Annotated in this window: 47 protein-coding genes, 1 tRNA gene and 1 other RNA gene; 3 read left to right on the top strand and 46 right to left on the bottom strand. The window is 60.1% G+C overall.

What is annotated here, in order from left to right; translation table 11 throughout:
* Positions 1–537: transposase (locus tag HIJ39_RS08930; RefSeq protein WP_169098830.1), on the bottom strand; the 537-nt coding region annotated here is incomplete at its 3' end.
* Between the two features lie 68 nt (positions 538–605).
* On the opposite strand from HIJ39_RS08930, the gene HIJ39_RS08935 reads away from it, so the two are divergent.
* Entirely contained in the window at positions 606–863 is a 258-nt protein-coding gene (locus tag HIJ39_RS08935; protein ID WP_169098832.1) for a hypothetical protein, read from the top strand.
* Here the strand turns inward: HIJ39_RS08935 and HIJ39_RS08940 are convergent.
* The 26 genes from HIJ39_RS08940 to HIJ39_RS09065 all read right to left on the bottom strand — a co-directional run bounded on the left by HIJ39_RS08940 (position 815) and on the right by HIJ39_RS09065 (position 23,524).
* Positions 815–1,567, bottom strand: a complete 753-nt coding sequence (locus tag HIJ39_RS08940) for an A/G-specific adenine glycosylase (protein ID WP_169098834.1) — start codon at positions 1,565–1,567, stop codon at positions 815–817. The genes HIJ39_RS08935 and HIJ39_RS08940 overlap by 49 nt on opposite strands.
* A complete protein-coding gene (locus HIJ39_RS08945; protein ID WP_169098836.1) occupies positions 1,554–2,378 on the bottom strand; it encodes a hypothetical protein in 825 nt (274 codons plus the stop codon). The genes HIJ39_RS08940 and HIJ39_RS08945 overlap by 14 nt, the downstream gene beginning before the upstream one ends.
* Before the next feature lie 50 nt (positions 2,379–2,428).
* On the bottom strand, positions 2,429–3,604 hold the full coding sequence (locus tag HIJ39_RS08950; RefSeq protein WP_169098838.1) for a hypothetical protein: 1,176 nt from the start codon (positions 3,602–3,604) through the stop codon (positions 2,429–2,431).
* 366 nt (positions 3,605–3,970) lie between these two features.
* Positions 3,971–5,011, bottom strand: a complete 1,041-nt coding sequence (mltG, locus tag HIJ39_RS08955; protein ID WP_169098840.1) for an endolytic transglycosylase MltG — start codon at positions 5,009–5,011, stop codon at positions 3,971–3,973.
* A gap of 24 nt (positions 5,012–5,035) precedes the next feature.
* The gene (gene ruvX, locus HIJ39_RS08960) at positions 5,036–5,812 is read right to left on the bottom strand and encodes a Holliday junction resolvase RuvX (protein ID WP_338055126.1); all 777 of its coding nucleotides are present in this window, start codon (positions 5,810–5,812) and stop codon (positions 5,036–5,038) included.
* The gene (locus HIJ39_RS08965; protein ID WP_169098844.1) at positions 5,775–6,050 is read right to left on the bottom strand and encodes an IreB family regulatory phosphoprotein; all 276 of its coding nucleotides are present in this window, start codon (positions 6,048–6,050) and stop codon (positions 5,775–5,777) included. Before HIJ39_RS08965 ends, ruvX begins: the two co-directional genes overlap by 38 nt.
* A 51-nt stretch (positions 6,051–6,101) precedes the next feature.
* Positions 6,102–8,717 (bottom strand): alanine--tRNA ligase, encoded by a 2,616-nt coding sequence (alaS, locus tag HIJ39_RS08970; RefSeq protein ID WP_169098846.1) that lies wholly within the window; start codon positions 8,715–8,717, stop codon positions 6,102–6,104.
* A gap of 32 nt (positions 8,718–8,749) precedes the next feature.
* Positions 8,750–9,832, bottom strand: coding sequence for an AI-2E family transporter (locus HIJ39_RS08975; RefSeq protein ID WP_169098848.1), 1,083 nt, complete (start codon positions 9,830–9,832; stop codon positions 8,750–8,752).
* Positions 9,832–10,020 carry a hypothetical protein gene (locus tag HIJ39_RS08980; RefSeq protein ID WP_169098850.1) on the bottom strand — a complete coding sequence of 63 codons (189 nt, stop codon included), beginning with the start codon at positions 10,018–10,020 and terminating at the stop codon, positions 9,832–9,834. The genes HIJ39_RS08975 and HIJ39_RS08980 overlap by 1 nt, the downstream gene beginning before the upstream one ends.
* A complete protein-coding gene (locus HIJ39_RS08985; RefSeq protein WP_169098852.1) occupies positions 10,017–10,208 on the bottom strand; it encodes a hypothetical protein in 192 nt (63 codons plus the stop codon). Before HIJ39_RS08985 ends, HIJ39_RS08980 begins: the two co-directional genes overlap by 4 nt.
* A 20-nt stretch (positions 10,209–10,228) precedes the next feature.
* The gene (locus HIJ39_RS08990) at positions 10,229–10,717 is read right to left on the bottom strand and encodes a PRC-barrel domain-containing protein (protein WP_169098854.1); all 489 of its coding nucleotides are present in this window, start codon (positions 10,715–10,717) and stop codon (positions 10,229–10,231) included.
* Positions 10,718–10,726: 9 nt separating this feature from the next.
* Positions 10,727–11,788, bottom strand: coding sequence for a tRNA 2-thiouridine(34) synthase MnmA (gene mnmA / locus HIJ39_RS08995; RefSeq protein WP_169098856.1), 1,062 nt, complete (start codon positions 11,786–11,788; stop codon positions 10,727–10,729).
* 3 nt (positions 11,789–11,791) lie between these two features.
* A complete protein-coding gene (locus HIJ39_RS09000) occupies positions 11,792–12,241 on the bottom strand; it encodes an RrF2 family transcriptional regulator (RefSeq protein WP_169098858.1) in 450 nt (149 codons plus the stop codon).
* 65 nt (positions 12,242–12,306) lie between these two features.
* Complete coding sequence (locus HIJ39_RS09005) at positions 12,307–13,995, bottom strand: FAD-binding protein (RefSeq protein WP_169098916.1); 1,689 nt, start codon at positions 13,993–13,995, stop codon at positions 12,307–12,309.
* A 2-nt stretch (positions 13,996–13,997) separates the two neighbouring features.
* Entirely contained in the window at positions 13,998–14,723 is a 726-nt protein-coding gene (locus HIJ39_RS09010) for a succinate dehydrogenase iron-sulfur subunit (protein ID WP_169098918.1), read from the bottom strand.
* Positions 14,724–14,751: 28 nt separating this feature from the next.
* On the bottom strand, positions 14,752–15,126 hold the full coding sequence (gene sdhD / locus HIJ39_RS09015; protein WP_169098860.1) for a succinate dehydrogenase, hydrophobic membrane anchor protein: 375 nt from the start codon (positions 15,124–15,126) through the stop codon (positions 14,752–14,754).
* Positions 15,123–15,500, bottom strand: a complete 378-nt coding sequence (sdhC, locus tag HIJ39_RS09020; RefSeq protein ID WP_169098862.1) for a succinate dehydrogenase, cytochrome b556 subunit — start codon at positions 15,498–15,500, stop codon at positions 15,123–15,125. The genes sdhD and sdhC overlap by 4 nt, the downstream gene beginning before the upstream one ends.
* A gap of 47 nt (positions 15,501–15,547) precedes the next feature.
* Positions 15,548–16,723: an outer membrane protein assembly factor BamB family protein gene (locus HIJ39_RS09025; protein ID WP_243239469.1), complete on the bottom strand. Its 1,176-nt coding sequence runs from the start codon at positions 16,721–16,723 to the stop codon at positions 15,548–15,550.
* A 90-nt stretch (positions 16,724–16,813) separates the two neighbouring features.
* Positions 16,814–17,584, bottom strand: a complete 771-nt coding sequence (locus HIJ39_RS09030) for a succinate dehydrogenase/fumarate reductase iron-sulfur subunit (RefSeq protein ID WP_169098864.1) — start codon at positions 17,582–17,584, stop codon at positions 16,814–16,816.
* Complete coding sequence (locus HIJ39_RS09035) at positions 17,581–19,344, bottom strand: FAD-binding protein (RefSeq protein WP_169098866.1); 1,764 nt, start codon at positions 19,342–19,344, stop codon at positions 17,581–17,583. The genes HIJ39_RS09030 and HIJ39_RS09035 overlap by 4 nt, the downstream gene beginning before the upstream one ends.
* Positions 19,344–20,102: a hypothetical protein gene (locus HIJ39_RS09040; protein ID WP_169098868.1), complete on the bottom strand. Its 759-nt coding sequence runs from the start codon at positions 20,100–20,102 to the stop codon at positions 19,344–19,346. The genes HIJ39_RS09035 and HIJ39_RS09040 overlap by 1 nt, the downstream gene beginning before the upstream one ends.
* 133 nt (positions 20,103–20,235) lie before the next feature.
* Positions 20,236–21,552, bottom strand: a complete 1,317-nt coding sequence (locus HIJ39_RS09045; RefSeq protein WP_169098870.1) for a replication-associated recombination protein A — start codon at positions 21,550–21,552, stop codon at positions 20,236–20,238.
* On the bottom strand, positions 21,545–22,576 hold the full coding sequence (gene ltaE / locus HIJ39_RS09050; RefSeq protein ID WP_169098872.1) for a low-specificity L-threonine aldolase: 1,032 nt from the start codon (positions 22,574–22,576) through the stop codon (positions 21,545–21,547). The genes HIJ39_RS09045 and ltaE overlap by 8 nt, the downstream gene beginning before the upstream one ends.
* Entirely contained in the window at positions 22,576–22,893 is a 318-nt protein-coding gene (gene trxA / locus HIJ39_RS09055; protein ID WP_243239470.1) for a thioredoxin, read from the bottom strand. The genes ltaE and trxA overlap by 1 nt, the downstream gene beginning before the upstream one ends.
* A 91-nt stretch (positions 22,894–22,984) precedes the next feature.
* A non-coding RNA gene (ssrS, locus tag HIJ39_RS09060) (6S RNA) lies at positions 22,985–23,168 on the bottom strand.
* A 104-nt stretch (positions 23,169–23,272) separates the two neighbouring features.
* Positions 23,273–23,524: a DUF3243 family protein gene (locus tag HIJ39_RS09065; protein ID WP_169098876.1), complete on the bottom strand. Its 252-nt coding sequence runs from the start codon at positions 23,522–23,524 to the stop codon at positions 23,273–23,275.
* A gap of 138 nt (positions 23,525–23,662) precedes the next feature.
* On the opposite strand from HIJ39_RS09065, the gene HIJ39_RS24080 reads away from it, so the two are divergent.
* A complete protein-coding gene (locus tag HIJ39_RS24080) occupies positions 23,663–23,995 on the top strand; it encodes a phage holin family protein (protein ID WP_169098878.1) in 333 nt (110 codons plus the stop codon).
* A gap of 47 nt (positions 23,996–24,042) precedes the next feature.
* On the opposite strand, the gene aspS is transcribed toward HIJ39_RS24080, so the two are convergent.
* From aspS to HIJ39_RS09160, 18 genes are read right to left on the bottom strand one after another with little or no spacing between them, the layout of a single operon-like run.
* A complete protein-coding gene (gene aspS, locus HIJ39_RS09075; RefSeq protein ID WP_169098922.1) occupies positions 24,043–25,779 on the bottom strand; it encodes an aspartate--tRNA ligase in 1,737 nt (578 codons plus the stop codon).
* On the bottom strand, positions 25,779–27,038 hold the full coding sequence (hisS, locus tag HIJ39_RS09080) for a histidine--tRNA ligase (RefSeq protein ID WP_169098880.1): 1,260 nt from the start codon (positions 27,036–27,038) through the stop codon (positions 25,779–25,781). The genes aspS and hisS overlap by 1 nt, the downstream gene beginning before the upstream one ends.
* Positions 27,028–27,489: a D-aminoacyl-tRNA deacylase gene (gene dtd, locus HIJ39_RS09085; protein WP_169098882.1), complete on the bottom strand. Its 462-nt coding sequence runs from the start codon at positions 27,487–27,489 to the stop codon at positions 27,028–27,030. The genes hisS and dtd overlap by 11 nt, the downstream gene beginning before the upstream one ends.
* Complete coding sequence (locus HIJ39_RS09090) at positions 27,489–29,642, bottom strand: RelA/SpoT family protein (RefSeq protein ID WP_169098884.1); 2,154 nt, start codon at positions 29,640–29,642, stop codon at positions 27,489–27,491. Before HIJ39_RS09090 ends, dtd begins: the two co-directional genes overlap by 1 nt.
* 21 nt (positions 29,643–29,663) lie before the next feature.
* Positions 29,664–30,182, bottom strand: a complete 519-nt coding sequence (locus HIJ39_RS09095; protein WP_169098886.1) for an adenine phosphoribosyltransferase — start codon at positions 30,180–30,182, stop codon at positions 29,664–29,666.
* 17 nt (positions 30,183–30,199) lie between these two features.
* Complete coding sequence (gene recJ / locus HIJ39_RS09100; RefSeq protein WP_169098888.1) at positions 30,200–32,452, bottom strand: single-stranded-DNA-specific exonuclease RecJ; 2,253 nt, start codon at positions 32,450–32,452, stop codon at positions 30,200–30,202.
* Positions 32,449–33,330 carry a cation diffusion facilitator family transporter gene (locus HIJ39_RS09105; protein WP_169098890.1) on the bottom strand — a complete coding sequence of 294 codons (882 nt, stop codon included), beginning with the start codon at positions 33,328–33,330 and terminating at the stop codon, positions 32,449–32,451. Before HIJ39_RS09105 ends, recJ begins: the two co-directional genes overlap by 4 nt.
* Before the next feature lie 29 nt (positions 33,331–33,359).
* A complete protein-coding gene (locus HIJ39_RS09110; RefSeq protein ID WP_169098892.1) occupies positions 33,360–33,788 on the bottom strand; it encodes a hypothetical protein in 429 nt (142 codons plus the stop codon).
* Positions 33,788–34,117, bottom strand: coding sequence for a hypothetical protein (locus tag HIJ39_RS09115; protein ID WP_169098894.1), 330 nt, complete (start codon positions 34,115–34,117; stop codon positions 33,788–33,790). The genes HIJ39_RS09110 and HIJ39_RS09115 overlap by 1 nt, the downstream gene beginning before the upstream one ends.
* Before the next feature lie 45 nt (positions 34,118–34,162).
* A complete protein-coding gene (secF, locus tag HIJ39_RS09120) occupies positions 34,163–35,062 on the bottom strand; it encodes a protein translocase subunit SecF (protein ID WP_169098896.1) in 900 nt (299 codons plus the stop codon).
* Positions 35,063–35,071: 9 nt separating this feature from the next.
* On the bottom strand, positions 35,072–36,286 hold the full coding sequence (secD, locus tag HIJ39_RS09125) for a protein translocase subunit SecD (RefSeq protein WP_169098898.1): 1,215 nt from the start codon (positions 36,284–36,286) through the stop codon (positions 35,072–35,074).
* Between the two features lie 54 nt (positions 36,287–36,340).
* Positions 36,341–36,730, bottom strand: coding sequence for a hypothetical protein (locus HIJ39_RS09130; protein WP_169098900.1), 390 nt, complete (start codon positions 36,728–36,730; stop codon positions 36,341–36,343).
* On the bottom strand, positions 36,687–37,391 hold the full coding sequence (locus tag HIJ39_RS09135; RefSeq protein ID WP_169098902.1) for a PP2C family protein-serine/threonine phosphatase: 705 nt from the start codon (positions 37,389–37,391) through the stop codon (positions 36,687–36,689). Before HIJ39_RS09135 ends, HIJ39_RS09130 begins: the two co-directional genes overlap by 44 nt.
* Positions 37,378–39,276, bottom strand: coding sequence for a selenocysteine-specific translation elongation factor (gene selB, locus HIJ39_RS09140; protein ID WP_169098904.1), 1,899 nt, complete (start codon positions 39,274–39,276; stop codon positions 37,378–37,380). The genes HIJ39_RS09135 and selB overlap by 14 nt, the downstream gene beginning before the upstream one ends.
* 4 nt (positions 39,277–39,280) lie before the next feature.
* Entirely contained in the window at positions 39,281–40,660 is a 1,380-nt protein-coding gene (locus HIJ39_RS09145; protein WP_169098906.1) for a Mur ligase family protein, read from the bottom strand.
* Positions 40,650–41,678: a dTDP-glucose 4,6-dehydratase gene (gene rfbB, locus HIJ39_RS09150; RefSeq protein WP_169098908.1), complete on the bottom strand. Its 1,029-nt coding sequence runs from the start codon at positions 41,676–41,678 to the stop codon at positions 40,650–40,652. Before rfbB ends, HIJ39_RS09145 begins: the two co-directional genes overlap by 11 nt.
* Positions 41,679–41,696: 18 nt before the next feature.
* A complete protein-coding gene (locus HIJ39_RS09155; RefSeq protein ID WP_169098910.1) occupies positions 41,697–42,167 on the bottom strand; it encodes a dTDP-4-dehydrorhamnose 3,5-epimerase family protein in 471 nt (156 codons plus the stop codon).
* Positions 42,168–42,188: 21 nt separating this feature from the next.
* Positions 42,189–43,250, bottom strand: coding sequence for a glucose-1-phosphate thymidylyltransferase (locus tag HIJ39_RS09160; RefSeq protein ID WP_169098912.1), 1,062 nt, complete (start codon positions 43,248–43,250; stop codon positions 42,189–42,191).
* Positions 43,251–43,314: 64 nt separating this feature from the next.
* Here HIJ39_RS09160 and HIJ39_RS09165 point away from each other — a divergent pair.
* Positions 43,315–43,391, top strand: a tRNA-Pro gene (locus tag HIJ39_RS09165).
* Between the two features lie 619 nt (positions 43,392–44,010).
* On the opposite strand, the gene HIJ39_RS09170 is transcribed toward HIJ39_RS09165, so the two are convergent.
* Entirely contained in the window at positions 44,011–44,883 is an 873-nt protein-coding gene (locus HIJ39_RS09170; protein WP_169098914.1) for an undecaprenyl-diphosphate phosphatase, read from the bottom strand.
* Positions 44,884–45,566: the final 683 nt, after the last annotated feature.

Raw genomic sequence — 45,566 nt, forward strand, 5'->3', positions numbered from 1 at the left:
CAAATCGACGATTAGGGTCCCGTAGCGCTGGCCTTTTTTCCACGCCCAATCATCCACGCCGATGATGGTCAAGGCCGTCGGCGGGTCGTCGCCTCCGCCGGCGACGGCCGCCGTGCGCACGAGGAGCCGGTTAATGGTGGATCGGCTGACCGCAATCCCTTCCGCGGCGGCCACCCGGCACGTGGCGACCGCGGTCATATCCCACGCCCAGGCCAAGAGCCGCGCGGTACACATGGTCGTGCGTCGTTGATGGGGCGGCGCCCAGGGGACCCGCTCGCAAAAAATGTGCTGAGAACACGTGGGTGTCGGGCAGACAAATCGGTGAACCCATAGTTCCACGGCGACCGTCAACGACCCGACGGGAAGTTCCTGCAGGTGGCGCGTGTATTGGCTATGGATTTGGGCGCTCCACTGCCCACACGCGGGACAGGGGGCCCGATGCGCCACCGATTCCACCACGACCTGGACGGGTTGGTCCGTCCCCCGCACCAACGTCACGCGCATCCCAGGATACTCTGGTACACTAAACAAGGACATGTTCACACCTCCCAAAGGTGGCATGTCCTTTTGACATTTGTTACCAATATTCCTCTTTCACCAAAAGTGTGCAAGAGCCATTTCCTATTGGCCTTTTTGGTGATTTTCAAATTGGCCTTGACAATGCGACTGAAACCTTGTCGCGCCTTCGCGATGCCGAGGTTGCCCACGTCACCGTTCGGCCCAAAACGTCCGGAGTGCCCTTTATGGGCTTCTCCGACTATCGCCATCTGGTGGAGGCGGGATGGCGGGCCATGGAGGACGCCTGGCCCACGATTCAGGAAGCGCTGTCCGACGATTCCTCGTCCCGGGGCAACAAGCGATAGGTGAAGGGAGCTTCGGCGGCTTGACCCGCCTCCACGCCCCCGGACTGACAGTGGACGCGGGCTGGGCAGAGAAGGCAGAGCGGCTTTCGTGCTGTGCACAGCATGGCCCCGAAATCCATTAACGCCTGATTGAAGCGGCTGGCCTGACCTTCCGGGACCACCGCTTCAGCCAGGGCCCACAACACGTGTTGCGTCTCGGCCCGTGAATTCTTGTAGTCAATCCCGAAATATCGGCCCAATACCCGCTTGACATTGGTGTCTAGAATCGGCGCATCAATCCCCAGGGCGAATGAGGCCACGGCACCCGCCGTATACCGCCCCACCCCGGGAAGGGTCATCAATTCCTCCACACTGTCAGGCCAGATGCCGCCGCGTTCTTCCACCACCGCGCGGGCAATATCCTTCAGCCAACGCCCACGGACCTTATATCCGAGCGGGTCGGTGATGGCTTTCACCTCCTCCAACGCGGCTTCATGGAGCGCCTGAACCGTCGGAAAACGCTGCATGAACTCCTCATAAACCGGGGCCACCGTGGCTACAGTAGTTTGGTGTAGCATGATTTCTGACACGATAATTGCGTAGGGATCCCGGGTTCGCCGCCAAGGCAAATTCCGCCCATGCTGGTCATACCAGCCTAAAACCGCCTCCCGAAACCCCTCCAAGGGGTCATCGTCGACGGCAGCTCGATATTTAACTCGCTTCATGGGACCCGGCCTCCTGCCACCAAATGCCGCCGCCGCCATTCTGCCAGATACGATATACACGTGCTCCCGCAGCATACCAGATGCCCAGCAAGGCGCTTCCCCAAAAGCCCAAAAACAACGCCACCGCTACCGCAAACCCCCCCGCTTCCAAGCCAAATATCCCCGCAGGGATATGTCGGGCCAGCACCGTCAGAAGACTGCCACCCAACAGCGCGATGACCACCGTCACGGCCCCCACCCATAAAAACACGATCAAATGGGTCGCCCGGCGCACCGACGCGGCCTGAAAGGCAATCGCCCGCATGCGCCCATCACCCTGGTCGGCCGTCACTTGGATGGCTCCCAACCAGGGGGACGCCACCCGATTGTATAAAAAGAGCGAGCCGGCCACAAATGCCAGCGACGCCAAGGGGGCGCCCAGCAACAGCCAAAACCAACGGTCGGGAATGACGGCGCTCCAGCCCATCAAATTGGCGACGACCCCCATCACCAGGCCAAATGGCAAGGCCACGGACGCCAAGAAGGGGAAGTTTTTATCGGTGGGCAGCGAGACTATCTGGGCCCCGTCCCATACCACCGTCACGGGCCAGCGGTTGGCCAAGAGCCGGTGATATAAAGAAAGACCGACGAACCGAGCCGCCGTAATGGCGGCCAGTGCGGCCACGCTCTCGACGGTGGCTCGGGTCCATCCCAGCCGTGTCTGAAGTCCAGTCCAAACCCAAAACGCGGCGAGCGGCAGAATCCAGCCCCAGAGGCCGAACGCCAACCACCCGCCCAGTCCAATACGCACGGGGTAACGTATCTGGCTCATTTTGCACCTCTATCGCAAAGGTTCTGCCCCGAGCGTCGATTTTCCTGCTGTTATGAGGAGGCCAGAAGCGCGGCCACCAGCAAGGCGTTGGACGCCGAGCCGGTACTTAACACCGCCACGCGGCCGCCCCGCGCGTCTAAAACCACAGCTGGCGCCCCGGCGGGTCTCCAAAGCCGCATGCTCACGCCATCCTCCCGAATGGCCGGCAACCCACCTACCACCGCGCGTCGAGCCGTGCCGTCCACAACCGGATGCCCAGCCGCCTTAGCGGTTCCGGGGACCATCGCCAAGGCCGGCAACCGCCCTTGGTCTATCAAGGGTAGATAAGCACGGGCAACCTGTGCCGGCGACGCCATCAGCCCCTCGCCCGTGGTCACGGTGGCGGGTCCCGGCTGCCGTGGCAGGCTCGCCGATGCAAGACGTCGAGAATCAATCCTAAAGTGCCCAAATCCCAAGGTATTTAGTGCCTGTCGGATAGCCGACGCGCCCCATAGCTGGCCGATCTGATTGAGGCTGTGAGCCCCCGCCAGCGCCGATTGCAGCTGGGACCGGGACGAGGCCAAAGACATTAAGGGCGGCAAAGCCGCCAGCCCCACCGGGCGGGACTGCCAAAGGCTGTTCCAGGGTCCGGCTGCCGCCAAGACTTGGCCGTCTTTGCCCAGCACCCAGATGGCGCCATCGCGCGCCAAAGGTGTCAGCGATTGCGACAGAGAGAGATTGAGCGTGGTGTGCGTCGCGTGCTGCTGAAGCGGCTCCCAAACCCTTCCGCGCTCCTGGTAGACTGCCGGGCTCTGACGGGTAAGCTGGCTCGCGAAGTCTAAAATGCGGGGGGATATGCCCGCTTTCGGCACCCACGTTTTGACCTCGACCACCGTCACTCCGGCGAAGTGCCGCGCCTGCCAACGCTTGGCCACGGCGCCGGACACGGGCTGCAGCCGGGGTTTGGCGCCCAGTCGGATTCCCAACTGCGACTGTATGTCTGCCTTAATGGGAGCCTGAAGCTCACTCGGATCAATGAGGAGCGCCGTTTGGGACCTCGAGCGGGTTAAGAGCGCCCCGCCTTGCCCGGTAACCGGCCCGGACAGAACTTCGCCCTCCATGACGGCCTGGCTTGGGCCAGAGATGGCCAAGTGCGACAGCCGGAACACCAACAGAGCTGCGACTGCCAAAAGTGCCGCTATCCCTGCCGACGAGGACGCCACGGTCAAACGATGATTCCACGCCACGAATGAAACAACCTCCTTTAGTTTCTAAAGGAAGTGTTTCCCGTTTTAGCCTATTTCAAACAGGTAGGCATTGAATCCGTAAGGTCGCGATCCGTTGCACCCCCGGGGGTGTCGGTTTCCTCTCCCTAAGTTAAGGCATTCCGGCCTCGCGCAACTGCCACATTTCAGCTAAGCGCGTGCCATTAGAGATCGTCTCGGATCGCCGTGTCACCGGGGATTCGGGAATGGCAAAAGCCCATACACGCCGGGAACTCAGGCAACGGGCCCGACCGACGTTTGGAAGCCCACAGGGGCGGGACCAGGAGAAATAGCGCCCGAATGACGCTATTGGCGCTTCAGGCACCAGCTTTAATCGTTCGGGGTACCTTATTGGCCGTGCGTGGCGTTCGCTTTGGCGATATTGGCCAAATGCTGCTGATAGGTTGTGGCAAAGAGAATCTGGCCGTTTCGCAATGACAAAAAGTAGAGATAGGACACCCGCGCGGGACGCAACGAGGCCTTCAAAATGGCCAGACCCGGATTGTCGATGGGGCCCGGGGGAAGGCCAGCATGCTGGTAGGTGTTGTAGGGCGACGCCACGGTAAGGTCGTTCAGAGTGAGGCCGCCTGCCACCGGATGGCCGATGGCGTAGCGCACCGTGGCATCCGATTGAAAGCGCATCCCCGCCGCCAGACGATTGTAAAACACCGCCGCAACGTCGGTGGCCTGGGTGCCGGACGAATCTTCGGCCTGCACAATGGAGGCCAGCGTCACCCATTGGGCCAAGGTGAGCTTGCTGTGGCTATGCGCATATAATCCTTTTTCCACCCGATGTTGGAAGGTGCGCCACATGGTAGTCAGCGCCTCACGCGGGGTGGTTCCATAAGGAAAACTATAGGTGGCCGGGAATAAATACCCCTCGAGCGGATCCCGCACTCCTTTTGCGGGCGCCGGCATGCCCGGGAGCGGATGCCGTTCCAGAGCCTGATATTGGTTCAGATGGCCAATGTGCGCCCGAACCAGGCGGGCCACAATCTCCTGAACCGTCGCCCCTTCGGGAATGGCCACGCGAACAACTGCCGTCTCACCCCGCGTGATCTTGTCCAGAATCGTGCTCAGCGGCATGCTGGGCGACAGCCGATAGACGCCCGCCGTCAAACGGGTGGAGGACTTGTCCCAACGGCTTAGGATCTCGAACGGCCACACACTCTTAATGACCCCGGCGCGCTGTAGCGTTAACGCCACCTCATCCGCCGTCGATCCCGGAGCCACAGTCACATAGCGAACCGCCCGACTGCCGGGATCTTTGGGCTTAAACTGGCTGACCACCCACAGCGCCACAAAAAAGGCGGCCACCAGAGCCGCCCCTGCCCAAAGCCCCCAGGTGGGACGCCGCCGGCGCTGACGACCCATATATGGCTCAATCACCGACTCGCGGCCACGACGCTGCCGCTATTCCTCACCTTCATCATCCAACAGCTCTTCGTAAGCTTGGGCGACTTGCTCCCACTCTTCCTCCGATTCAATGTCCACCAAGACGTCGTCTCCGTCCGCATCTTTCTCCAGCCGCAAGATAACCGCCTCGGCTTCCTCGTCCTCCTCGGTGTCAATGGGCAGTAAGATAGCATACTCCTTCTGGTTGACTTCAATCACGTCAACCACCACGAACTCATGCTCCTTGCCTTCGTCGTCGGTGAGGGTAATGATTTCGTCCTCTTCTTCGGAAAAACCGGCTTCAAAATCTTTGTCGTCAGCCATGTGAGTCTCCTCTCTTGTCCGCACCATGCGCGCATGGTCCAGATACGCTTGCAATATTAAACTGGCCGCCACGCCGTCAATCACCGCCTTGCGGTTCTCACGGCGCACCTCCTGTTGAATCAAGATGCGTTCCGCCTGCTGGGTGGTAAGGCGCTCGTCCCATGTACTCACGGGCACGGGGACCATGCGCTTCAGCCGATCAACAAAGTTGAGCGTCTTTTGGGCTTGCGGTCCGACGGTCGCATTCATGTTCAAAGGCAATCCTACCACAATTTGTCCCACATTCCATACATCGGCCAGTTGAGCAATTTGCTCCAAATCGCTGGGGAGATTCTGACGGCGGACCGGCTTCAAGGCGTTGGCGATGAGACCGGTCTCGTCGCTGACTGCCACCCCGATCCATTTATCCCCCACGTCCAGCCCCATTATGCGTTCAGCCATCCGTGGAGGCAATTTCCAGATGGCGCACATAGTGGCGCAAGAGCTCCTCTAGCAGCTCATCCCGCTCCAGCCGACGAATCATGTTGCGTGCTCCCATGTGGCTCGTAATATAGGCCGGGTCACCGGACAGCAGGTAGCCGACCAGTTGGCTGATGGGATTGTACCCTTTGGCCTTGAGAGCCCCGTACACTTCGCGGAGGACCATATCGGCCTCTTTTTCTTGGTCGTGGTAATCGCCGAGACGCCGGGTTTCGTCCGACATGCTCATCCTCCCACATCCTTTCCCCTTCGGGTCCCCTTCTTCGCCCTTGTGCCTAAATTATCCTGCCATGCCAAAGGTTTTGTCCACCCACTGGCGCGCTTCCTGCAATAGTGCCGGAATGGCATCAGGCTTCTTGCCGCCCGCCTGGGCGAGGTCGTCTCGGCCCCCGCCACCGCCGCCAATAATTTGACTGAGCGGCTTGACCAACTGCCGGGCTTGATGCCCTTGGAGACGAATTTGGTCCCCAAAATAGACCAGCAACGAGGCCCGCTCTCCATGGCGCGCCGCCAAAATGGCCCCGTCCACCACGGTTTTGGCGCCGTCCAGCACTTCGCGGAGCGCCTCCGGGGAGTCGGCATCAACCTCGGCCACCAAAAACTTGACGGGACCCACGGGCGCTACCTGGTCGGCTAAATCCCGTCCCAGTTTGGCCCTCTCGCGGCGCTCCGTCTCCTGACGCAGGGCATCGAGCCGCTTGACCTCCTCCTGGAGGGCCGCCACCCGTGAGACCAACTCGGGTTCCGGTGTGCCGACCATGACTTGTTGCAAATCGCCAATCACCTGCCGCTGACGGCGAAAAGCCCGAAGGGCGTTCATCCCGGTCACGGCCTCAATGCGCCGTGATCCGCCCCCCACCGATGCTTCCTCGACAATGGCGAAGAGCCCGATTTGTCCGGTACGGCTGCAGTGCGTTCCGCCACAAAGCTCCTGACTCGCTCCGGGAACGGTAATGACCCGCACTGTCTCTCCGTATTTATCCCCGAAAAAGGCTAACGCACCCCGTTTTAACGCCTCATCCTTGGAGAGAAAATCAATGCTTACCGGAATGTCGGCCAACACCCAGCGGTTCACCAGGTCCTCAATTGCCTCAATCTGCTCCGCGGTGAGCGCTTTCGGATAGGCGAAGTCGAACCGGAGGCGGTCGGGAGCCACCAACGAGCCGGTCTGGTGCACCTCTTGGCCGAGCACGTCCCGAAGTGCCGCATGCAGCAAATGGGTGCCGGTGTGGTTTCGCATGGCGCCATGCCGGCGGTCTTCGTCCACCCGCAAATACGTCGGCTGGCCTTGAGCCAAAAATCCCTCGTCCACCTCCACCAGGTGATAAATGGCGGAGCCCGACTTAACAGTGTCCACCACCCGGGCCTTTCCGGTCTCCGAGGTCATGAGGCCCACATCCCCCACCTGCCCGCCACCTTCAGGATAAAACGGCGTCCGGGCGAGATAGACAATCCCGGACATTCCCGCTTCCAGGCGTGTCACCGGGTCCCGCTCCACATAAAGCGCTTGAAGGGGCTCATCATTCAACACCAAGGTCTCGTAGCCTAGAAACTCGCTGGCCGCCTGCTCCGGCAACAGTTCCGCCATGCGGGCGCGGTTCTGCCGGGCGCGCTCCCGCTGTTCGGCCATCAATTGATCGAAAGCCGCCTCGTCCACCCCGATGCCCCGTTCCAAGGCGGCGTCGCGAGTCAAGTCGAGCGGAAAGCCAAAGGTGTCATAGAGTTGAAAGGCGTCCGCTCCCGACAACACGCCGCCCGCGGGAATTTCCTCCAGCTTTTGCTCCAAGACGCGCAGGCCCGCTGACAGGGTCGACAAAAAGCGCTGCTCCTCCTGCTGGACTAACGCCTGAATGGAGTCCTCGCCATTGACCACCTCGGGATAGGCCTCGCCCATGACCCGTCCAACTTGAGGCACCAGCTGATACAAGAAGGGTTCCTCAAATCCCAGCATCATGCCAAAGCGCATGGCGCGGCGCAAGATGCGGCGCATCACGTAGCCGCGGCCCTCATTGCTGAAGGAGACGCCTTCCGCCAATAAGAAGGTGATGGCGCGGATATGATCGGCAATCACCCGAAACGGCATGCCCTCTGGACCGGGCGCATACGATGCTCCGGAAAGTTTTTCGATGGCCGCAATAATGGGGCGAAAGAGATCGGTCTCAAAATTCGAATCCACGCCTTGCATGTAGGCGGCCACCCGGTCCAGCCCCATCCCAGTATCGATGCTGGGCCTGGGAAGGGGCATCAACTCCCCCTCGGCATCCCGGTCATATTGCATAAAGACGAGATTCCAAATTTCCGTGAAGCGGTCGCATTCGCATTGCCCCAGCCCGCAATGGGGACCGCAGGCATGCTCGGGTCCCCGGTCCACGTAAATTTCGCTGCAGGGGCCGCAGGGCCCCGTATCGCCCATGGCCCAGAAGTTGTCGTGAGCGCCCAGGCGGACAATCCGGTCGGGCGACACCCCGGCGACCTCCTGCCACAATTGATAGGCCTCGTCGTCGGTCTCAAACACGGTGACCCACAACACATCCGGGGACAACCCCAACTCGCCCAACAAAAATCCCCAAGCAAGCCGGATGGCCTCTTCCTTGAAATAGTCGCCAAAGGAGAAGTTGCCCAACATCTCAAAGAATGTCTGATGGCGGGCGGTCACCCCCACTTGATCCAAATCGTTATGTTTTCCGCCCGCCCGCATGCATTTCTGCACACTCACGGCGCGGCGGTAGGACCGCTGCTCGAGTCCCAGAAAGACATCTTTAAACTGCACCATGCCCGCGGCGGTAAACAACAATGTCGGATCGCCGGCTGGAACAATCGGGGCGCTGGGAACCACCTGATGCCCATGGTCTTCAAAAAAGCGCAAAAATTTCTGTCGAATGACGGCTGCCTGCACCTAGGCGCCTCCCTCTATTTCCGCATGATGCCTTATTGTACCGATGGCGCCGATTTATGGTCAAGGGGCACCGTCAGACGCCGGTAGAGATGAGCCAGCACCACTTTCAAAACGGCCGCCGCCGGCACCCCGATGAGCAGACCGGCAAAACCCCCGATGGCCCCGCCAGCGAAAATGGCGAAAATCACGACCAACGGGTGCAACCCGACCGACTCCCCCACTACCTTTGGGGAGATCACGGTGCCCTCCAGCTGGTGAATCACCACAAAGCCAATCACCGCGTACATCGACACAAAGGGCGACCGAGTTAGGCCCAACAAGATGGCCGGAATTGCACCGGCGATGGGCCCGACGTAGGGGATGACGTCGGTGACGGCCGCCACCGCCCCAATCAAGGGGGCAAACGGAATGCCGAGGATGAACGTCCACAGCGCGGACAGCACCCCGACCACCAGAGCCACCATCAATTGGCCGCGAATGTAGCCGTTGAGGGCGCGGTCGATGTCGAAGCCTAGTTTGTAGACGGCGCCTTGCCAATCCACCGGCACGATGGCCCAAACCCGTTCGCGAATCCGGTCGAGGTCCTTTAGGACATAAAAGCCCAGCACCGGGGCGATAATCACCGACAAGACTCCCGGAACAAGACCGAAGACCGTGTGCAAAATCCCCTTGAGCCCTGTCGACAGGCGGTTTTGTAGATGTTTGCCGGTTCCGGTGATGGCGCTCCGAATGGCTGGCGGCATCGGTTGCTGATGAAAACGGGTGAGCCAATAGTCCCAGGTTGACTGGACGCCCTGCGCCAGCGTCGGCACGTATTTAATGAGACGCACACTTTCTTGCAGCAGCACCGGCACCATATAGATCACCAATGCGGTAATAACCAGCCCCACCAGCGAATAGACCAGCAGAATTGCCACCGCCCGATCGAGACCATACCGGGCCAGCAAGTCTACCAGCGGGGCCATTAGATATGCCAGCACCAACGCCAGGATGAAGGGTAGCAGGATGGGGCGTACCACCACCAACAGCCAGATGAAGCCCACCAGCGATACAATCAGAAGCCCCCAGCGGTACCAGCGCCGAGGGCTTCGTTTCTCGGGGTCCCACCGCACCATTAGCTGAGGCGGCGTTTAGCCAAGTGGACCAAGCGGCTTCCGCCATAGCGCGCCACGCGATAGGCGGAGGGAGCCAGACGGCGAGCTTGTCTCCACATGGGCCGACGGTTCCGCCGGAGCAGCCAAAAACCCGCCACCACGGCGCCCATCAGCGAGCCTGTAACCATTCCCGACACATAGCGCTTCATGACATTACCCCTTCCAAGCCTTCCGGCTCAATCCGGGAGAGTTCGCCGTCAAGTTCCACCCGGTACATGCGGACACCCTTGTGCCCCATCGAAAACTCAATGTAGCAGTCCCAACAATAGAATTGACCGGTGCCCACACGACCGACGTTTTTGCCCGCACACGCGGGGCATAATGGATCCTTGTCCACTGCGCTATCCCCCTTTGTACCTACTGAAAGGGTTCCCCAGGCGCGGAGATTTTAATCGCGCCGGGGGCAACTTCCGTCAGCTCGCTGATGGGCACGATGAGGGCTCCGCTCAGCAAATCGCCTAAGATGCCGCGGGACACCACGAGGGACACCAAGCGGAAGCTGCTTTCATCAAAAAGCACATCCTTGAGCCGTCCCTGCAGGCGCCCCCACTGGTCAACGACGGGACGACCGCGCATGCTCCGCTGCATACGCACCACCTGTTTGCGCCATCGGCGAGTCCGCCTCTCCAGCGGTTGGCGGCTTGCCGCCACCACCCCGGTTGTGGACACGGATACCGTCTCTTCGTCGGCGATAAGAAACCAGGACGAAAGAAGTCGTGGTGTGAGGACGAACCCCGTCACGCGAAGCTCGTCCCACGAAACCACGACCTCTTCCACCAGCTGGCGCGCATGATGCTGCCCCGCCAGCCGTACCGGCAGATGGGTCACATGCCAACCGCTAACCATACATTCCCCCTAGCGGGAGGTTGGCCGTATCTTCCCTCCCGCCACCAAGACATCCTCTTGATACAAAACCGCTACCTGCCCGGGGCTGATGGCCCACTGGGGATCATCAAAGCGCACCTCGGCCTGGTCGCCGTCCGGAATCCAGCGTGCCGGCGCCGGCTCCATGTTATAGCGCACCTTGGCTTGGCCTGCGAGCGGCAGATCTGGAACGCCGCCTGCTACGTAATTGACAGCCTCCACCTGACAGGCGAGGCTTTCTACCTCCGCCCGCGAACCCACAATCACCTGATTGCGGCCGCGGTCGATGCCGACCACATAACGCGGCTCCGCCCCCGCCAACCCGAGTCCTCGCCGCTGGCCGACAGTGTAAAAGGCAATGCCCTGGTGACGCCCCAACACCTGGCCCGAGGTATCCACGACATCGCCGGGCACCTCCGCCTCCGGACGGTGCTCCCGGAGATAGCCCTGATAGTCATTCTTGGGCACAAAGCACAACTCCTGGCTGTCCGGCTTATGCGCGGTCACCAAGCCCCGGCTTTCGGCGATGGTCCGACTCTCGGCCTTGGTCAATCCGCCCAGCGGAAACTTAAGATGACGCAAATCCTCTTGACCGAGCGTGTACATCAAGTAGCTCTGGTCCTTCTTATGATCCAGGGCCCGCTTGAGGAGAAACTGTCCATTCTCCTCCTCAACCCGCACATAATGACCGGTGGCTAAAAAGTCTGCCCCCTGAGATTTTGCCCAATCCCACATCGCCCCAAACTTGATGTAGCGGTTGCAGAGCGCGCACGGATTGGGCGTCAAGCCATTCAAGTAGGCCTCCTCAAAGGGTACAATGACCCGCTCGAAGAACGGCTGCTCCACGTCCACCAAGTGATGCGGGATACCGAGCTTCTTAGCCACCCGGCGGGCATCCACAATCGCCTCAAGGCCACAACAGCTGTTGGTGGTCTCCGCCGGCAAATGGCGCATGGTCACGCCGACCACGTCATATCCCTCTTCTAACAACAATGCGGCGGCCGCCGAGGAATCGACGCCGCCGCTCAAACCTACGACTACCGTCTTTCCCATCCGTTATCCACCTCCTCCGACTCGCGCGGCAACGCCCCGCGAAGTCCCTTGTTCTCGGACCAGCCGATCCAGTGTAATTTGGCTCATCGCGTCGTCGACGGCCTCTTGAACTCGCGTCCAAATGTCCGGTCCAATGCAATGATCCATTTCCAGGCATCCAGGACCCGCTTCGGCACATTCCGCAACCACAATGGGCCCTTCCACGGCCTGGACTACGTCCCGCACCGAAATCATAGCGGGGTCGCCGGCCAGTTGATAACCGCCCTGAGCACCCCGCATCCCTCGGACCAAGCCAGCCCGTTTAAGAAGCGGCATTAATTGCTCCAAATATTGCTCGGGAATGTTTTGGGCGGTGGCAATGCTCCCGACCGTCAGCGGTCCATGGCCAGCATGGAGTGCTAATTCGTAAATGGCCTTGACCGCATACCGCCCTTTACTCGACACCCTAAACATGGGCACACTCCCCCCATCCTTTCTTTTAGGGTATCACCAGCGAGAGCGCCGGTCAACCAGACTCCTCAGTAGGTGCGCTCCTTTGGCTCATAATGGGTAATCACCACCGGCTCCTGGTTCATCGCCAAACGCCCTTGGCGATCATGGGAAAACAAAAAATGGCAAAGAAATTCTTGATCGTTGCGCTTCGGGTAGTCGAGCCGAGCGTGAGCCCCTCGGCTTTCGCGCCGCAGCAAGGCGCCTTCCACCACCGTCTCGGCCAAATCGAGAAGAAATCCCGTTTCTAAAAAGGCCAACAAGTCGTAGTTGAAGACCGCGCCACGATCCATCAAGGAGGCGTGGGCCAATCGCTCCCGCAGCGACGCGACATTGTGCTGGGCCTCTAAGAGCCGTTTTTCGGTGCGAAACGTGCCGACCAACCGTGTCATGGTGTCGCGGAGTTCCTTGCGAATAGTTCCATAGTGTTCGCCGCTGGCGCGCGATTTTAGGGTCTGGAGGGACTCCTGAGCCTCTTTGAGAACCCCGTCGGGAATGGATGCCGGGCCGTTTTGCTGGACGTGGCGGCTCGCCTCCCGTCCCGCGAGCCGCCCAAACACCAACGTGTCCAAGAGAGAATTGGCCCCCAAGCGATTTGCGCCGTGCACGGAGACGGCCGCGCACTCTCCTGCGGCATAAAAGCCGGGGAGCGCCGTGCGGCCCCATTTGTCCGTTGCAATGCCACCCATCATGTAGTGCTGACCTGGCTGTACCGGGACAGGCTCTTTGGTCGGGTCAATGCCCTTATAACTAACCGAGAAGTCATAAATCTCGGAGAGGCGGTGACGAATCAAATCGGCCCCGAGATGGCGCAAATCCAAATGTACATAGCCCCCGTCAAATCCCCGGCCTTCATCAATCTCTATTTCGATGGCCCGGGAGACAATGTCGCGGGGCGCCACCTCCATCAACTTGGGCGCATAGCGTTCCATGAAGCGCTCACCGAGCTTGTTGACCAAGTAAGCCCCCTCGCCGCGCGCCCCCTCGGTGATGAGCACATTCATGCCGGGGAGCGTGGTCGGGTGGAACTGGACAAACTCCATATCCTTCAGCGGAACCCCTGCGCGGAGCGCCACCGCCATGCCGTCCCCGGTGTTGATATAGGGGTTGGTGGTACGCGCGTACATCATGCCGGCTCCACCGGTGGCAAAAATGACGGCGCCGGCCTCCAGCCCCACGACCGTTCCCGTGGCAATATCCAAGGCCACCACCCCGGCCGCCCGCCCATCGTGCACCACCAATTGCAGGACAAAAAACTCCTTCAAGACATCCACCTGGTGCTTGATGGACTGCTCGAACAAGGTTTGATACAGGGCGCGGCCGGTTTTATCGGCCGCATAGCAGGCCCGCGGATAACCCTGGCCGCCAAAGGAACGCTGGGCGATGCGACCATCCTCTCGCCGGGAGAACAAGGTCCCCCAATGCTCCATCTCATAAACCACCCGGGGTGCGTCCTCGCACATCAGCTCGGCGGCATCCTGATCGGCCAAATAGTCGCTCCCCTTAATGGTGTCAAACGCGTGATCCTCCCATCGGTCGTTCGGATCAATAGCCGCATTGATGCCCCCCTGCGCCGCCACCGAGTGCGATCGCACCGGATAGACCTTGGACAGCACCACCACCTTTAATCCCGGGTCAATGGCCAAAGCCGCCCGAAGACCCGCCAATCCCGCTCCCACTACGATGACGTCATAGCGAAGACGCTTTGCCTGTTCCACCGTCAATGCGTGAGTCCCTCCCGGACCATGCTGCGCTTTAGGACCTGAATGCCGCGGGTAATGGGAATGCCCTTCGGACAGGCCTCGGTACAGTTGAAAATGGTGCGGCAGCGCCAGACGCCCTCCGGGTTGTCTAACGTCGGGGTACGCTCGGCCGTGCCGGCATCGCGTGGGTCTGCCTCAAAGCGATACGCTTTGATGAGGGCTTGCGGCCCGGTGAAGGCCGGGTCCAGCCCCACAATGGGACAGGCCGCATAACAAATCTGGCAGAAGATACAGTCTGAGGCCTTGCTCAACATGTCAAAGGCCTCCGGCTCCAAGGTCATGCGGCGCTCCTCAACCGGTTCCTCCTCATGCGGATCGGGCATCAGCCATGGCAAGATGGATTGAAATTTGTCCCAAAACGGGGTCTGGTCAACCACCAGATCCTTTATGCAAGCCAGATTGTAGAGCGGCTCGAGGCGGATAGGCCCGTCCCCGGCGACCTCCGCCACCTGGGTTTTGCACGCGAGTCGGGGCCAGCCGTTAATCACCATGCCATCCGAGCCGCAAATGCCGCTTCGGCAGGACGCCCGAAACGCTAGCGACCCATCTTGTTCCTCGCGCACTCGCATCAGGAGGGCCAGCACCACATCCCCCGGATAACTTTCGACCGTGAAGCGCTCCCAATGCGGATCTTTGTCCCTCTCGGGGTTAAACCGACGAACTTCCAGCTGTACCGGATCCAGTTCCCTTCACCTCCTTCTGACATCGCCCCTAAAGCAAGAACCACGGATGGGGCGTCAAAAAGGCCGACAAAATGTCGGCGCCCAGCACCACCGTAGCAATGCCCACCAATGACAAACCAATGGCCAAGGTGCGCCTCGCCGACCCCCGGTGCATCCGGTCGGTCAGCACGTGGTACAACCCATTGAGGCCGTGATACACCACCACAACTAAAAGAGCATAGTCGATGGCGTCATAGAACCCGTGCACCAACCGTGCGGCCACACCTTGGTAGGAGAATCGCGAGCCTAAGTGGAGAAAGTGCTCAATCCACAAATGACCCAGCACCAACACCAACAGCAGCACGGCCGACACCCGTTGCAAAAACCACTGCCATGCCCCACCCGGGCGATTGGGGGACATCATAGTCGTACCTGGGGCAGCATGGCGACGACGGAGCCCGCCAGCAGCACCGCGCCGATGCCCATGGCCACCCAAAACAGTTTCTTCTGCTGATCCACCATCCATCCCAAATCCAGCAGCAGGAGGCGAATGCCATTTAAGGCATGAAAGAAAATGATGGTAAAGAGTGCCCAGTCGGCCACGATAAAGGGCGGGGTGGTCAAATCCGCCACCACCCGATTAAATGCCCTGGGTCCACCGGGCCAGACCACCGAGGACAGCACGATCAGATGAAAGTAGAGATAGGCGACAATTAAGAGACCGGACACCCGGTGCAACAACCATGCCCAGGTTCCGGTCCGATAGATGGCGCGTATACGGTAGCTCGCTTGCCTCATGGTCCCCTCCTAAGAAGAGTATCTCCTCAGAAGGCGTCCTTTATGACCTATAACCCGTTTCCGGGGTAACTCCACAGGTGGCCGGTGGTGGGGTTCTTGCCGCCCGGCACGATGCCCGGGGGCAAAAAGTCCATGCCGTCCGGAATATCGAGATAGCCCGGCGCCGTGCCCGGCACACCTGTGTGGCCGTACTGCCAGACGATCTGATTGGTCTTGGGATTGATGACAATCACCCGATCGTTGTAGTCATCGTTTAGCATCACGTTGCCGTTTTTGAGCTTGACGGCCAGCGACGGATGATTCAGCATCCCCGGCCCTTGGGCAACCGAATACTCCCAGACAAGCTTGCCCGTGGGGCTCATCTCCACCACCGCACCCGGGTCGGTGTAAAACGCGACAATGATGTTGCCATGGGGCGTGAAATTAGCGTCCGACGGGTAATAAAACTGCCCCGGGAAGTGCACCGTCCACTGCACCTGGCCCTGCTTGTTGAGCAAGATGGCGTCGTTCCCGCCAATCTGCGTCACCAGCATTCCGCCGTTTGGAGCCGGGAAGTCGCCATTGGGGGCGGCATAGCTCACCGGCGGGTTGACGGCCATTACCCCGGTTTCGCCATATTGTTTGGTAATGGCGCTGGTACTCCGATTAATAAACAGGATGCGTTGATTCTTGATGTCCGCAACAGTAATCTGCTGGCCTTTCGGCGTGTCAAACAAGAAGGCATCATCGGGGGTGTTAAGATACCCGGGCAAATCCCCGGGCAATCCGGGATGCCCGTAATTCCATACGACCTTACCGGTGGCGAAGTTCAAAACGGAGACGACGTTATAGCCCTCTTGGTTGGTGATGATTTCGTCCCAATGCGGACCAAAGAATACGTCGTCATCGTCGTGCAGCACCGATGGCTGTCCAGGCTTGGGATACTGCCAGACAATCTGTTTCTGCGGGTTTACCAAGAGAATGCGGTTGTTATGCGAATCGGCAATCAAGACGTCGCCGGGCAATGCCGCCGTCGGCCCCGGGCTCCGCCATAATTTGGCCAGCGCCGTTTTCTGGCTGGACTTAGGCGCTGTCTTCTTGGGTGCAGTCTTCTTGGCGGGCGTCTTCTGGTGCGAGGGACTAGACGGGGACGGCGACCCGCAGGCCGACAACACCCCCGCCGTCGCCGCGATGGCCGCCACGGCCCAGCCCGTTCGCTTGGCTCGCTGAAGCTTTCGGTTCAACCCGTATCCCTGTCCTTTCTTACATCATTTCAACCGATAAAACAGATCCGCCGCCCCCAAAGGAGCGGCGGACCGTCCGTCCTTCCTATATCAGGTCGCGACGGTGGTGTTGGGCTTGGCGGTCTCATTTTTCTTCCCCGTCAGCCGACGCAACAAAATCTTCACCGGGTCATAGTAACGATCTGCGACCCGTTCCTTCAACGGAATAATGGCATTGTCGGTAATGCGGATATGCTGCGGGCAGACCTCCGTGCAGCACTTGGTGACATTGCACATATTCACCCCGGCCTGATTGGCCAACAGCGGAACCCGGTCGGCTCCGTCCAAAGGATGCATCTCGAACTCCGCAATCTTAATCATGAAGCGCGGGCCAAAGTACTGCTTTTGTCCTTCGTGGTTCCGGAGCACGTGGCAGGTGTCCTGACACAGGAAGCACTCGATGCAACGGTGGAACTCCTGCACCCGGTCGGCGTCGATTTGCTGCATGTCGAAGGGCGCCGGCACGGTTGGCTCCAACATGGGAATTTGCCGCGCCACCTCATAATTCCAGGACACATCGGTGACCAAGTCCTTAATCACCGGGAAGGTCTGCATGGGCCGCACCTCAACGGTTTGCCCATCATAGTCGTCCAGTCGGGTCTTGCAGAGCAGCTTCGGCTGCCCGTTGACCTCGGCACCGCACGAACCACAGTGGGCCGCTTTGCAGTTCCACCGAACCGCCAGATCCGGAGCATCGTTGTGCTGGATGTAGTGAAGCGCGTCCAACACCACCATGCCGGTTTCCTTAGGCACCTGGTATTCCACCGTGTCGCCGCCCGACTTGTCGCCGCGCCAGACCTTCAGGGTTACCTCTTCACTCATGCCTCAGCACTCCTTTCGGTCACCAAACCGGGAGCTTTGCCATAGGTGAAGAGTTTGGCCAAACGTTCCGGCATTTGTTCCACCGGTTCGGTGTTGATGCGAATTTGCTCCCCATCAAAGCTCTCGACGAAGTTAATCTTCTGCCAATCCTCCAGCTCGTCGGGGTAGTCGGTCCGCCAGTGCGCGCCGCGGCTTTCCTTGCGCTCCAAGGCGCTGCGGATAATGCCCTCGCACAACAGCAACATGTTCTCGACGTCGAACACGGCGTGCCAACCAGGGTTGTAGATGCGGGAGCCTTTAATGCCCATGTTTTGGGCTTCCTCTTTCAACGCCAGCAACTTGTCGAGACCCTCCTGCAGGACCGGGCCGGACCGCATGATGCCGGCGTGGTTGGTCATAATCTCCTGCAAGCGCTCGTGAATCTTGTAGGGGTTGACCCCATTCTCGCGACGGAAGGGCTCCAACACCCGATCCATCTCGGCGTTGAGTTCGGCATCGTCAACGGGCGCGAAGTCCGAGGCGCCCTCAAGATATTGGCGTGCGCCCAGTCCTGCCCGGCGGCCAAACACCAGCAGGTCTGACAGCGAGTTCCCGCCCAAGCGGTTGGCGCCATGGAGACCACACGCCACCTCACCGGCGGCAAAGAGCCCCGGCAGGTTGGTCGCACAGGTTTCCGGGTCCACCCGGAGGCCACCCATGCTGTAGTGGCAGGTCGGTGCCACTTCAAACCGCTCACGGGTAATGTCCAAGTCGGCCAGCGTCAAAAACTGCTCGTACATGCCTGGCAGCTTGGCCTTCACATATTCCGGACCCTTGTGGCTGATGTCCAGCCACGCGCCCCCGTGGGGCGTGCCCCGGCCGGCTTGCACTTCTTTGAAGATCGAGCGCGCCACCACATCGCGGGAGGAGAGCTCCATCCGCTCCGGGTCATACTTTTGCATGAACCGCTCGCCCTCGGAGTTGTACAACAGACCGCCCTCGCCGCGGACGCCCTCGGTGACCAGAATGCCGCGAACCCCGGGAGGCCACACCATCCCGGTGGGATGGAACTGCACCATCTCCATGTCCATCAGGTTGGCCCCAGCGCGAAATGCGAGCGCGGCACCGTCTCCGGTGCTTTCCCACGAGTTGGACGTCACCTTGAAGATCTTGCCCCAGCCGCCCGTCGCCATCACCACCGCGCGGGCGCGGAAGAGCACAAACCGACCGTCCTCCCGGAAGTAGCCAAACGCCCCAGCCACGCGGCCATTGTGCACCAACAGCTTGGTCATGGTCACTTCCTGGAACACGTCAATTCCGCTGTGCAGCGCCTTATACTGCATGGTGCGGATAAGTTCCAGTCCGGTGTGGTCGCCAATGTGGCAAAGCCGCCGGAAGGAGTGCGCCCCAAAGGGCCGCTGCATAATGCGCCCTTCTTTGGTGCGGTCAAACACCGCACCCCAGGTCTCCAGCTCCAGCACCCGGTCTGGAGCTTCCTTGGCAAACAGCTCCACCATGCGATAGTTGTTGATAAAGTGTCCGCTGCGCATGGTGTCGTAGAAGTGCGTTTCCCATCCGTCGGGCGCGTCCAAGTTGCCGAACGAGGCCGCCACACCGCCTTCAGCCATCACGGTGTGGGCTTTGCCCAACAGCGACTTGGTGATGACGGCCACCTTGATTCCGGGGACCTGCGAGGCTTCCACCGCCGCACGAAGGCCCGAGCCACCGGCACCAATCACAATAATGTCGTAGTCATGAACCTCGTACTGTTCCTGCGCCATTAGAACAACCTCACATCATGAATGACTCCCATGGAGAGGAGTCGAATATACAAATCGGCGGCCCACACCGATGCCAGCGAAGCCCACGCCCAAGTTCCGTGAAACACGTTCCAACTCGAAACCCGGTTCCACAGCTTGTAGCTCGTGGTCGGCTTGCCGTCACACGAGAAGCAGTCCTTCTTTCCCCCCACCATGTGGCGAAACGCGTGGCAGGAGAAGGTGTAAAAGGTTAGCAAAACGGCATTAATCAACAGCAGCAGGCTTCCAATGCCCACGCCAAACCCGTTCTTGAAGAAGAAGGCTTGCACCGCGTCTTTCCATAAGAAGACCAAGACAATAAACGCCAGATACCACGCGTAGCGGTGCAGATTGTTAAAGGCCAAAGGCCATTTGGTCTCGCCGCTGTATCGGGGGCGAGGCTTGTCGTGCACGGCACAGCCGGGCGGATCCCAGAAAAATCCCCGGTAGTATTCACGCCGGTAATAATAGCAGGAGAAACGAAACAAAAACGGCACCCACGCGACGTATAAACCATCTAGGAGATGCCATCCAAACCACTTGCCCACGCCGGGCGAAAAATATGGAGAAATATAGTTTTGATAGGTGCCTGAATTGTGAAAGAAGATTTCCCAAAGGGAATAGAGAACCCACACTCCCAAGACCACCATGGTGATCAGGGGCTCTACCCAATAGGGCTTTTCCTTTTTCGCGGAACCTTGCGGCCTGGTGGCCGACGACGATTCCAGGGGTTGAGCCATAAGAATCCCCTCCACCGCGTTATTTCCCTCAAGTGCTGCCCACAAGGGCTAGCCTATTGTCGAGTATACATCAGAACCCCGTCGAGGATTGGAACTGTCAGCATAGGCGGAGATTCCTGAAAATATCGACACATTACCGCTTGTCTTCGCGGCGGCGCCGCCGCCACTCGTCTAGACGCGGCTTGAGGGACGCTTCTTCCCCCTGAGTGCTGGGGCGATAGAGCTCGAGACCCTCAAGATCCGACGGCAGATGCGGATCGGGAAGGAAATGGTCCGGAGCGCTATGGGGATAACGATACGGTTCTTTCAAGCGGGGATTGTAATGGCGATCTCGAATCGAGTCTGGTACCGGCGCGTTAGGCCAGCGGTCCAAGGCCTGATCGAGCGCCGCCAACGCTTCCACCACGCTGTTGGATTTGGGCGCCATGGCGAGATAGATGACCGCCTCGGCAATAGGGATGCGCGCCTCCGGGAGACCCACCGTCTCCAGCGCCCAGGAGGCGGCATGGGCCACCAACAGCGCCTGCGGATCGGCAAGACCGACATCTTCAGCGGCATGAATCAGCACCCGGCGCACAATGAAGCGCGGGTCTTCCCCGCCCTTCAGCATGCGGCCCATCCAATAGAGCGCGGCGTCGGGGTCGGAGCCGCGGATGCTTTTAATGAATGCGGAGGCCAAGTCGTAATGCTTGTCCCCATGGGCATCATAATAATACGCGAAATCCTTCCAAACCTGATCCAGCATGGCGGTGGTGAGGTGGGCGGTTTGCCGCCCATCGGCCAGCACCGTCAATCGCTCCAAGACCGTCAAGGCCATGCGGGCATCTCCGCCCACCCGCTTGGCGATTTGGGACAGCACCTCGTCCTCCAGGGTCCCGTCGCGCCACCATGCCCGACGCCGGTCCCAAGCGCGAGCCAGCACCCGTTCGACGGCCTCGCTGTCAAGAGCGTGAAACTCCACCAGAAGACAGCGGGAAATGAGGGCGTTGTTTAAGGAGACCCAGGGATTTTCCGTGGTGGCCCCCAACAAAATGAAGGTCCCATCCTCCACAAAGGGCAGCAGCACGTCTTGCTGACTCTTGGAAAAGCGGTGAATCTCATCCAAGAACACCACCGTGCCCCGCCCTTCCAATCCCCAGCGGCTCTTGGCCTGGTCCGCCACCTTGCGGACATCGGCAATGCCGGTAGCGACGGCGGATAATGGAACATAAGCCATATGGGCGGCGCTGGCTAAAATTTCCGCTACGGTGGTTTTTCCCGTTCCTGGCGGCCCATAGAAAATGGAAGAGCGCAAACGCCCCTCCGCCATGCTGCGGAGAAGCCCGCCGGGACCGGTGACATGCTCTTGGCCGATGACCTCATCCAAGGTTTTGGGGCGAAGCCGCGATGGCAAAGGCGCCGCCTCGCGGCGGCGCTCATCGCCCAAATCGGAAAATAAATCGTCAGGCATGGCTCTCGATCCCTTTGAGTTCCTCAAACACGGTGAGGGCCCGGTCCACGTCGGCATCATCCACATCCAGGTGGGTCACCAGACGCACCAGATGCTTTCCCATGGTGCCAAACAGCACTCCCCGACGCTGGGCTTCCGTGACCAGCTTTTCGGCTTCCACCTCGGTGTTTACCATCACCATATTGGTCGAAACCTTCGGCTGCCAGGCATCATAGCCCAGGGCCCGGAGTCCCTCGGCGAGGCGCCGCGCACGGGCATGATCGTCCTCCAAGCGCTCCACATTCTCTAAGGCAAGCAAGCCTGCGGCGGCCAAAACCCCCGCCTGCCGCATCCCGCCACCGAGCCACTTGCGGTATCGGCGAGCCACCTCAATGAACGCTTTGTCGCCTACCAAGACCGATCCCACAGGAGCTCCGAGGCCCTTGGAAAGACAGATGGAGACCGAATCCGCGTCCCGCACCAGTCGATCAGCCGAGGTGTGAAGAGCGACCGCAGCGTTGAAGAGCCGCGCTCCATCCACATGGACCCTAAGCCCTAAATCGCGGGCCGTGGCCATGACCGGGTCGAGCCGGTCGGTCGACAAGGCGGCGCCGCCGGCGCGGTTATGGGTGTTTTCCAAGCACACCAGACGCGGACGGGGATGGTGGATATTGGCGGGCCGCACCGCCTTAACCAGCTCCTCGGGCGTGAACAACCCCTCTTCGCCATCCAGCAGCGTCAGCATGGCGCCAGCCCAGAGCGCCGCCCCGCCACCTTCATAGTAATAGGCGTGGCTGTCGCGATGAATAAAAAGCTCATCGCCCCGCTCGGTGTGGGCTAAAATCGCTGCTTGATTGGCCATCGTACCACTGGGCACAAATAATCCAGCCTCTTTGCGAAGACGCGACGCGACCTCATGTTCCAACCGATTGACGGTGGGGTCCTCGCCGTAGACGTCGTCGCCGACCTCGGCTTCGGCCATCGCGCGCCGCATCGCATCGGAGGGCTTGGTGACAGTGTCGGAGCGTAGATCGGTCATCCGCATTACAACCCCAACCGCCTTAGAAGTTCAGCCTTGGGCAGCGCACCAACCACCCGCGAGACCTCTTCGCCAGCCTGAAAGCGAATAATGGTAGGAATGCTCATGACACCATATTGGGAAGCAATTGCCGGATTTTCATCCACGTTTACCTTAGCGACGGTCACAGCCCCCTGGCGCTCCTCGGCCAACTCGTCCAAAATGGGCGACACCATCCGGCAAGGCATGCACCAAGATGCCCAAAAGTCCACGACCACAGGCTGGGTGCCTTGAATGACCTGATTAAAGTTGTTTTGATCTGCTGTTACCACATTGTTCGCCAAAGAAATTCCCTCCAGTTCTCCCATCTATCTTACCTGGATTAGACCCCAGCGACAACCAAAACAGGAGGCGCACCACCGCGCCTCCTTCGATATCTCCCCCGCCATGCCGCAACGCCCGACGTTTTGAACCTGCCGCTGGCAGGTGGGCACCTCCGACTTGGTTTTCGCAGTCCCCGTCAATGCGGGGCAGGACGGCCGCCAGTCAAGATCAGGTTCCCTATGTTTTGGTGTTGGCTCAAAACATATCGGTCTGGTCCCGAACACAGCAGGGATTTGATTGGTCTCATTATACGAGCGCGCCCTATGGGGCGCAACCCGAAACATATCCCATCTGAGGGCGGCGTTGCCGCCGCCCTCAGTGGGAAACCACTCGCGGATACTATTGGAGATCGGCGTCCTTTTTGGCCATGTTGGTCACCATGCTGGCGAGAGTCTCCTTCTCCTCAGGACCCGCGGACTGCCAGACATTCTTGGCTAGACGGTCCTGTGCGTTTTTCGGCTCGACGCCAGCCTGCTGCATCGCGTTACCCATGTCAATGACGTCCGACTTTACGTCGTGGTCGCCCTGCTGAATGCGCTTCGCAGCTTTTTGCTTCAGGTCCTGGAAGGAAGACGGCACACCTTTTGCCAAAACGATCCCCTCCTCCATATGAGTGACGGGCATCAGCGCCCGCTAAAAGCTTTTCCCGTGTGGCTGAAAAGTATCAGAGAATATTGGGGGTGTGCGAGTGGAAGACTAGCTCTGCGGCAATCGAAGGAGGTGATACAGGTGAATTGGGTCGGAGCTATTGTTCGCTTTGTAGTCGCGGCTATCGTTTTAATGCTGCTCGGTTATGTGGTGCCCGGGTTCTCCCATTTGACCTTCTGGTCAGCGCTGTTAGCTGCCCTGGTGATCGCCCTGGTGGGCTATATCATCGAGGCTCTATTCGGAAAACATGTCTCCCCGTACGGCAGAGGAATTGTCGGGTTCTTGGTCTCGGCGGCCGTCATCTACCTCGCTCAGGTTATCGTGCCAGGCATGCACGTCACCATCCTGGGGGCGCTTATTGCGGCTTTCGTCATCGGGATTGTGGACCTCTTCATTCCCACCGCTGTTCGCTAAAAAAGAGGGCGCCCAACGGAAATTCTCCCCGGGGCGCCCTTTTGCGTTTAGCGACGGATGCTTAAATACACCTCGGCAAGCTGCGCGTCGCTTACCTCACTGGGCGCGTTCATCAACGGGTCAGTTCCGCGAGCCGTCTTGGGGAAGGCAATGACGTCGCGAATGCTGTCAGCCCCGGCCATGAGCATCAATAGCCGGTCCAAGCCAAAGGCGATGCCGCCGTGCGGCGGGGCGCCATACTGAAAGGCGTCCAGCAAAAACCCGAACTTCTCCGCGGTTTCGTCCCCAGAGAGACCCAAGACCTCAAAAATCTTGGCCTGCAGTTCTGGTTGATAGATACGAAGGGAACCCGACGCCAACTCGGTGCCGTTCAGCACCACGTCATACGCCTCTGACCGCACCGCGGCCGGATCGTCGGTGAGCCGCTCAATATCATCGGGATGGGGCATGGTGAAGGGATGATGGGCTGAAACCAGCCGTCCTTCCTCTTCCGACCATTCGAAAAGAGGGAACTCTGTGACCCAGAGAAACCGCCAGCCTGGTTCCAGCCGGCCATTCTCGCGCGCAAAAGCCAGCCGCAGCTGCCCCGTCACCTCGAAGGGGGCCCAACCGCTTCCGGCAGCCATGAGCAGCGTGTCGCCGGACGCCAGTTCCGCCGCCTCCGCCAACTTCAAGAGGCCGTCCTCCCCGAGCCATTTGGCCGCCGAGGAGCGGAGGCTCCCATCCGGACCGCGGACAATCCACACCAACCCCGACGCCCCCAAGGAGCGCGCCCGTTCCACCCAGCCGTCCAACTCCTTGCGGGAGGGCTGATAGCCGATGAGATGGGCGCCCACCACATGCTCGGACTGGCTGAACACCTCCCAGCCCAGCCCCTGGGCGACAGACGTCAAGTCCTTAAGCGGCGGTCCAGCGCGCAAATCGGGCTTGTCGGAGCCATATTGGGTCATGGCCGCTTTCCAGGTCATGCGGGGAAATTGCTCCAACGAGACCCCAAGGACCTCTTGAAACAGGGTGACCAACATTTCTTCCATCATGGTCAAAATGGCTTCCCGATCCATGAACGACATTTCGACATCGATTTGCGTGAACTCTGGCTGCCGGTCGGCGCGCAGGTCCTCATCGCGAAACACTTTGGCGATTTGGTAGTAGCGGTCGATGCCGGCCACCATCAACAACTGCTTGAAAATCTGAGGACTTTGCGGCAGGGCATAAAAATGGCCGGGTTGAATGCGGCTCGGGACCAGAAAGTCCCGGGCTCCCTCCGGCGTGGAACGCGCCAGGGAGGGCGTTTCCACGTCCAGAAATCCGTGCTCATGAAAGAAGCGGCGAATCGCCATCAAAGCCCGATCCCGCAAAATCAGATTGGAAATCAGCGTCGGCCGTCTCAAATCCAAATACCGATACTTGAGCCGCAGGAGCTCGTCCACTTGCTCGGCATCGGGCACATTAAAAGGCGGTGTCTTGGATTCGGCGTACACCACCACCTCATCCGGCACAATCTCCACCGCGCCTGAGGCGAGATCCGGATTCACCATGCCTTCGGGCCGGGCCCGCACCGTGCCTTGAACGCCCACCACGTATTCGGCGCGCACCCGATCCAGGGTGGCGAACATCGGATTTTCCGGCTCCGCCACAATTTGCACTAAACCGGTGCGATCCCGCAGATCGACAAAGACTAAGCCCCCGTGGTCGCGGCGGCGATGCACCCACCCGGCGACCCGCACTTTTTTGCCAATCGCCTCTGCATTGACGTCTGCTGCATAATGGGTTCGCCCCATCATCATAAGTCGGCCTCCCGTAACTCGTGGTCAAGATATTGAAAAAGTTGATCCAGGGTGACAACTTCTTGCGTGCCTTTGGCCAAATTGCGCACCGCAACCGCATTATTCTCCCACTCGGTCCCGCCCACAATCAACACCCAGCCGGCCCTCCGGCCCGCGTCCTTCAACTGGGCTTTCAACGACCGGGAGAGAATGTCGGCATCGGCCGCCATACCCCGGCGGCGAAGCGTCATGGCCAGCCCGTAGGCCTTGTCCTCAAAGCCGGGAAGGTGCGCCACGTAGAGGCGCTGCGGCTGCTCGTCCTTGAGGGGTTCGGGCAAGGCGGACAAGAGCCGTTCCAGTCCCATCCCGAACCCGACCGCTGGCACCGAAGCTCCCCCCATACGCGCCGTCAGTCCGTCGTAGCGGCCGCCTCCAAACAGCGCCACCCCATCGCCAAGACTCGGATGGCCCACTTCAAACACTGTGCGGGTGTAGTAGTCCAACCCCCGCACCAAATTGCGGTCGCGCCGGATCTCCACGCCGGCATCGTGCACCGTTTCCATGACCCCGTCGATGTGTGCGCGGCAATCGTCGCACCAATAGTCGGCGACGTCGGGCGCCCCCGCCTTGATGTCGGTGTCCACCTTGCAGTCCAGCAAGCGGAGCGGATTTTGCGTCAGACGCACCTGGCAGTCCTTGCACAAGCCTTCCCGCTTTGACTCAAAGTACTGAATCAAGGCCTCCCGGTAGCGTGGCCGGCAGACCTCGCATCCAATGGAGTTGACCCGCACCGTGGGATTGCGCAGCCCGGCGGCGTCAACCACCTGCACGGCCAGCAGCATCACTTCGGCATCGGCCAAGGGCGACTCGGATCCGTACAACTCCGCCCCAAATTGGGTGTGCTGCCGGTACCGGCCCGCCTGGGGATTCTCCCGGCGAAACATCGGCCCCACATAACATAGGCGTACCGGCTGAGGCGCTTGCGCCAGCCCGTTCTGGATGTAGGCGCGGGCCACGGCGGCCGTGCCCTCCGGCCGCAGGGTGAGATCGTCGCCGCCAGCGTCAATAAAGCGGTAGCTCTCATGCTGCACAATATCGGTGAATTCCCCCACCTTCAAAAAGACCGGGCTTTTTTCAAATATGGGCGTCTCAATCAGATCGTAGCCAAAGCGCATGGCCCAGGTTAGCGCAATGCGCCGCAAAGCCTCAAATTGCCAGGATTCGGGCGCCAATACATCACGCGTTCCGCGCGCCCGTTGATAGTCCTCACTCGCCACCTACCATCACCTCATCGGTATCCAAAATTAACGTCACCGGTCCCCAATTGACCAAAGAAACCATCATGTGGGCCCCAAACGCCCCGGTCTCCGTCCGTATGCCCTTGGACCGGCAGCGGGCAGAAAAGGCCTCATACAGCGCTTCAGCCGCCTCTCGGCCCGCCGCCCGCTGAAAGTCGGGGCGAAGGCCGCGGCGCACCGACCCATAGAGGGTAAACTGCGACACCACTAGCAAGGAGCCGTCAACGTCGCTCAGCGAACGGCTCATCTTGTCGTCTTGATCAGGAAAGATGCGAAGACCAGCCACTTTGTCCGCCAGCCAGCGCATCTCCCGCTCAGTATCGGACTCCGACACCCCCAAAAGCACCAGCAATCCGACCCCAATTGCCCCGACCGCGGCGCCCTCGACAGTGACCGCCGCTTCCCGAACCCGCTGAACGACCGCCCGCACTAAGCGCGCTCCCGGCTCACCCGGTCCACCCGTTGTACATAGGGGAGCCCTTCCAGCTTGCCGATGATATGGGTTAGCTGCACCAGATTCTGCACTTCCAGGTGCACCTCGACGACCGCCGTGTGATCGCGAAAGCCGCGCGCCTTGGCCGAGATGATATTGGAATCGGCTACAACGTTGGCGACATCGGCTAACAATCCCGGCCGGTCCAAGGCATAGACGCGCAACTCGACGGGATGACGCGTCAATTCTGCCCCGGACACGTCCCAACTCACCTCAATCAGCCGTTCCGGATCGCGGGCCAGTTCCTTTTCGTTGGGACACCCCAAGCGATGAACGGAAACGCCCCGGCCCCGTGTCAAAAACCCGATGATCGGATCGCCGGGCACCGGCTGGCAGCAGCGCGCAAGACGGGTCAGCATGCGTCCTTCGCCCCGCACCAGCACACCCGAGGCGGATTCCGGCCGCGGGCCCTTGCGCTTGGTGGGCAGCGGAATCACGGGAGCGGCGCTCTTTTCGGCGTGGGCAATCTCCTCGCGAATCCGCCCCACCAAGACCGGGCCGGTGGTGTTGCCTTCACTCAAGGCCACGGCCACGTCCTCAATGGACGCGTACCCCAATTTGCGCACAATCTCCAGCAGGCGTTCCTCAGAGAGTGTGAGGGACTGGCGGCGCAGTTCCCGCTCCAAGATGTCCTGCCCGCGCGCCACATGCTCCTGGCGGCGTTCCCGCCGGAGCCACTGGCGAATCCGTGTCTTGGCCTGCGAGGTGTGCACGATAGAGAGCCAGTCGATGCTGGGGCCTGGGGATTTGCGATTGACCAGCACTTCTACAATATCCCCGCTTTCCAGCGGGGTGGAAAGCGGGACAATCCGCCCGTTCACCTTGGCTCCCACACAATGGTTGCCGACATCCGTATGGATGCGGTAGGCAAAGTCAATCGGGTTCGCGCCCGCCGGCAAGTCAATCACATCGCCCTTGGGGGTGAAGACAAACACCTCGTCGCTGAACAGATCGACCTTGAGTGTCTCCATAAACTCCGAGGCGTCCCGCATATCCCGCTGCCATTCCAACAGCTGCCGCAGCCAAGAGAGCTTTTGCTCAAAGTCGCGGTCTCCCTTGCCTCCCTCTTTGTACCGCCAGTGGGCGGCAATCCCATATTCGGCCGTATGATGCATTTCAAAGGTACGAATTTGGACCTCAATGGGCTCGCCGTGCGGGCCAATCACGGTGGTATGGAGACTTTGATAGAGATTGGACTTGGGCATGGCGATATAGTCCTTAAATCGCCCGGGAATGGGCTTCCACAGCGAATGGACCAACCCCAGCACCGCATAGCAATCCTTGACCGATTCCACTAGCACCCGAACGGCCATCAGGTCATAAATCTCTTGAAAATCTTTGCCCTGCTTGTACATCTTTTGATAGATGCTGTAGAGATGCTTGGCGCGGCCTGAAACCTCGCTCACCATTCCCACAGCCTCCAGCCGGCCCTTGAGTTCGGCGATGATGGCCTCAACCGCCGCTTCCCGTTCCTGCCGCTTCATGGCAACCAGCTCTTTCATTTCCTGAAAGGCGGCCGGCTGCAGATGCTGAAAGGCCAAATCTTCCAATTCCCATTTGATGCGGAAAATGCCGAGCCGATGGGCTAAGGGCGCATAAATTTCCATCGTCTCTTTGGCAATGCGCTGCACCCGGTCGGCTGTCAAATGCTTTAAGGTACGCATGTTGTGCAGCCGATCGGCTAGTTTAATGAGAATCACGCGGATGTCCTTGGCCATGGCTAAAAACATCTTGCGGAGATTCTCGGCCTGCTCCTCTTCACGGGTGCGGGCCTCCAGACGGTCCAATTTGGTGACGCCGTCAACCAATTGCGCCACCTCGGCGCCAAAGCGCTCTTCAATATCGTCCAGGGTGTAGGCGGTATCCTCCACCACATCATGCAGCAATGCGGCAGTAATGGTGGGCGCATCCATCTTCAAGTCAGCCAGAATGGACGCCACCGCCAAGGGGTGAGCGACGTAGGGATCGCCGGAGGCGCGGCTCTGGCCGCGGTGAGCCTCCTCGGCAAACGTCATAGCGCGCATGATCTGCTCAGCTTCCGGCGAATGCGCGCGAAAGCCGAACTGTTCCACCAGCTCGACACCGGTCATGCGGCTCTCCCCCCACGTTGTTTATAGGCGTTCCAGCGCCAGCACCGGCGCTTCAATATCATCCAGCCGGCTCCGTCCATTCAATGCCTTTAATTCAATCAGAAACGCGAACCCGGCGATTTCCGCCCCGAGCCGCTCCGCCAAATGCGCACAAGCCTTGACCGTTCCCCCGGTGGCCAAGACATCGTCCACAATCACCACCCGGCGGCCTTTAAGCACTGTGGTTTCTTCCACTTCCAATTGGTTTTCCCCATATTCTAACGTATACCGTTCCCGAAATACAGGGTCCGGCAACTTTCCCGGCTTTCTGACCGGCACCAGGCCCGCGCCAAGACGGTCTGCCAAGGGCGCCGCCAGGAGAAAGCCTCGGGCCTCCGGGGCCATCACCACGTGCGCCCCCAGGGGCCGAACCTGCTGCTCGAGACTGTCCAGCACTTCCCGCCAGGCGTCCGGAACCGCCAGCACCGGCAGCACATCCCGAAACAAAACGCCGGGTTCAGGGAAATCGGGAATTTCGCGAAGATAGTCCATCCATGCCATGTCGTCTCGTCCTCTCTTTAACGGAAAAATGGGGCCCGGGCATCCTCGTCCATGTCTTGCACGGCCAGACGATACAAGAAGCTGGAGTCCAAGCGGCGCCGCTCGCCGGATTTCAGCCCATCGGGACTCATCTCTAACTCTTCAAATACCGCCCGCCCCGGAATCAAACCGGCGCGCCCGCTTTGCCAGGCCCGCCAGTGCTTTCCCAAGCGTGCTCGACTCACCGCCAGCCGGGCCCGCTTACGGTCAACCCGCCCGCCCTCCGGGCGCTCGAACCAGCATCCATCCGGAGACTTGGCCAAATAGGCGGCTTCCTCCCACTTGGCGCGGTTTCGCGGATGGCATCGCCAAATGACGGCATCCGCCCATCCATAAAGACGCGGCCACGGTCGCCATTGGGACACCACCAATTGACTGACCAGCCCCCGCCGCGCTTCCTCCTCGAGCGCCATCAACTCGCCAATCGGCAGGGTCACCGAAAAGGCGTGCGCTTGAAGCTTGAGAGCCCACTCCCGTACATCGCGGTCACTATCCACCACCCAAATCACCCGGCTGGGAAGCGGATCCGGAAGCCCCTCTTGCACCGCAGCGGAGAGCTTGGGGGCTTCCCCCTGCAGCACCTCCACGCGCCATTGCGGGGAGCGCTTTCCTTGATACCAGTGGGTTTCCAACTGCGCCAGGAAGCGCACTGCCGCCCCCGGATAAAGCGCTTTCACCTGCTCGCCTTGACCAAAGGCAATGGCGCGCACCGGATGGTGCTCCAACTCAAAACTGCCGTGCTGCCCCTGACCGAGCACCCGACTCTTCTTGACGGTGCCCCGAATTAAAAATCGGGGGGCCTCAAACGCTTTGCCGTAGGGGGCAAGCGACTCCACCTCATCCCAGAGCGTTGCCGAAACGTCCGTCGCGTCCAAGGCGACATCATACTCAAAGCCTCGATATTGCTCAAAGGCGGCGGATGACGGCATGTCCCGGGACAACTCCCGACTCAGGCGATCGGCATCGGTCCGCGGAAGACTAAATCCGGCCGCCCCGGCATGGCCGCCAAGCTTGGAGAATAACGCCCCATGCTGCCGCAAGTGGGCAATGAGGTTGAACCCGTCGACACTACGCGCCGAACCCTTGCCATCACTCCCGTTCCACGCCACCACCGCCACCGGCTGGCGCAGCCACGCCCGAAACCGCGCGGCCACGATGCCAATCACGCCTTGGTGCCACCCGTCGCCGCAGATGACCGGAAAGTCGTAGATGCGGCCCGACGCATCGCGGGGAAGACGAGTCCAGGCCTCCTCCACGATCAGCCGTTCCACCTCGCGGCGCTCCGCATTCAGCTCTTTAAGGGTGTCGGACACGTCCTGCAGACGCCTCAAATCGTCTTCCAGCAGCAACTCGCAGGCGGCCTCCGCCCCGCCCATGCGGCCCGCGGCATTGATGCGCGGCCCGACCAAGAAGGCGAGATCTTCCGCCGAGGCATGAGCGATGTCACGCCCTTCCGCCCCGAACAGTACATTGAGGCCAGCCACAGCGCCTTGCCGCAGCGCCTCCAGACCACGGGCGACCAACCGTCGATTGCTGCCTTTGAGCGGCACCACGTCGGCCACCGTCCCCACCGTAGCGATGCCGTACAGCATCTCCGGGAGCTCCTCACCAGCAAAGAGGGCTCGCACCAATTGCAAGGCCACCCCAGCGCCGGAAAAACGATCCGGCACCGTCATGAGTTCGGGATTGACCAGCGCGTCCGCCTCGGGAATCCGCTCGGGCAGCGCATGGTGGTCGGTAATGACCAGCATCAGGCCTAACGACCGAGCCAAATCAGCCGCTTCCGGAGAGCTCGATCCGCAATCCACCGTCACTAAGAGTGTCACGCCATCCTGATGCGCCCGCCACACCGCTTCCACATTGAGGCCATAGCCCTCATCAAACCGATTCGGTATGTACCAGTCCACCTGTTTCCCGAAACCCAGCAGCGTGAGTCCCCGCACCAGCACAGCGGTGGCGGTCACCCCATCGGCGTCGTAGTCGCCATAAACCCGCACCCGGCCGCCATCCTCCAAAACCCGCCGAATGGTCCACACCGCCTCGCGCATCCCCGGGAGCGCCTTGGGGTCCGGCAGCGCCAAGGAACCATCCAGATCCTCTAAGGGTTGGTTGGCCTGAAATCCGCGGCGCAGCAGGAATTCCGCCTGCCATCCGGGAACCCCCCAGGTCCGCTGAGCCTCTTCCACGGTCCGGCGATCAACCGGCCGCTGAAAGAACAGCTGATTCTTCAACCCTTTCCATCCTCCCCGGCTGGATTGACATGCACCGTCACCCCTTCGACTCGCGGCTCCGCCTTTAGGGCATCCTCGACCTGATGGGCGATGTCATGCGCCGCCAAGAGACTGAGATGCCGGTCCACTTCAATCTCGAGATCCACAAAGATACGCGCTCCATTAAGGCGTGTACGCATCGACGAGAGGCTCAACACCCCCGCCACCGCCTGAGCCCGTTCTCGGAGGGCTTGGGTGGTCTCCGGGTCCGCGGCCGGATCCATTAAATCGACCGCCGCGGTACGAAACACATCCACGCCCGCCCACATCACTAAAGCGGCCACCACTAGGGCCGCCACCGAATCGCCGGACGCGTAGCCAAGCCGAGACGCCAAGATGCCCAGAGAGGCCACCAACGACGAAATCGCGTCCGTCACATTGTCAGTGGCGGCGGCCAAAATGGCGTGCGACCCCGTCCGCTTAGCCAAGCGGCGCTGCGTCACCGCCATGACCCCTTTAGGGACCATGGCCACCAACGCCACTGCCAAGGCTATCCAGTCGGGCGCCGGGCCCGGGTGCTCAATTCCGGCAATGGCGGAGTTCGCCACTTCCAACCCGGCCAGCAGCAAGAGCACGGCGACCACTTTCTGGCTGATGGCCTCCGCCTTGGCGTGCCCATAATGATGCCCCGAGTCTGGCGGACGTCCGGCAATAGCCAGACCCACCATTACCGCCACCGACGAGAACACATCCGCCCCACTGTGGAGACCGTCGGCAATCAATGCCTCGGAGCGGGCCCATATGCCCACCACCAACTTGAGAACCATCAATAAGACATTGAAGGCCAGGTTGTTGCGGGCCGCACGACCCGTCTCCTGCCCCGCTGCCGTCTGGCTCATTGACCTTGTCCCCTCTAATTGTAGCAGACCTAAATTGTCCAAAGCCCGTGATAGGCCCAGAGGAAGAGCGCCGCCGCCAGAGCCCGAACGGTCCGTAGCAAGACACGGCGGCCCCCTCTTGCTACCAGCGTATGCAACCGGGAGGCGGCATCAAACCCGAGAGCCCCCTGCCACAGCGCGAGCCCGGGAAAAGTCCCCCACAACAATACAAAGTTACCCAAAGCCGCGCCTTCCATGGCAACGTCGGTGGCCACCGTACCAACCCTTTTTCGGGGACGGAACGCCACCAACAACGCCTCAACGGCTAGCGCACCGGCCACCGCCAGCACCAGCCACCATGGAGAGACAGGCCAATGGTTCCAGTGTATCGCCAGTGCAGCGAAAACCGCAATTAATAGCCAGGGCCAGTCCGTGGCGAAAGACAGGGCAACCACAACCCAGAGCCAGACCCCGCTCATTATTCCAACTGGCCCTCAAGTCCCGGCCGGGGCAACTGAAGTTCCGCTTTCCCCTCTTCAAAGGCGATGGGGCGGTCGGGCGACGCGCTGACAGGGCTAGGTAGAGGAACCGCTAACTTCTCATCGCCAATCTCCAGCGTAAGCTCCGTCCCTTCGGCGCGAGCTCGCCCGGACTCCACCCCTTCAGGGGCTTCAATCTCTGCTATCAGTTGGTCATTTTCCACGTAAAAACGGGCGCTGACCCCGCGTCCGTTCGTCCACTCGCTGTGATAGGCCCAGGGACTGTTCCAAAACTTGACGGCCTGCTTTTTAATATCCCGTTTCATCATGATCCCTCCGCCGGTAGTCTCACCGACGGAGGGAAAATTACTCCATCAGGCCGGCTTGGGCGCCCCCTTGCGGTGCGCGTCGTCCCGCTTGCGCCAGAGAAACCACACGGGGCTCGCAATGAAAAGGGAGGTAAACGTTCCGAAAAACACCCCGATGAGCATGGTCACCGAGAAGTCGCGGATACTGGAGCCTCCCAGCGCCAACAGCGCCGCCAACGCCAACATCACCGTGGTCGAGGTGTTGATGGACCGCATTAGCACTTGGTTCAGGCTGCGGTTGACCACCTCCTCCAAGGGCTCGTTCTTGCGCTGCTTGTGCAGATTTTCGCGGATTCGGTCAAACACAATAATCCGGTCATTCATCGAATACCCAAAGATGGTGAGCACCGCCATGATGAAGTATTTGGTCAACACCACATGAATGAGAGCCACCATGCCCACGGTCACAATCACGTCCAAGAGCAGTGCAATAATCCCAGCCATGGCAAACCGAAACTCAAAGCGAATGGTGATGTAAAGGATAATTGCCACGGTGGCCAACACCACGGCCAGAAGCGCCGTCCGCTCCGTTTGCTGGCCAATGATGGAGGATACTCGGCTGGTGGACACTTCTTGATATGGCGCCACCGTCTTCATTTGGGTGAGCAGAACGCCCCGTTCATGCTCACTAATGGTCGGGGTGGTGATGAGCACCTCGCGGTTGCCTTTGCCGATGTAGACAATGGTGCTTTGATTGAGGTGCTGCGAATCCAACACCCGACGGACACTCACGGTGCTAATGGCATGGGAGAATTTCAAATCGAACTGCGTGCCCCCGGTAAAGTCAATGCCATAGTTCAGGCCACGGACAAAGATGCCGAACAACCCCACCAGCAAAAGCAAACCGGAGACCCCAAACCATACCTTCCAGTTCTTCAAAAAGTCCCAGTGAAAAGACGTGGTCATGGTGTCCCCCTAACCGACAAAGACGGCCCGGATGCGTGCCCATCCGGCGTCTGCCGCCAGTCGAATGAATTGCCGCGTAAGAATCACAGCGGTAAACAACGAAATGACAATGCCGATCATAAGCGTCAGAGCAAATCCCTTGACGCTGCCGCTTCCCAGGAAAAAGAGAATGATGGCGGCAATGAAGGTGGTGGCATTCGAGTCCATAATCGCTCGGATAGCGTTCCGGAATCCCACCTCGATTGCGGCCCGGGGCGTCTTTCCGCCCACCATTTCTTCGCGCACCCGGGAGAAGATAATGACGTTGGCGTCCACCGCCATGCCCATCGACAAAATAATACCGGCGATGCCGGGGATGGTGATGGTAGCATGCACCGCCCACAAGGCGCCCAGCAATAAGAAGCCGTACACCCCGAGTGCAATGTCGGCCAGCAATCCGGCCAACCGGTACCAAAACATCATGGCCAGGGCAATGAGGATGATGGCAATGGCCGCCGCCCGTTCCGAGTTGATGACGGATTGGTGGCCCAAGGTCGCCGAGATGGTCTCCACACTCAGCACCTTGAGTTTGACCGGCAGAGCCCCGGACTGCAGCAACAGCGCCGTTTTCTGAGCCTGTTTAAGGGTGGTGAAATTCCCCGTTAATTGCGCCTGACCCGAGGTAATCACATCCCGAACCACCGGCGCTTCCAGCTCTTTCCCATCCAGATAAATGGGAAGCGGCTGGCCGAGATATTTTTTGGTGGCCGAAGCAAACAACTTGGTGCCTTCGCTATTGAACGACAGGTTCACCACGTACTGGCCACCGGCAATGGCCGCCTGCGCGTTGGTCAAGTCTCGACCGGTCAACAGCACCTGTTTGCTGGAGGGATCCTTAATCTCTAGCAAGGCAGTCTGCCCTAGATAACGAAGCGCCTGCTCGGGATCCTTGACACCGGGCAGGTCGACGGTGATACGTTTGGGGCCGACCTCTTGAACGACCGGCTCGCTAACCCCCAATTTATTGACGCGGTATGACAAGATTTGCATGGCCTTCGCCATCGCATTCTTATTCACCGGAGCCCCGGGAGAAGGCTCAGCCTGATATGTGGCGGTCACGCCGCCCTTCAAGTCCAGCCCGTATTTCAAATGATTGGTTATGGGATTTATTACGGAAAAGTAGCCGCCAGCGATGATGATGACCGCGATCAGCGCGAGCAAAGTGGCTATGCTCCTTGGACGCATGCGTCCGCCTCCTGTCAAAAAATCAGTTTATTATATCCTTGGCCAAATACCCTGTCAATGAACGGGTATTCTTTGTCGATGAAGCCAATCTTCAATCACATCGGCCACCTGTTCCGGATTTAAGCTGTCGGTATGGACAATGAGTCCCGCATGATGGCGCGCGTCGCGAAGCCGGTCCCATTCCGTGCGGTAAAAAGCGGGATCCCATGATAAAGCGCGCCGCTGGTGGACCGTCCGCCAACTGGCGCAGAGCATCACCACCGTCGAGCCCGTACGCCGGTATAGTTCGGGCACTTGCGAGTGCTCCTGAGCCACGGCTTTGGCGACAATGCCGCGCTCCTCTAAGATGTGGCTGACGGTGGTTTTCCCAGCGGCGCACACGCCCACCAAAACCACGGGGTTAGTAGGGGATGCTGGCATAGAGGCTTCGCCGAGCAGACTCATCGTCTCCTTTCAATCCCAGCGCCATGATGCTGATATCATCGGTGGGTCGGCCGCGCTCCAGATCCAGCGCGTGATCCATTAGCTCGTCCACAAACTGGCCCAGCTCGTCCACGCTAATGGATAAAAACCGCTCTTCCCAGGCCGTCCAATCAAAGGGCGTTCCATAGCGGCGCCCCGCATGCAAAAGACCGTCAGAGCAGGTGAGAAGCAAACTCCCGGGGAGCGCTTCGAGCTCCGTCATCGCCGGCCGGGTCTTCCGATAGGTGCCGATGACCTCGGCGCCGCCCTCCAGGCGAAACACGTGTTCTTCTTGACGGCAAAGGACGGGACTCGGGGCGTTCCGGGCAATGACCAGGGTCCGGGTGTGCCAGTCCACCGACAAGAGAGCCAAGGTGGCCGTGACCCGGCCCTCACGAGCCGTGTAAAGCATGTCCTGGACGGCCCGGGCCACCGCACCATCGCGCGACCCGTCCGCAATGAGCTGCACCGCCCGCATGGCCACCATGCGACTAATCCGGCGCGCGGCCGGGCCTGAACCCTGGCCGTCCGCGAGAATCAGCGTCAATCCCCCTAAGGGGCGCTCCACCAGCTCGATGCTGTCCCCGCTCTGGCCGAGCGCCCCTTTAGGCATCTTGCTCCATGCCACTTCAACTCGCTGCATTTGAGACCAACTCCCGCATATCGCCCACGCGGCGCGTCACCCGTTCCCGATCCAAAAGCTCCAAGAAGAGCACCGCATGCCGCCGGCTGATCCCCAGCACATCCCGCAGTTGACTGGTGCTGAGCGGACCCTGCTCTTGAATCGCCGCCATCACCCGATCCCGTCCTTCGCGATATGCATCCGCGGCGATGGCGAGCCCATCCTCCAGCCGCAGAAGTTTTCCGGCCAGAAAGAGATATTCGACAATGTCATCGAAGGCGCTTCGCTCCAAACGCGCCGCCGACTGCACCTCCTCATACCCTTGCGGCCTCAGTCCTCCGTCTCGAATCAGCTGATACACCCGTTCGATGGTCTCGGGCCACGGCGAAGGCAGTGGCGGCGGCTCCTTTTGGAGTCGAATCCATTCCCGATCCAGCGTCCAGGGACCCTGTTCGATGACCGCTTGAAACACGCGCTGAGGCCACTTGGCGGCCATTTTGGCCTTCAATTCCTCTTTCGGCATGCCGGGCTTGACCGGATGGTCCTGGCTGTAGCGCTCGACGACCGCCCGGCCTTTCTCGGCCCAGACCGAATGGGCTTCCCGATGCCAGAACATCTCTCCCTCCAGGGCCAATATCCCCGGGAGATCATGAAGCCCGGAAAGAATCTCGTCCCGCGTCAATCCGCTCAACCGCTCCAAATCCTGAAGGGCCAGCGGCGCCGCCGCCTCTTTGAGGGCCGCCTCAATGATGCCGATGTCATCCTGATCCCGAAGCCGTGTGAGCCGCTCGATGAGATGCGGCTCCTTTCGCTTATGATGCGTGCCCGCCTCCAGCACCATGCCGCCCCCGATGGTCACCACCGGGCTGTAGGAGCGAATCAGCAGCCGGTCATGGCGCGTGAGCGGCATGACTGACTCCAGGCGCACTTCCGCAAAAGCGCTCTCTCCCGGAGCCAACTCACCCCGGTCGTAAAAGTAAACCCGTCCTAATACCTCGGCCGTGCCGGCATGGACATGCACGCGCGTCTTTTCGGTGAGCGGCGGAGCCGAGGGCAAGAGCTCCAAGTCCACCACCGCCACATCCACGCCTATGAGTGTTCCCGGCGACGCCACAACCTGGCCGCGCTCAATCTCTTCGCGCTCCACCCCCGCCAAGTTGACCGCTACCCGCTGGCCGGATTTCGCCTCGTTGACGGTGCGGCCATGCACCTGAAGTCCCCGAACGCGCACGCTTTTTCCGAGCGGAACCACGCTGAGCGCCGCATCCGTCCCGATGGTGCCAGTCACCAAAGTCCCCGTGACCACGGTGCCAAACCCCTTGACGCTAAACACCCGGTCAATCGGAAGGCGCACAGCGCCGCGATCCGCCCGCCGCTCCACCGTGACCGAAAGGGCTTCTAATTCCTTGACCACGGTATCCAATCCACGACCGGAAACAGCGTCCGCCACCACAATCGGCGCCGACTGCAAGAAGGTGTGCTGCACCGCCTCACGGACCATCTCTTGCACCAAGTCCAACATGTCGGCCTCGACCAAGTCCGCCTTGGTGATGACGGTAAACCCCCTTTTCACACCCAAAAGGCGCAAAATGGCCAAATGCTCCTCGGTCTGCGGCATGACCCCCTCATCCGCCGCCACCACCAGCATCACCGCGTCCATGCCGTGCACACCAGCCACCATGTTTCTCACAAAACGCTCATGGCCGGGCACGTCAATGAAAGCTAGGCGCTGCCCGGAGGGAAGCGTCATATGGGCAAAACCCAAGTCGATGGTGATGCCGCGCGCTTTTTCCTCGGGCAGGCGATCCGCGTCTTGGCCGGTCAGCGCCTTGACCAAGGTGGTTTTGCCATGGTCAATATGGCCGGCCGTTCCCACAATAACCGGATATCGTGTAGGATTGGCCATGCTCCTACCCCTCTCGAAAATGTTTCACTAGTCCCTGGTGCGTCAATAAATTGCGCACCTCTAACATAGCCGTATAGGTCGGCAACACGTAGAGCGTGCCCCCCTGAAGGTCATCCATGGCACGCTGCAGTATGTTGGGGATGCTCTCATCCACCACCACCTGATCGCGCTCAACCCCTGCATATTTAAGCCGCACAGCCATGTCCCGGGCTCGAATTCCACTAACATACCAGGAGTCGATGCCCAATTTCGGGATCCAGTGCTCAAAATCTACGTCCCAGAGCCAGGATACGTCCCGGCCGTCGGCGTACTGGTCATTAATGACAATCAGCCCGGCGCGATGCGGCTGGTCGTCTTCGCTCATGGCGCCCAACACCTGATTGAATCCCACCGGATTCTTGACCAGCGCCAGCCACAACCGCGTGTCTCCCGCCTGCACCAGTTCCATGCGCCCAAATGCGGGTCGAAAACTTTGCAGCTGCTCGGCCACTACCCCGGCATTAATCCCTAAAGCCAACGCGGCGCTCATCGCCGCCACTTGGTTATAAATATTGTAGACCCCAGGCAACCGCCAGCGAAATGGCCGTTCCTCGCCGTCAATCCGCACCCACAGGGTTTCCTCCGCCCGGCTCCACCGGGTCACCAGCACGTCGGGCGTTGGCCGCCGCCATCCGCAATGCGGGCAGTGATAGTGGCCCACATGGGCATAAAAGCGGCGATCGTAGACCAAGGCCGTACCGCACGCGGGGCAATAGCGGGCGTCGACCGCATCGTAACCGGCCGCCTCCATTCCCGGCTGCCCCTCAAGGCCGTAGTATAAAACGTGCGCCTGTCCGGTACCGAGTCGCGCCACCTGGGGATCGTCGGCATTCAACACCAGGGTGCCGCCCGCCTGAAGGTGCTCGATGCCTCGGGCCACGTAATTCACCGTCGTCGAAAGCTCGCCGTAGCGATCCAACTGGTCGCGAAAGAAGTTGGTGACCACAATCGCCCGCGGCTCAATCTCCAGCCCCGCTCGGGGCATGGTCGCCTCGTCGGTCTCCAAAATGGCCCACTTCGCCCGCGGCACGATGCGCCACCGTTCCGCCTGCACGAAGGCCGCCGTGAGGCCGGAAATGAGATTGGCGCCCGAGCGGTTGGCTAAAATGCGTCCCGCGCTGCCTGCGAGAATATGACGGAGCATGGCAGCCGTGGTGGTTTTGCCGTTGGTCCCGGTCAAAAGCAATGATCCGCCCGCGAAACGCCGCGACACGCGAATCAACACCCGGGGATCAATCCGGCGCGCCACCAGCCCGGTGATGGAACTTCCACCCCGACCCGTGAGGCGGCTTAAAAATCCCACCAGCCGCGCCGCCCAAACCGCCAGCCAGGTTCTAGGATTCATGCTCGCCGGACTCCAACTGCGCATAGTGGCGGCGGTAGTAGGTCAAATAATCCCCCGACTTGACGGCTTGCCACCACTCGGTGTGGGTGCGATACCAGTCCACTGTCCGGCGGAGCCCTTCCTCCCAAGAAACGCGCGGCGTAAAGCCCAATTCCTTTTCCGCGTAGCCGGGATCGATGGCATAGCGGCGATCGTGCCCGAGGCGATCTTTCACCGGCACCACGGTCTCGGGTGGCAGGCCCATCAACGCCAAGAGCGCCTGGGCGACCTCCCGGTTGGACTGCTCATTTCGGGTTCCGAGATTGTACACTTGGCCCGCCTTGCCCCGCGTCAAGGCCAGCCACAAGCCCTCGACGTGATCTTCAACGTAAATCCAATCCCGCACGTTGAGGCCGTCCCCATAAATGGGCCATGGCTTTCCTTCCAGCCCGTTCGTGATCCACAGCGGAATCAATTTCTCCGGGAATTGATACGGGCCATAATTGTTGGAGCAGCGGGTGACCACCACATCCTGACCATAGGTGTGATACTGGGCCAGCGCCAGCATATCGGAAGCCGCCTTGCTGGCCGAGTACGGACTCCGGGGTTGAAGCGGTGTATCCTCCCGGAAATAGCCGTCAGGACCCAGGCTGCCGTACACCTCATCGGTCGAGACGTGAAGAAATCGGCGTACCTGGTGGCGGCGGGCCGCCTCCAACAGCACTTCGGTGCCCACCACATTGGTCTCGACAAAGGGCATGCCGTTTTCAATGCTGCGGTCCACATGCGACTCCGCCGCCAAGTGCATCACGGCGTCCGGCTTGGCTTTGGCAAAGATCGCCTCCACGGCCGCCGCGTCGGTAATCGACGCGCGGTGCCAGGTGTAACGCGGGTGGTCAGCCAAGTCCGCGAGGTTGGCCAAATTTCCCGCATAGGTGAGCGCGTCCAGATTATCCACCTGAATGTCGGGCTCGTTCAACAGCCGGCGAACCAGGTGGGAGCCGATAAACCCTAGACCACCGGTGACCAGAATGCGCACAAACAAACCTCCCGCCTGTTATCGAAACTGAGTGCTCCAATCGAAGCCAATTGTCGGGTCATCCCAGGCCAACCGCTTTTCATCCGGATTGTCCGGACGATACGATTCGGTGGTGAAATAAACAATCATCAAAGGTTTGGGACCCAGGACACGATACCCGTGGGCGACGCCCACCGGAATGACAATTAAAATGGGATGGTCCTCGCCCGCATAGAGTACCTGGGTAATGCCCTTGGTCGGGGAATCCGGCCTTAAATCGTGGAGGACCACCTGAGCCGAGCCGACCGGGAAAAACCACAGGTCATCCTGTCGCTCGTGGTAATGGAAGGCCTTAATGACCCCGGGATAGCTCATGGACAGCGACGCTTGTCCAAAACGCCGCAGAAGCTCATCATCATCTCGCAAAATCTCTTGAAAGAACCCCCGGTCGTCCGGATGGCGCACCAGTTTCTTCACCACAACGCCTTCAATGGCGCCAAATTGACTCATCCGCTCTTCCCACCCTTTACTTTAGACGTCAATGCGGCTTTGGTCGCCCAGCACCAAACGAAGGCCGCGCGGCCGACGCCGCCCGCCGGCGACGCGCACCCCCCGACCAATCAAGCTTTGGTCGATGCGTTCTTGAATGTCCTCGATGTTGCTGTCAGCCAAGATCACGCTGTTTTCAATTTCCGTTCGGCGGATCACAACTTGCGGGCCGACCGCCGTATAAGGGCCAATATAACTATCCTCGATCCGGGCTCCTCCCGCAATGGTCACGGGACCGCGAATGTCAGAGCGCACCACTTCGGCACCGGGCTCAATCACGACTCGGCCGGTGATGCGGCTCTCACCATCCACCTGCCCCTCGATGCGGGTGGCCAAATCCTCCAACACCAGCCGATTGGCTTCTAAGACATCTTCCGGCCGCCCGGTATCCTTCCACCACCCTTCCACTCGGGTGGAATCCACATTCAAATTCCAGTCGATGAGGCACTGGATGGCGTCGGTAATCTCGTATTCCCCGCGCCAGGAGGGCTTTAATTGCGCAATGGCGTCATGGATGACGGGCTGAAAACAATAGGCGCCGACCAACGCCAAATTGGACGGCGGCTCCTTCGGCTTCTCCACTAGCCTGACCACCCGGTCGTTCTCTAACACGGCCACGCCAAACTGACGCGGATCATCGACCGCCGTCAGCAAAATCGAGGCGGCATAATCGCCCGCTTGAAAACGCTCCACCAGCGTGCCAAGGCCGCCGCGAAGCAAATTGTCGCCCAAAAACATCAAAAATGGGTCGTCCCCCAAAAACTCCCGGGCCGATTTTACGGCATGCGCGAGTCCCAGAGGCGCCGACTGGGGAATATAAGTGATGTTCGCCCCAAATTGACCCCCATCGCCCAGGGCGTGCATCACTTCGTCTTTGGTGTCGCCCACAATGACGCCAATGTCGTGAATGCCGGATGCCACCATGGCATCAACGGCGTAAAAAAGAATGGGCCGATTGGCCACCGGAATAAGCTGTTTCGCTCCCGTGTAGGTTAACGGCCGCAATCGACTGCCGGTGCCACCGGCCAACAACAATCCCTTCACGCGCACACCCCTCTTTGCCTAATTGACGAACAGCTTTATACGTCATATAATAACCTACGGTCGTCGGGGAGTAGCGCAGTTTGGTAGCGCGCCTGCTTCGGGAGCAGGAGGTCGCAGGTTCAAATCCTGTCTCTCCGACCATTTATTTTTAAAGGCTAACGCCTTTTTTGACTCGTGAACGTTCAGGCGGTCTGCGCGATGCAGACCGTTCCTTTTTTGGTTATTCCCTCTGGGACGGACTCGTGGTGCGATGAGGCGACCTAGCATCACAGACGCCGCGCACTGCCCATCCTGACAACGCTTATCCCGGCGATAGTCATTCCAGGATACCACCGGAACCGTTTAAAGGCCTAACCGTGCAATAAGTTCGATTACAGCATCCCACATAATCCCGCTGACACTCGCTAGGAGTGGCAAGAGCCATCCCACGTGCGAGAGCCCGCGGTCTGGGCACAGCGAGGGCCCGTCGGTCAGAACCGCCAGACGAAGTGGCCCGTCAATCCCTTCTCCCGTTCATCGGACTAATGATGATTCGGCTTAACCGCCCCGGTGAACCGCGCGGGAACTTAAGGGCCGAACCTCGCTCGCTGACCGGACGATCCACCTACCCCCGACGACGCACCGACTTGATCGCATGACATGCGCGACCGGGACCCCCTATCGATTTCGTCTCCCTCCGGACCAACCCAGCTTGAGATTGTCATCAAGACGGCCGGCGAACGTGAATACTGAATCCTGCCGTGTCTCCTGAGTGGATTAATTAGACCCCCGCTAACGCCAGCAACGCCACCACCAGCGTTATTCCCGCAATGACAAACGTGGCGGTAGACGTGCGCCACCGACTCGCCAACCGAAGTACTCCGGTAATGGCCATGAAGGACACCACGCTGGCTACGGCGATCATCAAGATAGTGGTTGTCAGTCCCAATTGGGCCACGGCGGCCGTTCCGCCATGCCCAATGAGCAGCGGCACCAGGCCGGCTCCGACCAGCGCTAGGACGTCCAGCATGAATGAGAAACGAATTGCCTCCCGGGCTTCGAATCCAAACCATAACAAGGGAGTAATGGTCATGCCGCTGCGGCTGATTCCGGGCAACCCCGCCAACCCCTGCATAGCACCGGTGACGACGGCCGCCCAGAATCCCGGAACCCGCCCATGTTCCGACCCGGCCTGCGAGGTTTCTGTAGTCGCCGCTTGACTGCGATCGACCATTTTTTCCTTGTTTCGCACAACAAATCCCGTAAATACAAGCAAGATACCGACGATGACCATGGCTGCAGAGCCCCCAATGGAGCTGAATGCGTGCCGCACCACAATATAGGCGGGAATGCCAGTGACTCCGGTGGCCAGTGTGGCAACGAATAGAAACCGCAAAAGCCGGGCGTAATAATCAGACCCGAAGGGATGACCCAGCGCCTTGATGGTCTGGACCACTTCTCGACGGAAATAATACAGAGCCGCGAAAAACGAGCCGAAATTGGCGATGAGGCCGAGGTCATAAGCATTCTGAACCTTTATTCCCATGACAGTGAAATAGATGGTAATCATGGTTTTGCTGCTCACCGGCAGCCATTCGACGATCCCTTGAATAAGACCGGCGATGAGCGCCGGAATCAGATAATGATGCGTCAATGCATGCACCCCTTTGTGACAGCGATACCAGCCAAGTCCCTGTTTCTACAACGATCGAAAGCCAACATTGTAGCGCACTGGGCTCTACTTTTTCCCAGGCACCCGGGCCGCCCGCATCAAGCGCCCTAAGAATGCCCATGGTCGTCGAATGATCCGATGAGGCGTTATAGCGATGGGGCCAACACTTGCCAACGTATTCACGACACCCTGACGCCTCTTCAGAAGCGTTGACGTAAACACGAACCCAATAGCCTCTCCAATATGACCGCTGACACCATGCGTCCGTTGGAATAGCGTGGATACCGAACCACCCACCCGACTCCGGCGTGACCAACCCGAGTTCCCAAAAAACAAGCCCGATTAATACCATCGCAATTCCGCCGACCATCCGTGTGACAATGGATTCCGGGTCCCGGGTCGCTGCGAGGCGTGAAAAAGGCTTCCTGCCCTTCTTCATAAGAGAAGCAGAAAGCCTCCATCCTTACGGGCGCCAGCACATCGTCTCGAGCCCGATCTCAGTCATGGTGATGATGACGATGATGGTGCGCATCCAAATCCGCTTGATTCCAATTATTGGCCACTTCCCGTATCGTGTCTAGGAATACCAAAGGAGACACGCATGCCCCTGCAGGGCACTCACACACATGAAAAAAGGGCGTCGGCACGGGGAGTATGATGAGGGT

Origin of the sequence: Sulfobacillus harzensis, assembly GCF_012933365.1 — a bacterium.
In the GTDB taxonomy this organism is placed as follows: domain Bacteria; phylum Bacillota; class Sulfobacillia; order Sulfobacillales; family Sulfobacillaceae; genus Sulfobacillus_B; species Sulfobacillus_B harzensis.

Excerpts from the sequence above, each read along its gene's own strand:
- HIJ39_RS08940 (WP_169098834.1), bottom strand. The coding sequence starts at position 1,567 with ATGAAGCGAGTTAAATATCGAGCTGCCGTCGACGATGACCCCTTGGAG.
- HIJ39_RS08945 (WP_169098836.1), bottom strand. The coding sequence starts at position 2,378 with ATGAGCCAGATACGTTACCCCGTGCGTATTGGACTGGGCGGGTGGTTG.
- ruvX (WP_338055126.1), bottom strand. The coding sequence starts at position 5,812 with ATGTGCGCCATCTGGAAATTGCCTCCACGGATGGCTGAACGCATAATG.
- HIJ39_RS08965 (WP_169098844.1), bottom strand. The coding sequence starts at position 6,050 with ATGAGCATGTCGGACGAAACCCGGCGTCTCGGCGATTACCACGACCAA.
- HIJ39_RS08975 (WP_169098848.1), bottom strand. The coding sequence starts at position 9,832 with ATGGTGCGGTGGGACCCCGAGAAACGAAGCCCTCGGCGCTGGTACCGC.
- HIJ39_RS08980 (WP_169098850.1), bottom strand. The coding sequence starts at position 10,020 with ATGAAGCGCTATGTGTCGGGAATGGTTACAGGCTCGCTGATGGGCGCC.
- HIJ39_RS08990 (WP_169098854.1), bottom strand. The coding sequence starts at position 10,717 with ATGGTTAGCGGTTGGCATGTGACCCATCTGCCGGTACGGCTGGCGGGG.
- mnmA (WP_169098856.1), bottom strand. The coding sequence starts at position 11,788 with ATGGGAAAGACGGTAGTCGTAGGTTTGAGCGGCGGCGTCGATTCCTCG.
- HIJ39_RS09000 (WP_169098858.1), bottom strand. The coding sequence starts at position 12,241 with ATGTTTAGGGTGTCGAGTAAAGGGCGGTATGCGGTCAAGGCCATTTAC.
- sdhD (WP_169098860.1), bottom strand. The coding sequence starts at position 15,126 with ATGATGTCCCCCAATCGCCCGGGTGGGGCATGGCAGTGGTTTTTGCAA.
- sdhC (WP_169098862.1), bottom strand. The coding sequence starts at position 15,500 with ATGAGGCAAGCGAGCTACCGTATACGCGCCATCTATCGGACCGGAACC.
- HIJ39_RS09030 (WP_169098864.1), bottom strand. The coding sequence starts at position 17,584 with ATGAGTGAAGAGGTAACCCTGAAGGTCTGGCGCGGCGACAAGTCGGGC.
- HIJ39_RS09035 (WP_169098866.1), bottom strand. The coding sequence starts at position 19,344 with ATGGCGCAGGAACAGTACGAGGTTCATGACTACGACATTATTGTGATT.
- HIJ39_RS09040 (WP_169098868.1), bottom strand. The coding sequence starts at position 20,102 with ATGGCTCAACCCCTGGAATCGTCGTCGGCCACCAGGCCGCAAGGTTCC.
- HIJ39_RS09045 (WP_169098870.1), bottom strand. The coding sequence starts at position 21,552 with ATGCCTGACGATTTATTTTCCGATTTGGGCGATGAGCGCCGCCGCGAG.
- ltaE (WP_169098872.1), bottom strand. The coding sequence starts at position 22,576 with ATGCGGATGACCGATCTACGCTCCGACACTGTCACCAAGCCCTCCGAT.
- aspS (WP_169098922.1), bottom strand. The coding sequence starts at position 25,779 with ATGATGGGGCGAACCCATTATGCAGCAGACGTCAATGCAGAGGCGATT.
- HIJ39_RS09090 (WP_169098884.1), bottom strand. The coding sequence starts at position 29,642 with ATGACCGGTGTCGAGCTGGTGGAACAGTTCGGCTTTCGCGCGCATTCG.
- HIJ39_RS09095 (WP_169098886.1), bottom strand. The coding sequence starts at position 30,182 with ATGGCATGGATGGACTATCTTCGCGAAATTCCCGATTTCCCTGAACCC.
- HIJ39_RS09105 (WP_169098890.1), bottom strand. The coding sequence starts at position 33,330 with ATGAGCCAGACGGCAGCGGGGCAGGAGACGGGTCGTGCGGCCCGCAAC.
- HIJ39_RS09110 (WP_169098892.1), bottom strand. The coding sequence starts at position 33,788 with ATGAGCGGGGTCTGGCTCTGGGTTGTGGTTGCCCTGTCTTTCGCCACG.
- HIJ39_RS09115 (WP_169098894.1), bottom strand. The coding sequence starts at position 34,117 with ATGATGAAACGGGATATTAAAAAGCAGGCCGTCAAGTTTTGGAACAGT.
- secF (WP_169098896.1), bottom strand. The coding sequence starts at position 35,062 with ATGACCACGTCTTTTCACTGGGACTTTTTGAAGAACTGGAAGGTATGG.
- secD (WP_169098898.1), bottom strand. The coding sequence starts at position 36,286 with ATGCGTCCAAGGAGCATAGCCACTTTGCTCGCGCTGATCGCGGTCATC.
- HIJ39_RS09130 (WP_169098900.1), bottom strand. The coding sequence starts at position 36,730 with ATGAGTCTGCTCGGCGAAGCCTCTATGCCAGCATCCCCTACTAACCCC.
- HIJ39_RS09135 (WP_169098902.1), bottom strand. The coding sequence starts at position 37,391 with ATGCAGCGAGTTGAAGTGGCATGGAGCAAGATGCCTAAAGGGGCGCTC.
- selB (WP_169098904.1), bottom strand. The coding sequence starts at position 39,276 with ATGGCCAATCCTACACGATATCCGGTTATTGTGGGAACGGCCGGCCAT.
- HIJ39_RS09145 (WP_169098906.1), bottom strand. The coding sequence starts at position 40,660 with ATGAATCCTAGAACCTGGCTGGCGGTTTGGGCGGCGCGGCTGGTGGGA.
- HIJ39_RS09155 (WP_169098910.1), bottom strand. The coding sequence starts at position 42,167 with ATGAGTCAATTTGGCGCCATTGAAGGCGTTGTGGTGAAGAAACTGGTG.